Below are 56,233 nucleotides of genomic sequence, written 5' to 3' on the forward strand. Positions count from 1 at the left end.
CACTTTTGGGTACCTAATCTGTTTGAATTTAAAGGTGGGATTCAAGTCTACCTATGTGATATTTTATCGACGATTAGCTATCTTCAGTTCCAAAGAAATTTTTTATCAAATACCGATATAGTTATTATCGACAAACTCGACTCTGACAAGCCAGAAGTTGTATCTAAGGCAAACGAATTTACAGGCAACTTTTCGTTTACCTTTATGGGTAATGTTCCTAGAGTATTGCGGACTTTTGCTTTTAGTTTGAAAATTATAATTGCTTCTTTTCGGCAGCGTCCAGATTTGATTTTATGCGGGCATTTGAACTTCACCCCTGTAGCTTATCTACTTCACTTGTTATTAGGTACTCCGTACTGGATTTTAGTATATGGTGTTGATGCTTGGGATATTAAGCACCCTCTTAGGCGTCGGGCTTTGCAAGCGGCTAAAAAAGTAATCTCGATCAGTGATTATACCCGTAGCCGCTTGGTGAAAGAGGAGAATCTGCACCCTGACAAAATCTCGCTTCTTCCGGTCACCTTTAATATTGAACGTTTTCAAGTAAAGCCCAAGCCAACCTATTTGCTCAATAGGCACAAGCTTCAGGAGAACCAACCTGTGGTGCTGACGGTCGCTCGTTTAGCTGACGATGAACAGTATAAGGGCTATGACCAAGTCATTCAGGCAATGTGCCTTGTACGTCAAAAAATGCCTGATGTACATTACGTTTTAGTAGGGAAGGGTAGCGATCGCCCCCGAGTTGAGCAGCTAATCGAGTCCCTTGGCCTAGAAGATTGCGTAACGTTAGCTGGATTTGTCCCTGATGAAGAAATCTGTGATTACTACAATTTGTGTGATGTGTTCATAATGCCGAGTAAGGGTGAAGGCTTTGGCATTGTCTACCTCGAAGCTCTAGCCTGTGGCAAGCCCACTATCGGAGGCAATCAGGATGGTGCCATTGATGCTTTGTGCAGGGGCGAACTAGGTATTCTGGTCGATCCTGATAACGTGGACGAAATAGCTAGTACCTTAGCAGAAATTCTTCAGGGTAAATCAACTCATCCAATTATTTATCAGCCAAAGATATTGCGTCAGAGAGTTGACGAAATTTATGGTTTTAATAAATTTCAGTCTAATCTTTTAAGGCTACTTAAAGAAACCAGCTTCGCAACACCATAGTATGAAAGTTCTTCACGTGTTGCCATCTCTGAGCTACAAACTAGGTGGGCCAACTCAGGTAGCTCTTAACATTATTCGTACCCTACGAGAGGTAGGAATTGATGCCGAAATAGCAACTACCAATGACGATGAAGCTGAATTACTAGATGTACCCATCGGTCAGCGAGTTAACTATGAAGGCGTACCGGTCTGGTTTTTTTCGCGTCTGGCCCGGTTTAAAGCATTCATCCCATCTATTGGGTTGACCCAGTGGATGGCCAGCCATTTGCGCCAATATGACATTGTTCACAATCATTACCTGTTCTGCTATGCTCCCACGGTGGGAGCGAGGCTAGCACAGTATTATCAAATACCTTATGTCTCAAGTACGATTGGTCAATTAACTCCTTGGGCACTTCAGCAAAGCAGGCTTAAAAAACAAATCTACGGCCGCTACATAGAGCGTTCCACACTCAACCGAGCTGCTGCTATTCATTGCACTACTCCTGCTGAAGCCGAGGATGCGCAGCGGTTTGGGATCAGCGCGCCTGCCTTGGTTTTACCGTTAGGAGTTAATCCGACAGTCGCGATCGCTAGTGCAGCAGCAAAACTGCGCGATCGCTATGATTTACCTTCCGACTGCGCAATAGTTCTATTTTTGTCGCGCCTGCACGAAAAAAAGCGGCCTGACTTTCTATTGCGCGCGTTTGCTCGACTCGACCCTAAATTTCACGGTTATCACCTTATATTAGCCGGTTCTGGGGATGCAGATTATTGCCACTACCTCAAGACTTTGACCAGCACCCTAGATATTACCGACAGTGTTACATTCACTGGCTTTGTCTCTGGTTCAAACAAAGATTTACTGCTGCAGGGTTCCAATCTCTTCGCTTTGCCGTCTTATTCAGAAAACTTCGGCATTGCTGTAGCGGAGGCCCTAGCCGCTGGTCTCCCCGTTGTGATTACCCCTGATGTTCAAATCGCTCCCGACATCTCAGCCGCCCAAGCGGGGTTAGTAGTTTCTGATGATTTAGAAGCGTGGAGGAATGCTCTATCTCGGCTGCTTTGCTCTTCTAATTTAAGAAACCAGCTAGGTCATAACGGCCAACAGCTAGCCGCAACAAAGTACAGCTGGCCCAAAATCGCGCAAAACCTGAGCCAGTCCTATGATGAAATTCTTACTGGTCAACCCCTATCGTTTGCCTATAGGTCTTGACTCAATGAGTAACGCGATCGCAAATGAATTGTCGTAAAGCAGCTTCAAAATAGGGCGTAGCCAACTCTTGATCAGCGCCGGTAGGCCGTCGGCAATCGTAGCGTTTAACAGGTCGGCTTTTGCCGTCGATGCTGACAACTACCCGATACTCCCAGGTATATTTGGCACTGCGCTTAATTGTTTCAATGCAGACTTGCTGCCTCTCTACGTCGCGGCAGAGAACGCTGGCCGAGGACTCAGGGCTCCAAACACACAGAACTGCCCATAGCCCGAGCAGCACGGCAACCAAGGCACGCACCATACCCTTACTCTCTCGTCCGTTAGCGCAGGTCATAGCCAAACAAATTTGGATCTACATCACCTAGATTTAGGTCGCTCAAGCCATATTCAGTCCAGCGACTATCCACCAGCGCAGCTGTATCAGGGTCGGGGGTGAGCTCTTCACTCCAGGGGCGATCGGTTTCGGGGTAGACCTTGGTGGTAGCGTCAATGCCCATGCGGCTGCCAAGACCAGGCTTTTCGGTGGCAAAGTCAAGGCTATCAAAAGGGTTGTTGGGCAGGATAAATACGTCGCGTATTGGGTCAACCTTAGAGGTCACAGCCCACATTACCTGACGCGGGTCGCGAATGTTGATCGATTTATCGACAACGATCACAAACTTGGTATAGCTGAACTGGGGCAGGGCCGACCAAAAGGCGAGGGCAGCGCGCTTAGCCTGGCCTGGGTACGACTTTTCGATGGAGAGTACGGCGGCTTTGTAGCTCAGCCCTTCCATTGGCAAAAAGAAGTCCTGAATTTCGGGCACCTGCTGGCGCAGGATCGGGTTGTAGATGCGGTTGAGGGCGATCGCCATCATGGCATCCTCCTTAGGCGGGCGACCGCTAAAGGTGGTCATGTAGATCGGATTTTTGCGGTGGGTGAGGCAGTGGAAGCGCAGCAGAGGCGCCGCTTTGTTAACGCCGCCATAGTAGCCAATGTGATCACCCGCGGGGCCATCAACGGCAGTTTCACCGGGGGTGATGGTGCCCTCCAGCACGATCTCAGACTGGGCTGGAACTTCTAAGTCAACGGTTTTGCATTTGGCCAGGCTGAGCCCTTTGCCGGCGTAAAGCCCGGCAAACAGCCACTCCGAGAGGTCGATGGGCAGCGGCGTGGCGGCGGCAAGAATCACTAGAGGGTGAACGCCGATCGCGATCGCCACCTCTAGTTTTTTGCCCATCTCGGCGGCCTTGCGCAGGTGGCGGCTACAGCCTCGCACCGAGAGCCACTGCACCGTCGCAGTATTTTTTGACTGAAGCTGAAGGCGATAAACCCCCACGTTGGGAATGTGAGTTTCTGGGTCTTTGGTGATCATCAGCCCCAGGGTAACGACCTTGTCGGCGTCGCCAGGGTAGACCCGCAGCAGGGGGATTTTATTAAGATCCACAGCGTCGTCTTTGAGCACCACCTGCTGGCAGGGGGGGAGCAGATCGCGCATAGGCTTGGCTTTGACTACGTCAAACAGCGCTTTGCCAAGGTCGATCGCCTGGGAAAACTGCTTGGGAGGCCGAGGCTGATAGAGCAGCGCCAGCTTTTCGCCCAGGGTTTCGAGTTCGGCGGGGTGTTCCATGCCCATAGCCCAGCAGACGCGCTCGACGGTGCCCAGCACGTTGATAGCCAGGGGCATGGTGGCACCCTGCACATTCTCAAATAGCAGGGCCGGGCCACCACCCAGCAGCAGGCGATTGGCGATCTCGGCAATCTCTAATTCTGGGCTGACGGGGGCCGTGATGCGGCGCAGCTGACCTCGCTGTTCCAGAAGGGTGAGAAACTGCTGTAGATCGTTTGCCATAGGAAAGGGTTTGTGAACGAGTGTTAAGGCCACTTTCATTATGGTAGAGCGAGGGACCAGTCTGAAGACTCTGCCCAATTCTTTGCTTGGCTGAGGTAGTAGAGACAGCATGCGATCGCGTCGACTTCCTGGCACAATCGGGGTATTGTCATCGGCAATGACAGCTGCTCAAGGAATCCTCTGGCTCAATGCAAAGGCCTATGCTGAGATTGTCTAAGTACTTGATCTGGCCGTTGGCTCTAGGGCTGGCGGCCTGTGGCAACCGGCTCGACACCGCTGAGGTCGAGAGCGCCATTCAGGCTGATATTGAGCGCCAGGGCCGCCGACTCTCGCTCAAGGCTGTGCTCTGCCCTAAGGATGTCTCACGCCAGGCGGAGGCCTATTTTCGCTGTGTAGGCGAGGTGGATGGTGGCGGCACCTTTACGATCAACGTGATTCAGCAAGACAACCAGGGCAATGTCACCTGGGAAGTGCCCAATTCTAAAGCGCTGCTCAATCTGCCCAAGGTCGAAGACAGTATTCAGCAGGAACTCTCGCAGGCCTACAGCCAGCGAGCCCAAATTGACTGCGGCAGCGCTACCTACCGAGTAAATCAGCCAGGCGATCGCTTTGAGTGCCAGGTTGTGGGGGAAGTGACTACCGACACCAGCACCATCACCGCTGTTTTAGTCAACATCGACCCCGACGGCGACCTCAACTGGCAGGAGCAGACGGCTGCCCCTGGGGCCTCCCTCCAAGCGATCGCGGCCCCAGGCAGCTCATCACCCACTGGCACCGCCGCACCTCAGGCCAAGCCTTCAGCCGCCCCTACGACCATGCCTAAATCTACTGCGGTGACAGGCCCCACTGGGCGTACCGTCAATCGCCCCTACGTTCGCGGCGATGATGATTAGATGGGCCGCTTAATCATTTTTTAAGTAGCCAACGTCTATTCTTTAATTTCTGGGACAACCGCTTTCGGTAGGCTTATCGTGGTAGAAACACGAATGAGCAAACCCATTCAAGGTTAAAGCTGGGCTATGGCAACTGTTCTCGACGTTTTGGTCAAGGGTGGACCCGTAATGGTGCCCATTATGGGGTGCTCAGTACTCACCATTGCCACGGCCCTGGAGCGTGCCCTGTTTTGGACAAAGCTCCTGCGGCGAGAAGACCAGGTCGTATCTGAGGTGCTTGATGCTTCCCGGCAGGACCTGAGCAAGGCTGCTGAGATTGCAGCCCAGTCTCAAGATTTGCCCATCGGCCGGTTTTTGCTCGCTCCTCTGCGGCTCAAGCAGCCCTCTCCCGAAACCTTTCGTCTGGCGATGGAAACCGTGGGCGATCGCGAATTGGTCAAAATGCGCAAGGGCGACAAGCTTCTAGAAACCGTCGTGGCAATCGCACCGCTGCTGGGCCTGTTGGGAACGGTAACCGGCCTGATCGCCACCTTCAGCAACCTCAACATTGGCGGCGGCGGCTCAGGAGAGCAGGCGAGCGCCGCCGCCGCTGGTATTGGCGAAGCGTTGATTACCACGGCAGCGGGCATGGTCGTCGCCATCCTGGCGCTGCTAATCTTTCGCGTCTTGGTGACTCTACAAGCGCAGCAGGTCGACTACTTTTCCGATGCTGGCAATGAGCTAGAACTCATCTACCGCCAGTATTGGCACGAGCCCACCACTCTAGCCAACGACCCCGCCCACCGGGGAGAGTTTATCGGCAGCAGCGATCGCCTTTAGTCTCCTAGGCGCTGCACAACTAAGGCAACGCTGATTGCCTCACAGCTCTGCTAAGCAGCCTGGTCGATCCTCATGGCACCGAGCTACCGACGGAGCAATTATTGTCGCTAATCTCATCAGCGCAGAGATTGTGGTTCACCCATGCCCTTACTTTTGCGCCGGCTGTAGCGCCAGCACCACATCGCCCTCTAAAGGCCATCTCTGGGGTGCCACCAAGGCATAGAACAACGCTTCGTAGCGATCGATCGCCCGTTTGGCTGAATAATGCTCCAAAGCATACTGTCGCCCGCGACGAGCTAGCAGCGCTGCCGTTTCAGGCCGGTGGTACAGCTCAAGGATGCCCTTGGCTAGAGCCGTAGGGTTCTCGGGTTCGACCACCAGGCCGCCACCGCTGGCCAGCACCGCCTGGGCCGCTGTGCCGTGGGCCGGCACAGAAGCCAGAATCGGTCGTCCACTAGCTAGCAGCACCTGAGTTTTAGACGGCATGTTGAAGCCTACTACACCGTGCTTCTGCAAGATTAGCCCCACATCGGCAGCCGCCAGCATATCAGGCAATTCAGCGCGGGGCACAAAGGGCAACAGCGACACGTTCGTCAGCCCCAGCTGCTGGCAAAAGCGATCTAGCGCCTCTAGCTGCTTGCCTTCGCCGACAATCACCATTTGAATGTCTGGGTAAGCTCTCAGCGCCTGGGCCGCTCGAATCGCCGTTCGAATTCCTTGAGTCTCAGCGATGTTGCCGGTGTAGAGCACCACAAACTTGTTTTGCAGCCCGTGGCAGCGGCGAAACTCACTGCTGGCCTGGGGCCGAGGGGCAATAAAGTCGACATCCACCCAATTAGAAACCGGCACCATCTTGGCGTCGGGCACGCCCTTGGCCAGGAGATTGTCGCGAAAACCCTGGGCAATGACGGTGATGCGAGTGGCATTTTGGTAGGCAAACTTTTCTAGTACCTCAAACAGGCGAATTGCCCAGGCATTAGTTAGCAGCCCCGTCTGGACAGCGGCTTCCGGCAAAATGTCTTGCAAATTCAGCACGCTGGGGCACTGAAACAGCAGCTTGAGGGCGGCCACCGGCAGACAAGCCGGCAAAGAAGGGCTGGCGTTGAGAATGACATCGGGTCGCCAGCCTCGTAGGGCGGGCCAGAGGCTGAGGGTAATAAAGCTCGATTCCAGCAGCAACCGCCCCACCAGGCCCCGCCTGGCATTAGCTAGCACAAAGCAGCGCTGAATAAGGACGCCGTTGCGCTCTTCAGTGGCGTAGAGCCGCCCACGATATTGAGGATAAATACTGCGCTCGGGGTAGTTGGGCATAGCGGTTACTACCCGCACCTGGTGCCCTCTAGCAACTAGCCCCTCTGCTAACTCCGTCATCAAGGGCGCAATGCCGATGGGTTCAGGATAGTAATTATAGGAATAAATTAGAATTCGCATCGACAACGCCTGCTCCAGAAAACCACGGACACAACAGCTGTGTTGGGGCAAAAGATGACTAGGGTGAGTCTGAGTGAAAGCGGGTCTACGCCCTAACCTGGGGTGGCTTGCTTCTACTAGACTGAGGGCAAGCGCCGCTATCCGGAAGCATTGAGGCTTTGTTCATTAAATGTTGACACATCGCCCAATTTCGCCCCATGGAAACTTTAGCCTGTAAGTCTGGCCCCATATGGTCAACAATGGCCAAAATTGCTGACTGATCGCTAATTTGAGCGCCTAGTTATCAATAGATCCAGCATACCCAGAGGAGCTGGGCTAGTTAATGAGTAAATTCACAGAAAAGATGGCGCTTGGCGTAACCAGCCAGGCCAGACTGAGCGGTTTACGAATATTGTTCTGCTAGGTCTTCCGATGGTTTGGAACCCCCTCAGGTTGTTAAAAACCTTGATTCACTTTGAGGTCGCTGGGCCTTTGAGTAGAGGACTGCGCAACTTACCCGGCATGACGGACTCAGGTATCCCTATGACCCAGGCTTTAGACACCAACAATTTAGTTCCAGTAGCCGGAAAACAGATGCTGTGGCTGCCGGGAGCCGCTGTGAAAGTCGCTGAGGCTCTCACTAAATCGGTAGCCTCCCTCGACTACGGAGTCACCACTGAGTCAGAGCCCTCGCTGGTGAATACACCCCTGGTCATTTGGCCAGGGCCGGAGGCTGGTTTAGAACTTGGCCCCCTGCTCGAAGATCTGAAGCAACGGGCCGTCTACCAGGAAGCCACCCTGATCAATTTTCGTCAGCCCGACCCGGCGATCGCAGCTCTCTGGGGCAGTTTAGACGATGGCGTCATGGGTGGAGTCAGCGCTAGCCAGGTGCGATGGCGGGAGGGGCTGAGGTTTGTGGGGGAGGTGTCTACGGCCAACAGCGGTGGGTTTGCCTCGATTCGCACTCGCAACCTTGAGCCGCCGCTGAACCTGGGGCAGTGGCAAGGTACAGTGCTCTCTGCCCAAGGCGACGGCCAGCGCTATAAGTGGATTTTGCGCGACACCTCTGGCTGGGATAGCCTCGCCTACTGCCGATCTTTTGATATTGAGGCAGACCGACTGAGCACGGTAAGAACGCCGTTTTTGGAAATGGTTGCTACTCGCCGCGCTCGTACAGTGCCAGAGGCTAGCCCCCTCAACCCAGCCCAGTTGTATTCTATGCAGCTGATGCTGAGCAAGTTTGAGTACGACGGTGAATTAAACCCGGCGTTTCAACCCGGTGCATTTGAGCTAACGGTGCAGAGTCTTGGGGTCTATCGACAGGGTCCAAAGCCGTTAGTCATACTGCCCAGGGAAAATACGGCTGAATGTGCACAGCTGCTAACAGCGGCGAGGCTAACAGGGGTAATTCGCCAGGGAGAGAGCTTTGCAACGATTGGAGCCGCTGACAAGCTGCCGCCGGAGGTTGAGCCAGCCGTGATCAAGGCAGTTTTTGAGGTTTTCAGTTAAACAACTAAAAACCTGTGGCTTAACGGAAGTCTCTGTCAGGCCACAGGCTTTTGGACTGTAAGAAAGGAATTAGTAGGCCGATCGCATGTCGCCGCGTTCAGCTCGGGCGCTTTCTTTGGCTTTAGCGGCGCTCTTTTTGAGGGCTTCGAGACGCTTGATGTAGCGATCGCGCTGACGCTTCTTGGGAGTTTGCTCAATTAAGGTTTTGAGGGCGCTGCCCAGGCTCTTGTAGGCGTTGGGCAGGGTGTAGCCAAAGCGCGTGGCAATGGCGATCGCCCGCTCGTCAGCGGTGATGCTTTCTTGCAGCGTCTTCTGGTTGTTGTTGCGCTTGTAGAGCCGCCAGCTGGAAAATCCGCAAAGCCCCAAGGCCAGCATGAGCAGCAGCCCATCCTGCACCCACAGTTCCCCCACGGCGCCACCAAGACCAATAGCTAGAGCCGCCATCTCCCAACCGTCGCGGGGAATGGTGTCGTTCTGAATGCGGCCAACCTCATGCCAAAACAGCAGGTTGCGCTGGTCTAGAGCTAGCTGCTCCCACTTAATCAGATCGACTTGAATTTCGACCTGGTCTTTGCCCAGCTCCTCGCAGGTGATCAGCGGTGGGGTGACATCAATGGCTGACTCCACCGTCACCCAGCTCTGAAGCTCTGGGGGCAGCAGACTTCTCAGACGGCGAAGCTCACCCATATCGGCGCGGGCAGTGGCGGTGGCGTACGAGGTCATGGAGATTACGGGGGTGACAACAAATCAAATTTATTAATAGATCCTACCTTAAACCTTTTTAGTCAAGGGACGGTTATCCGCTCTCGGGATTGGTGGGGAGGAAAGCGTTGGGCTAGGCTAATAGCTGGCTGATATCAAAATCTGATCCACGGAAAGGTTGAGGCACGGGAAAGTGCTTGATTCGAGCGCTTGGTTGCTGACAAACCGCTGCATTTGGTATTCGCCCTCAATGAGCTGACAAAGGGTGATGGTGGGCTGTTTGGGCTGACCGATGTAGCGCACGGCTCCCAAAGCCCGATAGTCCACAATCCAGTATTCCTGAACACCCATGGCTTCGTACTCCACGAGTTTATGGCCGTAATCGTCGCGCCAGTTGGTGCTGACCACTTCAATCAGCAAGGGTACCGTTTTGCCAAACTGCACAGTGGAAGCACTTTCCCAGAGGGGTTCGTGCGCTAGCTCACGCTTATCGAGCACAATCACATCGGGGCAATAGCCCGACTCGGGCTGCTGAGGCTTGATTAACCCGCTTTTAGGAATGGTGTAGGGCAGGTTTTGCTGCCGAAAGTGCAGGGTTAACTCTTCAGCCAAAAAGGCACCGATAAGTTCGTGGGCTCCGGTGGGCTGCATTTCAATAACGTACCCGCTGTAGAGTTCGTACTGACCACCGCTTTCAGGAATCCATTGGATAAATTCCTCGAAACTCATGGCGCGGGTGTTGGTGGCTTGAACCATGATGATTCCACTAAAAGTCACATTAAAGGGGCCAATGTCTCGGGGTCTACGAGGGCAGTCGCCTCTCGCTGCTCTATTGTGCTGTCGAGCTGAGCGATCGCCCTATCTAACAGATCATAGCCAGCTTCCACCGCATCAATCTGGCAAAGCTGCTGGCGGAGGGGAGCGGCTCCCTCAAAACCTTTGACATACCAGGCCATGTGCTTGCGGGCCTGGTGAATGCCCTTCTGACCTTTGTACTGCCACAGCAGCCCCAGGTGCTCGCGGGCACAGCGCAGCAGCTCCACTGAGGTAGGCGCCGCAGGGACGATGCCGGTTTTTAAGAATCCGTCGATTTCACCCACCAAAAAGGGGTAGCCCAGAGTCCCCCGTGAGCACATCACCCCATCGGCCCCAGTTTCTTTTAGGCAGCGCACCGCTGACTCCACTGAGACAATATCGCCGTTAGCAATCACCGGAATTGAGAGGGACGCCTTGACTCGGGCAATCCAATCCCAGCGGGCAGGGCCGTGGTAGCCCTGACTACGGGTGCGACCGTGGAGGGTGAGCATTTGAGCCCCAGCCGCCTCCATGCGGCGGGCAAATTCGATCGCGTTGATGTGGTCATCATCCCAGCCCAGGCGAGTTTTGACGGTGACAGGTACGGGCACCGCCTCAGCCACAGTGCGCACGATCGCTTCAGCTATCTCGGGCTGGCGCAGCAGCGACGACCCGCCGCCTTTTTTGGTGATTTTGTTCACCGGGCAGCCCATGTTGATATCGATGGTTTTAGCTCCCTCGGCGACAGCTTTGCTAGCGGCAGCAGCCATAAAGTCGGGGCGACAGTCAAACAGCTGAATAGATATGGGCTGCTCGCGATCGCCAATATCCATAATCTTCTCCAGCTGCTGGGCATGGCAAACCCCAGTGGCCTGCACCATCTCGGTGTAGAGCATCGAGACTGGCGCGTAGCGACGCACTAGCTGACGAAAGGCGCGATCGGTCACGCCCGAGAGGGGGGCCTGGAGCACCCGGCTCTGGATAGTTACCGAGCCGATCACCAGGGGCGATCGCAGCCGCTGCAAGAGCGTGGAGGAGAGAGAAACCATGACCATCCAAATACTTGACTAGAGCTTGCCCACCAGCCAGTAGGTGAGCATTTGGCCGCGGCCCTTAACTGCCACGTAGCCGCGCTGCTCAAACTGAAACTGGTCTTTCAGCCTTTCGTACAGGTCGGGGGTGACCTGAATGCGCTGGGCTTCTCCAGTGGCTTCCATGCGGCTGGCAATGTTGACGGTGTCACCCCACAGGTCGTAGGCAAATTTACGTCGCCCGATTACCCCAGCCACTACCGGACCGGTGTTAATGCCTACTCGAATCTGAAAGGTCTTGCCGTCGGGGCGGGGAAACTGCTTGATAGCATCGCAGATGTCGAGGGCAAACTGGGCGATCGCAGCGGCATGGTCGTCGTTGGGAGAGGGCAGGCCCCCAGCCACCATGTAGGCATCGCCAATGGTTTTAATTTTTTCTAGCCGATGAAACTCAGCCAGCTGATCAAACATCGAAAACACTTCGTTAAGCAGCTTGACCAGCTCGCGCGGCGTCATCTCGCTAGAGGCGGCGGTAAAGTCAACTAGATCGGCGAATAGTACGCTGATCTGGTCGAGGCTTTCGGCAATGGTGCGTGCCCCGCCTTTGAGGCGCTGAGCAATGCGATAGGGCAGAATGTTGACCAGCAGGCGATCGGCCTGCTGCCGCTGCTGGCGCAGCTCAGTCTCCATTTGGCGGCGTTCGCTGATGTCGTGGACAATGCCTTCATAGTGCAGGAAGGTGCCCGCTTTATCCCACACCTTCCAAATGTCTTCGCTCACCCAAAAGGTCGTGCCGTCTTTGCGAAACACCTCCGACTCGGCGTCGGTAATTTTGTCAAAGCGATCGAGATATACCGTCAGTTCATCACGGCGCTTGGGCTGGAGGTAGATTTGGCGACTGATGTCTTCGACGGTGGTCACCATTTCTGGGGCCGACCCATAGCCATAGAGGCGAGCCATGGAGGGGTTGACGCTGAGCAGCTGCCCCGTAGCCGAGGCCTTAAAAATACCCACCGTCGCATTTTCAAAAATGCTGCGGTAGTTCATCTCGGCCGAAATCAGCGCCTGCTCCATCTGGGTGCGTTCCTGCACCTCTTGGATGAGGAGCGCATTTTGCTGGCTGAGCTGCTGCCGCTGCTGGGCCAACCGCAGCTGGTTTTGCACCCGCACCAGCACTTCCTGCACCGCAAAGGGTTTGGTGATGTAGTCAGTAGCCCCAACTTGAAACGCTTTGACCTTGTCTACCGAATCTATTAGAGAACTCAGAACAATCACCGGTATCTCGGCGGTGAGTGGGTTGTGCTTGAGCTGCTGACACAGGGAGTAGCCATCCATGTCGGGCAGCAAAATATCGAGCAGCACCAGCCCTGGGCGTCCTGCTGAGATCAGCGCGATCGCCTGCTGTCCACTTTCAGCCACCTGAATTCGGTACCCCTGCTGGCTCAAGAGCCGCTGCAGCAGGCACGATGTCTCGGCATCGTCATCGACGATGACTAAATCAATGGCAATGGGGGCATCATCCACAGCACGGGGGCAGGGCAGACTAGGGGATTGGTCTAAGCATACGGGTATTGAGCCGAAACGATGCACCGGATCTACACCCTGGGCACTAGGGTAACGCCATCGTGCCAGAGGGTGTGCTCAAAGGAGAATGATTGATGGCTAGCTACCGCACCTTAAGCGCGCCACCACGGTTGCGGTAGCCCGTCACCAAGCCCTGGCGAAAGGTAACTTCGCCGTCTGAAAAGTGAAACACTTCTTCGCAGCTGTTGTCGTTGCGGCTAATGGCCACCGGGGTTTGCCCCTCGGCCCGCAGCACTTCAGTGCGACTGGAGCCCATGGTCCAAAACTCGGCAGCAGTTTGACCGGGGAGCAGGGCCGGGGGTTGCGCCGACACCTTAAGGTTTTGGTCAGAGTTGAGGTAGCCAATCACCTGGCCATTTTCGAACAGCACCGAGCTTTTGCCGTAGTACAAGGTGGTAAAACCGTTCGAGGTGTATTGCTCTTGGCGAGTGGGTGTGCCCTGGAGCCGCAACACGTCGGTTTCGGTAGATCCTAAGGTCCAGTTGTCCTGGGGCGCACTGACTGAAACCACCACGTCGCCGTCGGCTAGGACCTGGAGGTTGCCGTCGGGGTTGTCGTACTGCTTCACGTAGCCGTTGTGCAGCTCAACGATGCTGTTGCCGTAGCGCAGGGTTTGCTGACAAGCCCCCTGGTACTGCATGGTTTGGGAAGGTGCTCCCTGAATTGCTGTTACCAAATCGCGATCGGAGCCTAAGGTCCAGTAGTTTTTTTGGTCAGGGGCGCGGCTGGCCCGGTTACCCACATTGCTTTGGGCATACTGCAAGTTGCGCTCGTACTCGACGACTTTTTGCTTGGCTAGATCCGCATTAGTGTGGCCATTGGGTACCGCTCGCATGTAGGCGATCGCCCGCTGCCAGAGAATGACCACCTCAGCCCACTCTTCGCTAAACTCTGCGCTTTGGGTGAGCTGTGCCGCTTTCATGGCCTGCTCAGAGCCCTGACGAAACGCATCATTGTTAACGGACACAGCAGCGCGAGCGGGCAGCCACGACCAGGTGCGCTCTTGGGGATTAAGAAATATAAAACCAGCGGCGATGCCGAGGCCTACCGATAGCCCAACCGCACTCCAAGTCAGCCGTTCTCGCAGGGTTTGCCCCGGTCGCTTGAGTACAAAACTGTACAGGGTTTGAGGATTTTGCCCGTCTAGCTCAGGATGGCTACGTTTAGTCATAGGGATTAAGGAGGAGTGAACAACCCCAGTACCAGTCTGTGGGCTAAGGGCCACAGCAGAACTCGTCTGGAGCTTCCGTTAAGGATCAAAACCTAAGGAGATATGCAGAGAATAGGAGAGGATAAAGCCCCAGGATAACGCCGGAGAGCGCAGAATTAGTATGGGTATATTTAGCCAAACGGCGGAACCTTTAGTCCTCGCCCAAGCTATCTCACAAAACTGGACTATGATTTTAGGCTTTCTTTAGTTTACGGAAGCTTATTTAAATTGCCCGTCTGAGTCAAACTCCCACCACCTCCACCTCACTATTTCCTGATCTCCCATGGATGCCCTACCGCTGCGCTGGAACCTGCCCAAGGCGGATGCCGCCCCTGAAAGCTGGGTAGCGACAGTAGCTCGGGCAGTTCCAGGAACAACGCCGCCCCGCTGGCTGGCCCAGGTGCTGTGGCAGCGACAGCTAGGTTCTACAGAACCGCTGGAGGGCTGGCTGAACCCGGCTCTCTACCAGCCCACCCCCGCTAGCACCCTGGGGCCAGCAATGGCGATCGCCGTCAGCCGCCTCAAGCAGGCGATCGCCACTGAGGAAAAAGTAGCAATCTGGGGAGACTTTGACGCCGATGGGGTAACCTCTACCGCCGTACTGTGGGATGGGCTGGGGCAGCTGATCCCTAAGGGCGATCGCCTCACCTATTTCATCCCCAACCGCCTCAGTGAATCCCACGGGCTGTCGCAGCGGGGCCTTGACCATTTGGCTGAGTGGGGTGCAACCCTGCTGGTGACCTGCGACACCGGCAGCACCAGCGGCACTGAGATTGCCTACGCCAAGACTCTGGGCCTGGAGGTGATCGTCACCGACCACCACACTCTGCCAGAAGACGACATTGGCGCGATCGCGCTAATCAACCCCCGCAGCCTGCCCCCCGAACATCCCTTAGCCACGCTGTCGGGGGTGGCGGTAGCCTACAAGCTGCTAGAGGGGCTATACGCAGCGCTGGATACTCCCCCCCCGCTACCGCTCGATCACGTACTTGATCTAGTAGCCATTGGCCTGATTGCCGACCTGGTAGAGCTGCGGGGCGACTGCCGATACTTGGCTCAGATCGGGCTGCAGCGCCTGCAAACCCAAACCCAGCCCAATTCGCCCTACCCACGACCAGGGCTGGCTGAGCTACTGGCGTTGTGCAAGCGCACAGGCGATCGCCCCACCGATATTTCCTTTGGGCTGGGGCCGCGCATCAATGCTGTCAGCCGCATCCACGGGGACGCTAGCTTTTGTGTGGAGCTACTGACTAGTCGCGATCGCGATCGCACCAAAACCCTGGCCTACGAGGCCGAACTGGCCAACACCCGCCGCAAAGCCCTCCAGCGCGACCTTTACAGCCAGGTGATGGCGCGTCTAGCCCAGGTCGATTTGGCCACCACTCGCTGCCTGGTGCTGGCCGACGAGTCTTGGCCCACCGGCATCTTGGGATTGGTAGCGGGGCAAGTAACCCAAGCTCTCGGACGCCCAACCATTCTGCTGCGCATCGATCCGCCCTCGGAGGACGGTAGCCCTCGGCTGGCACGGGGGTCAGCCCGCTCGGTGACAGGGCTCGATCTCTACCAACTATTTCAGGCACAATCGGCGTTACTAACCGGCTTTGGCGGCCATCCTTTAGCGGCGGGGCTGACGCTGCCCGTGGAACATATTGAGGTGCTAGCGGCGGCACTCAACCGTATGGTGCGCGAGCAGTTGGGGGGCGACGGTGCGCCCCAGCCCCTGCTTCAGGTTGATCTCACGGTGACGGTGGCGGATCTGGGTCAACCCCTGTTTCGCGAACTCAAGTGGCTGGAGCCCTGCGGCATGGGCAACCCTGTGCCGAAGCTGCTGCTTGGCAATGTCTGGTTTCGGAATGTCTTTCACAAGAAATTGCGCGATCGCCAAAATAAAGCCGTGAGCTTCATCAAAACTGAGTTTGAGCTGTGGGATGACGCAGCCGAGGCAGGCTTTCCCGGCGAGTGGTGGGGCCACTACCGCGACGAACTTCCTCCAGGCCGCTGCGATGTGGTGGTCGAACTCGACTTCAACAGCAACACCGGCTACCACGTCAAGCTCATAGACGTGCGTCCTATTGCCGTAGGCAAGCCGGAGTCAGAACTAAGACCGTCTAACTCCGTTCTCGACTGGCGGCAGCATACCCCTGAGGATCAGGAGCACGTCCTGATAGTCAACCAGATACCGATGCAGTGGAGCGACTGGCAGGTGTGGCAGCGGCAGGCCGCCCAGGCAAAGCTGCCCCTAGCCCTAGCCTTTTCTCCGGCGATCGATGACCTGTCGCCAGGGGAGGTTTGGCAAGAGCTGGTGGGCTTAGCCAAGTACCTAGCCCGCACTCAAACTCCGGTAACCCGGTCGCAGCTGGGCGATCGCCTGCGCCTCTCACCCACCAGCCTTTCCCTCGGCTTAGCCGCCCTGGCAACCGCCGGGTTTAAGATCGCCGCCCCAGACAGCACCGCCCCTGAGGCAGACACAATCATCGTTCAGGTTGACCCTACCCCGGTTTCGCCTGACCCAGCAGCCGTACAACATTTTCTCGAAGTGGTGCAAGAGGAGCAATTTCGCCGCCGCTATTTTGCCCAGGTGCCGGTGGCTGCCCTTTCCTGGTAGGGTGGGCACTGCGCACCATCTTCCGCCGTCATGACTGCCGACTGGTTCTATCCTTTTCCGCCCTTGATTGAGGGCACAGTACTCAAGCGCTACAAGCGATTTTTTGTTGATATTGAGCTAGAAACCGGTCAGGTAATCGTTGCCCACTGCCCTAATACCGGACCTATGACTGGGGTATACCACGTCGGTGGACGCGCACTGGTTTCCTACAACTCCAACCCCAAACGGAAGCTGGCTTACACCTGGGAACTGGCAGAGGTGTGCGACACTGTGCCCACCTGGGCCGGAGTCAACACAGCGCGGCCCAATCGCGTGGTGAAGTCGCTGCTGGAGGCACGACAAATTCCAGAGCTAGGCGACTACACTTCCATTCGCCCAGAGGTGCGCTACGGCGGTGACGGCAAAAGCCGAATCGACTTTGTCATTTCTGGGGAGGATACAGCCTTAACAACCTACGTTGAGGTCAAAAATACCACCTGGGCCAAGGGCACCCTGGCCCTGTTTCCCGATACAGTGACCACCCGCGGCCAAAAGCATTTAAGAGAACTGGCGGCGCTGGTTCCTGAAACCCAGGCGGCGATGCTGTACTTCATCAGCCGAGGCGACTGTACCGACTTTGCCCCTGGAGACGAGACCGACCCCACGTATGGCCTGCTGCTGCGTGAAGCCATAGCGAAGGGCGTTAAGGTGCTGCCCTGCCGGTTTGAAGTGACTCCGGCTGGGCTGCGATATTTGGGTTTGGCAAATCTGAGGCTGAATTGAGGAAGGTGTAAGGTGCAGGGTACAAGGTTCAAGGGTGTGCCTTATACCCTGCACCCTACACCCTGACTTTCTAGCGGGCCGAGTAGGTGAGCGATCGCCACGCAAAATGAGGCAACGCCAACATCCGCCGCCAGCGCCAGGGCTCTTTGTAAAGGCGGTAGAGCCATTCCAGGTGATTGTTGCACATCCACTCGGGGGCGCGAGACTTGACCCCGGCCCAGATATCAAAGCTGCCGCCGACGCCAATCCACACGCTGTTGGGGCAGAGGTAGCGGTGGTCACGAATCCACAGTTCTTGTCTGGGCACACCCATACCAACCAAAATCACGCTGGGCTGGAGCTGCTCTAAATGGCGCAAAAACTCGGGTTGATCGGTTGGCCCTAGGTAGCCATGTTGGGTGCCCACTACCTTAAGCCCGGCTATCTGGCGCTGCCAATACATAGCGGCGCGATCGGCCACGCCGGGTACACCGCCATACATAAAGACTGTCTCTTGGGGAGAGATGCGCTTGAGTACTGTGGCAGCCAGCTCAATACCCGGCGCGCGCGCTATCCGCTGCCCCTTGGTACGAAAGTAGAGCACGACCCCCGCCCCGTCGGGAATCACAAGTTCGGCATTGACGATGACCTGTCGCAGGTCGGGGTTTTGGTCGGCCTGCATGGCCATTTCGGCATTCAGAGTGACCACATGAGCCCCATACCCTCGACGATACTGATCGACGAGCCAGTTTGCATAGTCGGTCCGCCAGTGAACAGGCAGCCCCATCACCTGCAAGACTTCTGGTGCATTTGACTGTGCCACCGCCATGAACACCTTCCCCAACTCAATTGTGGGCGCTAAACCGCTGAGTGTCTGTCTTCAACGCTCGGGCTTGGGCCCCTGTGCGCATTAACCATAGAAGACCATACCTCGAAACTGAATCAATGTGTTGCATTTCTCAACGTCAAGGCAGAGGCTTTAATTCATAGCGTCGACCAATTCTCCCAAGGCCTCTAGGGCCTTACAGGCCCGGGCCTGCACAGCAGGAGTTTCGTCATGGTGAAAGGCCTGCTGAAGACAGACGAGAATCGGCGGCTTTTGAGTTTCAGGCTCCGCTAGAGCTTTTGCTAGGCCTTCGAGAGCAGCCATTGCTGCGTAGCGCACTACCCATTCTGGGTCCTGGGCCGCTCCAATCAATACGTCAAGCACCTCTTGTTGAGATGAGGGCGCTTGGTCGGTAGGCAGCTTAGCCCAATCGATGGTGCCCAACCCTCGGGCTGCGGCGCGGCGTACGCTTAGGGCAAAATCTCCTTTGGCCGTTTCTAGCAGCACGGGCAGGGCACGGGGGTCGCCAATCAGGGCCACGGCCCGAATAGCCCAGGCTCTAGCGCCATAGTTGTAGCCATCAATTTGTTCTAACAGCGCCGGCACTGCGTCTTGGCCTAGGGCCACCAGCCCATCCACTGCGGCCACCGCAGCACCAGGATTGTTATAGCCCAGCACGGTAATTAGGGTAGGGATAGCGGCGACATCTTGAGCAGCTGCTAGATGATGGACCGCAACAACCATTGCGCCCTTAGAATCAGCGGCTTCGACCGCTCGAACTAGCTCTGCTACTGTCGCGCCCACAACTAACCGTTCTCCAGCCCTATTGATACCCAATTTATTCGTTTGTGCTGCAAGCCCTCAGCACTTACAGCAGCTCATCCATTAGTAACAATACCTGGCGGGCTTCATCTGTCAAACCGCGTTGGGGAAACCCAATCTGCCGCAGGTGAGTTTCTAAAACGCCTTGGAGGGCGATCAGCTTGAGGCTGTTTTCGGCTAGGGTGGCGGCAATGGGCTGGGCGGCAGGCAAGTAGCCGATCGCCCCTAAATCCATCATGGCCGATCGCCGCAGCTGTAAGTTGGGCTCTTGCAGGCGTTGTACCAGGCGATCGCAGTAGGTCGCCTGCCCTGTCAGCTGATAGAGGGCACGGGTGGCTGCATTTTGCACTTGGGCCACCTCATGCTCTAAAAACGGGGTGATTTCGTCGACTGCATCGGTGGCGCCTAGGGTGCCCAGGGCCTCCAACACAGCGTTGTAGGGCTGCACTAGATGAGGCTTATCGGGCACCGCAACCGCAGCGGCAACCCCTCCAGCCAGCAGCGAGCGCAGTGCTGGAATCGCCTGAGGATCGCCCAGGGACTCTAGCGCTTGGGCAGCGGACTCGCGCACGTAGTAGTCGTCGCACTCTAGACATTGAATCAGCGCCGGAACAACGGTGCGATCGCCCAGTTTACCCAGTGCTCGAGCGGCATTGCGACGCAGCGGGTACCCCCCATCGGGGGCGCGATCGCCCTCATCCTCCAAAGCCGACACCAGACCGGCGATCGCCTCGGGTTGGGCCACGCGAAAGCGCCCCAGCCACCAGGCAGCGTAGTAGCGCAGGCCGGTATCAGCGGTTTGGCGCAGGTTTTCGATGGCCTGCTCCACCGTCAGGGATTCTCCCTCGGCGTTGACCAACTGCTGCGGATTTTGTCCCATACCTTAGTATGTCTCCAGCATTTGCAGATCCGCCTTAGCTTAGTCAGCCGACAAAGGCTGAATGCTGACGATTTTGCCGCCCATACGGGTAATGCGCTGCATTTCTTCGTTCATGCGGCTGTAGGGCACCTTGATAAAGGTGCTGCCGCTGTGACGAATGGGGTAGTTATTTTGGTCGGTGGCGTCGTTTTGGCGCAGCCCCTCAACCTCGTAGAGAAAAATGCGGTTAGTAGTCTGACTGCCAAAGGCGTTTTGAGCGAGCATAGGAAACTCTCCTGGTCGTTGCGAGATCTCGACGAATACGGCGTTTCATACATCACTGGCGCCTTCATAGAGAATGCGCCAGTGATGCTATTTAACTAGAGGCTAGCAGCGGTAACGCTGGTTACCCTACCACCCTGCTTATGAATCTGCTGAAGCTTGGCAGACAGCTGTTCGTAGGGCACCAGGTAGGCGGTATTGATGCGCCGTACCTTAGGATAGCGAGGCAGGTTAGCCCCAGACACCTCAATCCGGTAGACTTTGCCAGCACCGACACCGTAGGGGGTGGACCCACCTAGGGCCTGGCTGGGAGTAGTCAGCTTGTTAGCCTGGGATGACCAGCCAGCAGCAGCACTGGTGGGGCTGATGATCGAAGACGAGGTGTTGCGGCCCAGTTCCCCAGCTAGGCGAGACTTTTTGCCGCCCGCCTGGGAAGTATCACTGGTGGCGTAGCCCCGATACATTTGGAACATCCGGGTAAAGCCTACCGAACGCTGCCCCGCTTGATAAACAAAGCTGCGGTAGTAGGGCACTACGTTGTCGCCAAAGTTAGCCTGGTACTCTTCGCTGTCGATGAACGAGTCAACATCGGCATCGTAGCCCTGGGTCTCGTAGCGATCGAGGTGATCAACCACCTCAGACTCGTCGTAGACGGCGCGACCGAGCAGGTGCTTGGTGTGCAGCTCAATCACGCGGGTTTGGAAATTGCCGTAGAAGAATTTTTCTTTGTAGAGCTCAGACTTGGCCACAGCCCGTACAAAATCGCGCACGCTGATGTAGCCATTCTTGAGCAGCGACTCGGCACCGACTAGGCGCTCAGATTTCATCAGGTAGTCGTTACCCAACAGCTGGCGATACACGGCTCGGATGACCACTTCGGCATCATCGGCAGTCCAGTTGGCGCGCAGCTCTACGGGCAGGGTTTCATCAAACGCAGCGGTTCCCAACCGGGATGCTGCTGTCGTAATAGGCACAGGATTATCCTCCTTATCAACACAGTGAGCGTGAGCTCAATCTACACAGGCAGAATAAAAAAAGGCGCAGTACTCAAGTTAGGTCTCCTTGAAGTGAGCAAGCTAAGGCCTAAACCCTAGATGACTCAATCCCAGGTGATCACCAACACGGTCTGCAAAAGCAAGACCAAGCACTCCGCCATATGAGGTATTAAAGCCGCAGCCTAGGCCAGGTCGACTTTAGTTACCCGACCGCCGGAGCGGTTAACTTGTTGAAGTTTGCGAGACAGCTGCTCGTAGGGCACCAAAAACTCGGTGCAGGTGCGACGCACCTGAGGACGACCCGGCATAGTAGCCTGAGTAACCCGCACCCGATAGAGCTTCTCGCGATCGCCTCCAGACCCGCCGACAATAGCGGCTCCAGTAGCTCCGCGGCCTACAGGCGACGAAGAGTTTTTAGCAATTTCAGACACGAGCTGTGAACGAACACCCCCCTGGGCGCGATCGCTGGTGCCGTAGCCCCGATAGAGCTGAAAGAAGCGGGTAAACCCGACCGTCTTTTGGCTCCGCTGGGTTAGGTGGCCGCGATAGTAGGGCACCACATTGTCCCCAAAGTTATCGCGGTACTCTTGGGAATCAATATAGGAATTGATTTCCGCTGCGTAGCCATCGGTGTTATAAAGGTCGGTGTGAAAGGCGATTTCGTCTTGGCCGTAGGGTGCCCGACCCAGCAGGTGCTTGTAGTTCAGCTCGATAAAGCGATTCTGTGGCCCGCTCAGGAAAAACTTATCCCGATAGAGGTCAGACAGGGCCAAAGCCCGCACAAAATCTCGAACTGAAATAGCTCCCTGCCGTAGCAAAGACTCGGCGTTGGTATTACGCTCGCTAGCCATGATGTACTGGTTGCCAAAGACCTGACGGTAAGCAGCACGAATTACTGCCTCCACATCGCCTTCGATCCAGTTAGGCCGCAGCTCTACCCGCATCGACTCGTCGTAGGGCGAAACGCCAAGGCGTCCCGCCGCAGTGGTTACTGCCATGGTTGCCTCCTTGAGCGTGTATAGATACAACAATGCCCGGAGCAGCAAACAATCGCTAACAATGCGCTAACAACTGTCTGCCCCTCCGGGCAAATGACCAACCTAGCTTAGAGCGTTGATGGCGTAGTCGATGTAGGAGTTGGCTTCGGTGGCTGCGTCGCCAGACAGACCGTGGTTAGCTTTGATGTACTTCAGAGCTTCCACGTACCAGCTGGGGGACAGTTCGAAGGTGCTGTTGATTTCGTCGAGGCCAGCAACCAGGTACTCATCCATAGGGCCAGTACCGCCAGCTACGCAGCAGTAGGTGACCATGCGGAGGTAGTAGCCGATGTCGCGGGCGCACTTGCCTTTGCCACGCTCATCAGAAGCGTAGTTAGCTCCCTGCATTTGGGTGGTGTAGGGAAACTTGTTGTACACAGCTTGAGCAGCGCCGCTGACTAGAGAATCAGCTTTGTTGGTCAGAGCTTTAGCAGCTTCCAGACCAGCGGTGGCTTGACGCAGACGGCCAAAAGCAACTTGCAGTTCAGAAGCGCTCAGAAAGCGACCTTGAGAATCGGCTGCTGCAACAGCTTCGGTTAATGGGGTTTTCATGATCTTAAGATTCTCCTTAAATTGTCTTCACAGCAAACGAACAGGCAGTGAGAATTAAGCCAAATTGGCTCAACTCAAGTGAGGTTCAATTTAGGCTGAACCTAGGCAACAGCTGCAGCAGCCAGGTCGAAGTAGCTACCGATCTCAGAGTAGAGGGAGCTGCAATCGCCTTGGGTGATGCCTTGGGTGTCAGAGACGATACCAATAGCAGCAGCCTTCATTTTCTCAACGCCAGCAGCTACGGAAGCACCGGGAGTGCCCAGAGCAACGTAGGTTTCGCGTAGGCCGTTCAGGCAGCGATCGTTGAGGACGCTAGCATCGCCAGTGAAGGTAGCGTAGGTCACATAGCGCAGGATGATTTCCATGTCGCGCAGGCAAGCAGCCATACGGCGGTTGGTGTAAGCGTTGCCGCCGGGAGCGATGAGCTGGGGCTGTTCGGCAAACAGAGCGCGAGCGGCATCAGACACGATCTTGGAAGCGCTACCGGTCATGCGGTTAACAGCATCGATCCGCTTGAGACCGTCGCCGGTAACACGGGATAGAGCATCTAGCTGATCGCTAGACAGAAAATCTCCTCGTGCATCAGCCTGAGAAACAACCTTAGTATATGCGTCAAACATCGACTCAAATCTCCTAATTTTTGTCGCTGAGTTGCTTGAAAAAGGTCCGAGGACCAAGTTAATCATTAGTTCAGCCGGAGCTGTCTAACCAATCTATAGGAAGGATCTTAAAGATCAGCGTGCTCGGTTTTCTCATCTAGTTTACATTTCTTCAAGGTTGTTCAAGCTTCTACACATTCGGCTCAACAGTCTCAAAGGGAAGGCAGATGAGATGAGGAAAGGCGTCTCTGTAAGAGATCCGCAACATTCCTCGAAACCGTTGCCTGAATTGGCTTTCGCTAATTCAATTAACCCTCCAAAGATGTTTATACACCGCTGGTGTGTCTTTGTCTTTTACAAGTTATTAAGAGAAAGTGACCCTTGCGGTGGGGGCAAAGCGAAAGAATTCTGCTATTTCAAGCACTCTAGGGGCTTTGAATTGGGTTCGAGTCTTCTCAGACAACGTAACATTCCGCAACATTGTGACTAGGAATGAAGCTAAATTCGCAGGGGTTAAAGACTTTCATCGGGAGCGCGATCGCCATTCCTTACCTAGATTTTGATGCTCAGCAGACACCCCTGCTAGCGGCAACTAGCCCAAGCCACCTCTGACCTAGCCGCTGCAATGGCCCGCAGACAGCGGTAAGATCCAGATAGGTCGACCCGGTGTCGGCTGTATTAGATTTTTAATTTAGATTTTTAATTCTGAGCACGCCAGTAAGCAACAGTTAAGACATCAGAGACCTACCCCATGGACGTAATGGATTTTTTCCGCATGAGTGCGGGCCAGTGGAACTCCCAACGCACTACCCATCACCTGCCCTTTCGCCGGGCTGAACTGGGCGGGTCTACTATTGCCGTGGAGGCATTGGATGCCGGACATCCCAGCGTGATAGAAATTTGTAACCTGCATGAGGTCGACCCTACCCTCGCCGTCGGCGGTGCGCTTGTCACCTGGCAAGGGGCGATGGCCTGGGATAAAGAGGACGAGAACCACGAAGGCAGCACTGTGTTTGCCCTGGTGCCCGATGCTGACGACCCCAGCCGCGGCCAGCTGCTGCGCGAGCGAGGCTATGCCGAGATTGTGCCTGTGATTGGCCGTTACGAAATCGACGGCGATGAAGGGTTGCTGCTGATTACTGAGTACGAAACCATGAGCTCGGTGGAGCGTTTTTGGTTTGCCAACCCCAACCTGCGCCTGCGCACCAGCGTGGTGAAGCGGTTTGGCGGCTTTAGTACCGCCTCGTTCTGCGCTGAATCGCGGCTAGCTGCACCAGCTGCCGAAGCCGATGGCGCAAAAGAACAAGCGTTGGCGCCCGTGTCGGCCTTTGGTTGGTAAGAGGCTGAGTCAGTCACCCAGCTCGGTAGCACCTATAACTTGAACGACAAACCCCTCTTCAAAGCTGTGAAGAGGGGTTTTGTGTAGGCATGTGGATTTAATAAGGGGCCAAATTCCTGCTTTCATCGCTGTCAAGCCTGATGCTGCATCGATAAGCTGACCTCACTTCGGTGGATTGAGGCTGAGGGTTCGATCAGAAGCTGCTCTATCACTTCGATACCGCATTCAATTCTTTATTGAAAAGAAAATAACTGAGCCTTTCTTATTTGAAGAAACATAACTGTTTGTTACCCTCCCTATCGAAATAAGAATACTTAATCTCCCTATCCCGTAGGCTAAGCCTTAACCATTGCTGGCCATTTTCTAACTTAAAATTCAAAGCTTTTTAAGCAGCGAGAACGACAGTAAGGTCGTCTATTTGCTGCAGCCTCAAACTGAGATAGAGACTCTGTTTTATTTTGCAAGTGGAGGAAAAATAGTTGTGACTTTGCCACTATTAGCCTATGCCCCCAGTAGCCAAAACCAGCGCGTTGAGGGCTATGAGGTGCCAGGAGACGAGCATTCTAGGATTTTTACTCTAGATAAAACTTCTTCCCCCACGGATGTGGATGTGCTCGATATGGATGCCCTGATTTCAGCAGCCTATCGGCAGATATTCCATGAGCAACAAATGCTAAAAAGCAATCGCCAAACCCTGCTGGAATCACAGCTGCGCGGCGGTTTGATTTCGGTAAAAGATTTTGTGCGCGGGCTAGCGACATCTGATGCCTTTCGCACCTGGAACTACGAGGTCAACAACAACTATCGCTTTGTAGAATTGTGTGTGCAGCGGTTGCTGGGTCGCCAGGTCTACGACGACAAAGAAACCCTGGCTTGGTCAATTGTGCTAGCCACTAAGGGGGTTGAAGGGCTGGTAGATGCCCTGATGGGCAGCGAAGAGTACACCACCAATTTTGGGGAAGGTACAGTCCCTTACCAGCGGCGACGGGTATTGCCCCAGCACGGCCAGGGCGACCTACCCTTTGAGCGGGTGCCCCGCTACACCCACGACCACCTGACTCAGCTGGAGTCGTTGGGCTACGATTTCTCGGCCGATCGCCGCCTAGCCCAGAGCGACTGGATGAAGATCCCTAACGGGGTGCGTAAAGCCGCTGGGGCAATTACCGCTGGGCTAGCCATCTTCCTGAGTTTGGTGGCGATCGCAACCATCTTTTCGTGGTTCGGCTGGATTTCTCTCTAAACCACCGGCTCTAGTTGGCCAAAAGTTTGTCCGCGCCTGTAGCTGAAGCCCTCCGTAACTATCGGGGGGCTTTTTTTGCGTCGGGCGATGACCACAACCAAAACAAATTGCTGATTACAAAGCAATATCTAAGAACATCATGATCACAAAGCCACCCATGAGGCCGAGGGTGCCCCGCTGGCCAAAGGCTTTTTGGTCAATATCGGGGATGATTTCATCGACAATCACAAACAGCATGGCCCCGGCGGCGAAGCCCATAGCCCAGGGCAGGGCAGCTTGGGCAAAGGTAATAACAGCGGCACCAAACAGGCCACCAATCGGCTCGATGAGGCCCGTCAACGACGAAACCGCAAAGGCCTGACGAGGGGCATAGCCAACGTCGCGCAGGGCGATCGCCACTACCAGCCCCTCCGGAATATTTTGCAGCGCAATGCCTAGAGCCAGCGCGATCGCCCCGGCCTGCTCACCACCGCCAAAGCCCACGCCTACCGCCAGACCTTCAGGGAAGTTGTGCAGAGCGATCGCGATCACAAACAGCCAGATGCGCTTGATGTTTTGAGCCTCTGGCCCCTCTGGCCCCTTAAAAAAATGCTCGTGGGGAAAAACGTTGTGGGCGCCCCACAGAAACGCACCGCCAAGCAGAACCCCAGTGACCATGACTAGGGCGGCGATCGGGCCGGGATAGCCTAGGGCGATCGCCGCATCGGTGCCGGGCAAAATCAGCGAAAAGGACGTGGCCGCCAGCATCATACCGCCGCCAATGCCTAGCAAAATCCCCTGGGTGCGCTCGGACGGCTCGAAGGGCAGCAGCACCGGCAGGGCGCCAATGCTTGTACTCATGCCGGCAAAGAGACTCGCGAGGAATCCAGAGGCTAGGGGGTTCATGGGGTGGATGGGTGGATGAGTAGAGGGTGGATAGGTAGAGGGAGTAGAGAGTAGGCCACTCAGGGTTAGACGGCAGTGGGCTGCTAGGCCCAGCGAGGTTACTATACTAGTCTCACTATCTTTAGTAGAGCAGTAGAACGAACTACACCAGGGCACCCATCCACCCCTCACCCATCCACCCCTCACCCCTCACTCCCTATGACCCCTGAACTCACCCGCTTTGGCGAGGAAATGTCTCACCTCACCGGCGTGCGCGCCATTATGAAAGACATCGTCGAAACGCTGCGGGCGGGTCAGGGGCAGCATTTCATCAACCTCAGCGCGGGCAACCCGGTGATTTTGCCAGAAATCGAGCAGCTCTGGCGCGACTGCACCCAGGAGCTGTTGGCCAGCCCTGAGTACGGCAATGTGGTATGTCGCTACGGCACCAGCCAGGGCTACGAGCCGCTGATTGAGGCCATCAAGAATGACTTCAACCAGCGCTACGGGCTGGAGTTGAGCGATCGCCACATTCTGATCACCCCCGGTAGTCAAGCGCTGTATTTTCTAGCTGCTAATGCCTTTGGCGGCCACAACGCCACCGGGCGCATGAAAGATATCGTGCTGCCCCTCAGCCCCGACTACACCGGCTACGGCGGCATCTCGCTGGTGCCTGAGGCGGTGCGAGCCTACCGACCCACGATTGATGTGGATGAAGCGGCCCATCGGTTCCGCTACCGGCCTGACTTTAGCCAGCTCAGCATTACCGACGACACGGGGTTTGTGCTGTTTTCGCGCCCCTGCAATCCCACGGGCAACGTGTTGAGTGGTGAGGATGTGCAGCAGATCGCCAGCCTGGCCGCAGCCCATAACGTGCCGGTATTGGTCGATTCGGCCTACGCACCGCCTTACCCGGCGCTCAACTTTACTGATATGGAGCCGGTGTTTGGCGAGAACATTCTCCACTGCATGAGTCTGTCGAAGGCAGGGCTGCCAGGTGAGCGGCTGGGGGTGGCGATCGGCGATCCGGCAATTATCAATGTGCTGGAGTGTTTTCAAACGAATTTTTGCATTCACTCGTCGCGCTACGGACAGGCGATCGCAGCTCGAGCCATTGCCTCGGGCGAGCTGGCCCGTTTGGCTGAGCAGGTCATCCGGCCCTACTACCAAGACAAATTTGCGGTGCTCGCAGCGGCCCTAGACCAGGCCATGCCCAACGACTTGCCCTGGTACCTGCACAACGGTGAAGGGGCCATTTTTGCCTGGCTGTGGTTTGATCAACTCCCCATTACCGACCAGAACCTATACGAGCAGCTCAAGCAGCGGGGGGTGATTGTGGTGCCGGGCAATCCCTTTTTCCCGGGTCTGCGCGAAGACTGGCCCCACACTCGCCAGTGCGTGCGCCTTAGCCTAACCGCCAGCCGCGAAGATTTGGCCGAGGCCGCGACCCGTTTAGGTGCCCTCGTGAGCGAGGTCTATCAAGCCCAGCCTAGCCCTGTAGCGGTGCCCGCCTAATGGCTTCCCCTGGGTCTAATGCCATGATTCCCGAAGACTGGGTTGAAATTGGCCGCATTGTTGCCCCTCAGGGCGTAAAGGGCGAAGTGCGCGTCTACCCCAGCAGCGATTTTCCGGAGCGGTTTTTAGAACCAGGAGAGCGCTGGCTCAAGCGCCCCCGTAGCCTCACGCCAGAGACCGTAGAGCTGGTGCGCGGGCGGCATGTCGACGGCAAGGGACTATATGTAGTGCAGATTGCGGGCGTTAACAGCCGCGATGATGCCGAAGCGCTGCGGGATGCGGTGCTGCTAGTGCCAGCGGGCGATCGCCCCCAGCTCGATGACGACGAATTTTATGTGGCTGACCTTGTGGGGTTAAGGGTGATCGTGCAGGCTACGGGCGACGAAATCGGCACCGTGACCGATATATTTGCCGCCGGCAACGATCTTTTAGAAGTTACTTACTATCCCGCTGCCGAGAAGAACTCGCAGCCAGCTAAACCTCGCAAGGTGCTGGTGCCCTTCGTTACCGCCATCGTACCGGTAGTGAATCTAGCCGAGAAATACCTTGAAATTAGCCCTCCGGCAGGGCTTTTAGACCCTTAGCCTTATAACTTTCTTATCTTTGGGTTCTATTGTGACTATCAACGACCATAAATGGAACGACCAACTCGCCCCAGTCCTCCCTAGAGGGCTGGGGTTTGCTTATGCAACTGAGTCATCGACAGGGTTCAGCCAGCAGTGGCTGAAACACCAGTTTATTTACAGCGCCCGCGATCGCACCTCTTTCTCGAGATAGACCTACAGGTCTCAGGTACAGACTTTGCCAAAAGATTTCTATCCACTGCCGACAGCGGATCACACCCACAACATTGGCAGCGAAACAGACGTTGTAATTCGGTACCCTAAGGCATAGCTACCAGTGCCTAGCAAAACGAGGTGAACGATGAAGTGGCAATCGAGTCGGCGCAGCATCAATATTGACGATCGTCGGGGCATGCCCGGTGGCGGTGCGGCCATAGGGGGGATAGGGTCAATTCTGCTGGCACTGGTAGTGGCCCTGCTGGGCGGCGATCCATCGGTGGTGCTTGAGCGTGGGGTAGAGGTTGGCCCCAACGACGGTGCGCCTCAGGCATCCTCAGAGGAGAGCGATCGCTCGGCTGAATTTGTGGCTGCCGTGCTGGGCGAAACCGAAGACACCTGGCACAGCATCTTTCAATCTGAGTTTGGTGCCCCCTACCAGGAACCCAGCCTGGTGCTTTACTCTGGGGCCACTCAGTCAGCTTGCGGTAGGGGGCAAGCGGCTATGGGACCGTTTTATTGCCCGGCCGACCAAAAGGTATATCTCGACACTAGCTTCTTTCGCGACTTGCAGGTGCGTCTTGGGGCCCCAGGCGATTTTGCCCAGGCCTATGTGATTGCCCACGAAGTAGGGCATCACGTCCAGAACCTGCTGGGGGTGTCTAGTCAGGTGCAGCGCGCCCAGCAGCAAGCGAGCGAGACTCAGGCCAACGAGCTATCGGTGCGGCTGGAGTTGCAAGCCGACTGTTTTGCCGGAGTGTGGGCTAACCGGGCGCAGAGGTCGCGGGAAATTTTAGAGGAAGGTGACATCGAAGAAGCCCTCAATGCCGCCAGCCAAATTGGCGACGATCGCCTGCAAATGGAGGCCCAAGGCTACGTTACCCCCGACTCGTTTACCCACGGGTCGTCGGAGCAGCGGGCCGAATGGTTTTATCGCGGTATTGAAACAGGCGACATCAACCAGTGCAACACCTTTGATGTAGACCGCATATAGCCAACGTTTATGAATTTCTTATGGTTGTGCTCTAAGCTCTGGTGCCAAGAATGAATGGGTTTAGCGGGCAAATTCATGGGCTGTTTTAGCTCACTTGTCTTTTAATTAACCTTAAAGTTGTGACAGGCAAAGGAACAAGTCAGTCACAGAGTCTTGTCCCGCCTCTAGTTTTTAGAAGCTCTTTGAAGCGGCTTAACTCGGGTTTAAGTTCAGCTCAAACTGTTGGGCTGTAACGTCTTTAGCAACCTAAGTTCACGTTCTACACGTTTTAGAAATTTTCTCTGTTTGCATTCGGAGTATTTTGGTACCTGCTTATGTTCAAACGCCACAGTGCCAATGCCCAAAGCGCTATTACATTTCGAGGACGATCGCGGCTCTGGATGGCCGCAGCACCTTTACTGATAGCCGCTACCGTTGTGCTAGAGCGAGACGGGGTCTGGGCTCAGGATCCTAATCCTCTTGAGGGCATTGAAATTCCCACCTCGTTGGCACCGGGCAGCGAACTCACGATTGAGAGCTCAGAGGCCATGCGCCTGGTGAATGAGGCGCTGCGATCGCGCTTCTCCAGCCAGTACGGCGATGCCGAGGTGGTCGTTGACTACGACAGCGCCAGCAACGCCCTGCAAGCTCTGGCCGACGGTGACGCTGACCTCGCCGCCATTGGCCGTAGCCTCACCGAGGAAGAGATCAGTGCCGGACTGCGGGAAGTGCCGGTTTCGCGCCCAAAAATCGCCATTTTGGTCAGCCCCAACAACCCCTTTACCGGCAGCCTCACCATTGAGCAGTTTGCCCAAATCTTTCGCGGCGAAATTAGCAACTGGTCTGAGGTCGGCGGCCAAGATGCCCCTATCGTGCTGGTCGACCAACCCGCCAACAGCGATACCCGCCAAGCCTTTCGCAACTATCCGGTATTTGAGAGCGGGGTGTTTGAGTCAGACCCAGGGGCCACCGTGCTATTAGAGGCCAGCGCGGTAACCATCGCCGAAAATCTCGACGAAAACAGCATTAGCTATGTCGTTGCCGAACAGGCGCTCAACAACCCGGCGGTGAAAATTGTGCCCATGCACGATACCCTGCCCAACGACGAGCGCTATCCTTTTTCTCAGCCCCTCTCCTACGTTTACAATCCCGAGACGGCCAGCCCAGCAGCCCTCGCTTTCCTTGGATTTGCCGTCAGCCCCACCAGTGAGGCGCTAATCGAGGGGGCCCAAGACGCAGCGATCGCCGATGGTGGCACCACCGAGGCAGAAACCGACCCCACTGCCGAAGCTACCCCAGAAACAACCCTCGAAGAAACCGACCCCGTCCCTCCCGCTTCAGCCCCGGCGCGAGGTCTACCCTGGTGGCCTTGGCTGCTGGCGCTGCCCGTCCTAGGTGGTCTACTCTGGTGGCTGCTTAAGGATAGTGCGCCGGTAGCAGCACCGATCGCCGCTCCCATAGCCGCTCCCCTAGCGGCCGCCGCCGATCGCCGCATTATTCTCACGCCGCGCAACTGCCGCGACGCCTACGCCTACTGGGAACTGCCCGAAGGCGAAGTCGAGGCGCTGCGCCAGCAAAATTGCTCCTTAGCACTCAAGCTTCACGATGTCACCGACATTGCCGATGTCGACCGACAGTCGCCCCACAACACCTACCCATTTGACTGCGACACCGTAGCCGTGGGCGATCGCCACTTCCCCGTGGCCGTCGACGATCGCGACTATCTGGTCGAACTGGGTTACCTGAGCACCGACAATACCTGGCATGCCCTAGCCCGCTCAGCCCCCGTGCGCATGCCTGCCTGCTCCAGCAGCGTCATCCCCAGCACTGTAGGGGTAGGCACGGCAGCTACAGCTGCCGCTGGTTTGGGTGCCCTGGGTGTGGGTGCAGCCGCGATCGCCCGCCCGCCCGAAACCGCTGCCCCGGCAAGAGTCACTCTCACTCCGCGCAATTGCAGAACGGCCGACGCCTATTGGGAACTGCCCGCGTCAACTGTGGAAGACCTCAAGGCTGGCTCTCGCAGCCTCAAGGCTCGGCTGTACGATGTTACCGAACTGCCCGGCCACGGCAGCCGCCTCAACAGCCTGCAAGAGTTTAACGCCGAGATGGTGGCCCAGGGCGAGCTGCAACTGCCCATTGCCATTGACGATCGCGACTACCTGGTAGAGGTGGGCTATGTCGACAGCAACTACCAGTGGCAAGCCCTGGCTAAGTCTCAGCCGGTGCGCGTACCCGTCTGCCCGTCGAATGGTGCCGCTACCTTCCCTGGTACCACCCTCGGCTCTCCCCTCGACGGAACTGTTGGTTTGAACGACGACCTACAGACTGAGCTAACCGAAGTGGACGCGATCGCAGAGACGGCCCTCCCCGGACTAGCTGGTGGAGTCACCGCCGCTGGCCTAGGCTTGGAGAGCCACACTGCTGACGCTGCCTCAGGGCAGGAGACCGCCGCTGGCGTCGGTCGACGCACCGACTTAGGCGTTGAGAGCAAAATTGTTCTGGTGCCCCGCAGTTCTACTACCGCCTACGCCTACTGGGAAGTTGCCCCGGCCCACCAAGAGGCCCTACGGCAGGAAGGGGGTCGAGTTATGGCCCTGCGCATTCACGATGTCACCAACTTAGACCCTGACAGCCAGCCCCCCCACGCCACCCAGGAATACATTTTGACGGACGGCGACCAAGACCACCCCGTGTCGATCTGGACAGCCGATCGCGACTACGTGGCCGAATTGGGCTACCTCACCGACGCCGGTCAGTGGCTCCAGCTGGTGCGATCGCTTCCCGTGCGCGTGCCCGCGTAGGCCGCTCCGGCGTTATCTCCCATGCTTTGACCGCATTTGCTCTACGACTGCACTTCAGTTGAAAGGAACGATCATGTCTCTGTTTTTTGATGTTCTGAGCTCTATCAACAACCCCAACCAGCGGGGCAGCGTCGATCAGCTCAGCTCGGTGATGACCTCTGTACAGCAGCTCGCCGGCAGCCAGGGCATGAGCACCGACCAAATGGGGGATGTTCTCAACGCTCTGGGGGCCGCTCTACAGCCCACCCTCAAACAGCAGGCCGCTACCATGGGTACCGGTCAGCTCGAAGGCATGCTCGGCAAGCTGTCTGGGGCTGGGGGCGCAGCAGCACTCGCCGCTGCCATTCCGCCTCAGATGCAGCAGCTGATTGAGGCTGTGGCCCAAAAGAGTGGTCTAAATACGGGCATGATTCAAGCCATGCTGCCCAAGCTATTGCCCGTGGTGATTGGGCTGCTGGGCATGGGAGCCGCTAAGCCCGGTGCAGTCAGCGGCGGCAACCCACTGCTCAAAACGTTCCTCGATTCTGGCGCTTCCAACTCCACCGACCTGGGCACCGTAGTGAAGTTTGCCGAACGCTTTCTGAATCCACCCCAGTAGGTTGAGTTGGCGTTGGTGACAACTGCTGCTGAGCATTTTTTGGGAAGAGATGAGGAAGGTGAGAAGGGTGGCAGGCTTGGCACCGCCTCCAATCCCCTATCCCTCCATCCCCCTCATCTCCCTCACCTTCCTTATCCCCTTCACCGCCGCTGTAGCGTCCAAAACGTTGGCGCCTGGTCGGCAAAGGGCCCGGTTTTAACAATTTCAAAGCCGTGGCGCTGGTAAAAGCGCACCGCGCCCTCGGTGGAGGTTTCGACGTAGCAGGGGTGATGGGTACGGTTACTTTCATCTAGGCCTGGCAGCATGAGCTGGTGACCAACGCCTTGGCGCTGGCAGCTGGGGCTAACCGCCAGCAACATCAGATACCAGTGGGGCTGGGGCATGGCCTGGTGGCGATAATGGTCGAGGGCCAAGGCGGCCTGCCAGCGGGGCAAATACTGTAGGGGCAGACGAAAGGGCAGCTCATATAACCCTGCCCGCAGCAGGTCCATGAGATCGACTGACTGCTCTGGCGGCATCCAAATCACCACGCCCTTGAGGGTCTGGCCATCACTCAGGCAATAGCTGTGTCCGCCCCCAGCCCCACAGATTAGCAGCATGCGAAATAGGTAGGCCATCACCGCCTGGCGATCGCACACATCGGCAGGTACCAGGTAGCGCAGCAGCGGGTCGTCGGCGAAGGCTGCTATCAGAAGCTCGGTAGCTTCATCGAATTGGGCGGGTTGCAGGGTGGTTAAGGCCAGGGTTTCCATGGGGTTCACCAGATTAGATCGTTGAGAAGCGCGGTCAATTTAACGCCGTCAATTTTTACCAGAGTGGACATCCAGCGAATGGCGGCGCGATCGCGATCGACCCCGCACAGCAGCAGCCACTGCCACCCTGCCCGCGCCAGCACTAGCCAGGGATAGATCTGGCGGCGACCATAGCGCAGCCACACCCAAAGCGAACGCAGAATCATCGCTTTCCTCCAGGGAATTTCTCCAAGTAGGCGGTGAGTAAGTCGGCCAAAAGCTCAGCCTGCTGGCGGTAGGACACCATTGCTGGGTCCACCATGCGCTCCGAAATCAGGCCATCGCAGAGGCAGAGCACATGGGTAGCTACGACTGGATCGTTAATTTGAAGGGCAATCATGATTTCGTCGCGCGATCGCACACTGACCCGCTGCACCGCCTCGTTTACCCGCGACTGCCCTATCCCTGCCTGCTGATAAAAATCCATCATCAGCAAGGTCTGCTTGATGAAATAGTCTTCGTTGGCTTCCAAAAAATCGCCCAGGGCCAAAATGCGCTCCCTCAGGGTGCTCAACCCTTGAATCTGAGCGGTGGCCCGCAGCAAATCTTGAGTAGTAAGCTCTTCGATCAACTGCATAAACAGATCTTCCTTACTGGGGAAGTAGTAATACAGCGTGCCGGTGGAAACCCCTAGCGCTTTGGCAATTTGCCGGGTAGTCAGGCTGGCGTAACCGTGGTCGGCAAATAGGTCAAAGCACTGGCTTAAAAGCTCTTTGCGATACTCATCGTGGTCGACAACCTTCGGCATTCTTTTTTTAACTGAGCGCTCGTTATTTTTAAGAGTAGCACAGGTTTTTTGCCTGTCAATTCTGCTGGGCAGGTGGGCTGTTTAGCCAACGGGAATGGTCGTTGGAGCCGTATCGTCCAGCTCTACGTCCTTGAGAATTTGCCAAACCGTCTGTGATTCCTTGGATTGGGAACCCAGCGCGAAAACTGACGGCAATTTGTACGATCCGCAGGCTATAAATGCAGAAACTTCTCTAGGGCGGCGACCATAGCGGGGGGCCAGCGGCGCACGGTGCCAACCCAGTCTAAGTCTCTGTAGCGGTGATCGAGGCCCATGACGGCGACCCAGTTGCTTTCGGCTTCGCCACTTTGGCCCTGGCCCCAGAGCGCGGCGGTGAGGGCAGCGCGAGCATCGGCAAAGTTGGGGTAGCGGCGGGTAAGACTGCGGAACTGGCGAATAGCTTCTTCGGCGTTGCCCAATTGGTATTCGGCCAAGGCAGCGTTAACCCGGGCAAAGGCAAATTTGGGGTCGAGATCAACGGCTTTTTGGTAGTCAGCTAGGGCCGTTTCCCAATTGCCCAGACCGGCTTGGGCGTTGCCCCGGTTGTTATAGGCAGCGGCATCGTCAGGGTTAAGAGCGAGAACCTGGCTGTAGTCGGCGATCGCATCCTCCCAGCGCCCCAAACCTTCTAAAGCCGCTCCTCGATTGAGGTAAGGGTCGGGCTGCTCTGGGGCCAGCGTCACCGCCTGGTTGTAGTCTTCTAGCGCTTCAGCCAACTTATTTTGGCTCACCCGCACGTTACCCCGGTTGCTCCACAGGGCAGCTTCGTTGGGCAGATAGTCGATCAGTTGGCTCCAGTAGGTTTCGGCCTCGACAAACTGGCCCTTTTGGGAAGCGGTAAAGGCCTTTTGGCGCAGGTCAGAAATCTCCTGCACTACCTGGGGGGAAAGGTCTGCCGGGGTGGATTGTGCTCGAGCGGGAAGGACCCAACCCGTCCAGAGGAGCAGGCAGACGATAGCAGCTATCAATCGCCCTTTCCATGGAAATGGAATAGGTGTGCGAGGTTGGGGAGTGATGTCCTGGGTGGGTTGGGGCCAAAACGTCATAGATGTCCTACACGGTTGAGGGATAGATCACTGCCTTCACTACACCATAGCGATACAGTTCAAATAAACCCCAGATCATTGCTGCGCCCGGCGTGGGCTAGGGCAAGCTGGTAATATTTCTGGGCGTGCTCTAGCAGTTCTAGGGCCTGCTGGTCGGAGACGTGGCGCACCACTTGGCCGGGGACGCCCAGAACGAGCGATCGCTTCGGCACATCCTTAGTCACCACCGCCCCGGCCCCGATGATGCTGCCGGTGCCCACCCGCACACCGTCCAGCACGATCGCCCCAATGCCGATTAAGCAGCCTCGCTCAATGTGAGCGCTGTGGATGACGGCGCGGTGACCGACGGTGACATAGTCTTCGAGCACTGTGGGCTGGCCGGGGTCACCGTGGAGAATTGCTCCATCCTGCACATTGCTGTAGGCCCCAACTTCGATGCGTTCGACATCGCCGCGCAGCACGGCACTGTACCAAATGTTGCAGCCTTCATGGAGCGTGATTTGGCCCATCACCGTGGCGTTGGGGGCTACAAACGCCGCCTGAGACAGGTCGGGTCGAGGCCAGAGGGAGCTAGGGAAAGCCATAGCCAGAGGAGTCTCCAGGGAAATTCTCAAAAAAATCGGCGGTTTTAGACAATGGGATGTCCCGGCTACGGAGACAGCCGAGTTCCCACAGGTATAATACGGCTATAGCCCATGCCCCTATCTGTTTCTCGCCCTCAAGAGGACACGTCTGGTCTCAGCCCAATGGTTAACTCCGCCTTGCAGTATCCCATCTATGGGCCAGAAATCCAGTGCCCTCACTGTCGCCAAACGATTCCGGCCTTGACGCTGACCGACACCTATCTGTGCACCCGCCACGGTGCCTTTGAGGCCAACCCCGACTCCAAGGAGCTAGTGCACCTCCAGTCGGGTCGGCACTGGCGTCAGTGGGAGGGTGAATGGTATCGCCAGCACACCCACCCCGACGGCATTCGCTTTGAGATTCACGAGGCGCTCGATCGCCTCTACACCCAGGGCTACAGGGCCACGCGGGTGATCATCGCCGAGCGCTACCAAGAGCTGGTCAATTCCTACCTAGAGCGCAACAACCCTTGGCGTGGGCAGGTTGAAACCTCCACAGCACCTAAGCTCTACGGCTTGCCGGTGGAGTTTAGCCCCCCCGCCGACGTCGACTCTCGCTGGGCGGTGATCAACTTCAGCCTTGAAAAAGAGCCCGGCGTGCCGGTGCGCTATCCCTATTTCCGTCTCTTTGAGTAGCTCTTTGAGCCGCCCGCCCGATGCTCCACCATGCGTCCATTCGCACCCAGGATATTCACCGCGCGATCGCCTTCTACGAAGCCTTAGGGTTTACTGTCCACGAACGCTTTACCGCTGGCATCACCCTGGCCTGCTGGATGGAGGGTCTGGGGGGCCGCATTGAGCTAATTCAGGTGCCGGAGCCCCGCCCCGCCGCCGATGCCTTTGGCGATGAGCACTACAGTGGCTATTATCATCTATCCTTTGATCTCACCGAGGCGACCTCTAGCCTGCCCTTGTGGCTAGAGGAGCTGCGCCAGCGGTTTGAGCAAGCGGCGGCGATGCCCAAGGTGCTGCTGGAACCCCAGCAGCAAATCATTGGCGATCGCGTCTATGAGGTGGCCTTTCTCGCCGATGCCGACGGACTGCCTTTGGAATTTATTCGAGTGCTGGGCTATGTCCAACCCTGAGGGGCCTAATTTTGAGAGAATGACCCCATTTACCGACAACTGGGCCTATCTAAAAACCGAGCTGGCCTGGCTCGATCGCCTGCTGATGGTGGCCGTATCGCGGCAAAAGCGCGAGCTGCAAGAGCTGGACGACTTTGCCTTGTCTGGCGAAGACCGAGTCACCCGCCACTGGTGGAAGGGCATTATTAGCCTCAATGGCCAGCCCAACTACGACAATGCTCGCCCGCCTAAGACCCAGCGCCCCAGCGGCAGCTATGCCCAACAGCTAGAGGCCCGCATTCTGGCCAGCCAGCGGCAGGGGGTGGTGCTGGCCCTGCCTCAGTTGCGCGATCGACTCCAGCTCACCATGTTTGAAAAAAACGTGCTGCTGCTGGCCCTGGCTCCTGAGGTCAACCAACGGTTTGGGCGGCTCTACAGCTATCTGCACTACCAGCACGACGAGTCTGACTGGGATTTGCCCACGGTCGACCTGTGCCTGCGGCTGCTGTGCAGAAATGACCAGGAATGGAGGCGATCGCGCCCCCTGATCGCCCCCAACAGTCGCCTGTCAAACCTGGGTCTGGTGGAGTGGCTCAACGCCGAAGACACTACCCTGCTCAGCCGCCACCTGCGCCTGACCGAAGATCTCACCACCTATCTACTCTCCGAAGAACCCGACCCCGCCACCCTTAATGCCTGGGCCATGGCCCCCGCCCTAGAGGCGGAGGAAGCCTCAGAAGTTCCGGCTGAAAGCTGGAATAGCCTAGTGCTGCCCGACCCTCAGCTGGCCCAGCTAAAAACCGTGGCCGCCGCCGCCCGCGCCACCGACGGCACTATGGTGCTACTGGCTGGCCCCAACGGCACCGGCAAAACCCTCGCCGCTAAGGTGCTAGCCGCCGAGCTAGAACTGCTGCTGGTGATGGTTGATCTGGCGGCGATCGCCCCCGACGAAGAGGGCAACATTCCCGAACTCGAAGACCTGGTTAACCTGCCGCCCTGCGTGTTGCTGCTCAAAAATGCGCCCCACTGGTTTGGTCGCAACCCCACCATCGAAGCCGCTTTGGTGCAGTCGTGGGGCATTCAGCGTCGCCGCCAGCCGGGGTTGACGCTCCTAGCCAGCCCCTACCTGCAAAGCATCAAACCCTCTTGGCGACAGGCCATGACCGGGGTAATCGAGTTTCCTCGACCCGATGCTGCCGCCCGCGAACTGTTGTGGAAGCGAGCTATCCCTAGGGGTGTCAAAAAAGAACGTACCCTGCGATGGCCGCAGATTGCTCAGCAGCTGCCGCTAACCGGCGGTGAAATTGTTACCCTAGCTCAGACTGCCGTTGCTCTAGCCCAACAAGCTGACCCCCCAGTGCTGACGGTAGAGGGGCTGCACCAGAGCCTAGCCTTGCACCACCCAAGCATGAACCTGCCCAAAACAAAGGCGGCGCGATCGCCCAAGACCGACCCTAAAAAGCCAGCGCAACAGACCAAGTCCAAAAAAGCGTAGCGTCGGACTAAAGCCGCACTGTGAAACCGCTACAGTTCGCTAGGGGAATCGGGCGCAACGACCTCGCCAGGTTCTGGTATCAGCACCGTCGGCTTGTTATCCACTAAATCTGAGAGGCCATCGATCGCTATATTCATGTCGCCACAGGCCGCTTTCAGCGCCGCTTGAAACTGAGCGGTGTCATTGCCGTAGCCACAGCGCTCGGTGGCGATCGCCAGCCCTTCATTGGCATTCGCCTTGGCGCAGTCTACTAAAATTACTCCCGTCAGCGGAGATGAGCTAGCCATAGCAAGATTATGTCTAAACGGCGATCGATCGTTCGATTTCTAAACTAGGCCCGTTACTAGCCTCCAACATCTAACCTGCGAAGGACTTACTACTCCAAAACATCCTCAAGTCAGGGACTTTTGAGCCGCAATGTCCCACATTAGGCAGATGAGACTATTGGGCTACTGCGGTTAGATGTAGGGGAACGGACTCCGAAGAGACATAACTATGAGCATTAACATTGGCCTTTCTGAACAAGAACGCCAGGGTGTAACCGAAATTCTCAATAAGGTTTTGGCCGACGCCTACCTGTTACTGATTAAAACTAAAAAGTACCACTGGGATGTAGTTGGTCCTCAATTCCGCACCCTCCACGAACTGTGGAAAGAGCATTACGAAGCCCTCACCATTAGCATTGACTCCGTAGCTGAGCGGGTGCGCCAGCTCAATGGCTACCCCCTGGGCACTGCCGAAGGATTCCTCAAGAATGCTTCTCTAAAAGAGCATCCTGGCGATCTGCCCTCTGCCCAAGAAATGGTTAAGCGCCTGGTCAACGATCACGAGCAGATCATTCGCAACCTGCGCGGTTTTGTTGACCAAACCTCCGAAGAGTTCCATGACGAGGGCACCTCAGACTTTCTGACCGGCCTGATGGAAGCGCACGAAGAAATGGCTTGGATGCTGCGCTCCTTCTTGGATGGTGAAACCTTCGAACCGAGCGGCACTCGCGATCAAGAGCTAGCGACGAGCAACCTAGCGTAAGTTGCTTCAATCCAGCACTGGCCACTTTAGGTTAGTACAGTCGTAAATTCTTGAAGTTGGTCTGGTAACGCCAGTCACCAGCCCAATCGAGCTTCATTAAGCACCCCGCCTGTAGGCTACTTTGAGAAGCCTACAGGCGGGGTGCTTTTTGCGCCCATCTGCACCTAACTCCCCATAACCTATGGGAGGATCAACTCACCCATCTCCCCAACCCGCCATCTCCCTCACCCTCACCCATGCCCACCGTCACCTTTCCCCTCACCTACCTGCAACGGCTCACCTCCACCGCCCCAGAGCAGCTAGCCCAGCAGGCCTTTGACTATGGCCTAGACGCCACCCTAGGCGAGCACACCCTAGAGGTCGAAGTCACTGCCGAGCGGCCCGACCTGCTAGCGGCAGAAGGGTTTACCCGCGCCATCAACATCTATAACGGCCTACCCCGAACTGTCCCCAACCAGCTGCTCGCTTCGGGTCGTCGAGTCACCGTACGACCTGAGGTGTTGCCCCTACGGCCCCACATTGCTGCCTTAGTTGTGCGAGGGGCTGACCTGCAAGGTGGCGGGCTAGAGGTGCTGGTGCAGTTTCAGGAGAAGGTGACTCAAACCTTTGGCCGCCAGCGAAAGAAAATTGCGATCGGCGTCTACGACCTCGACAAAATCAGCGGCGACTTAACCTACGCAGCAGAATCGCTGGATCAGCTGACCTTTGTGCCCCTGCACAGCACCCAACCCATGACGGCCCGGCAAATTCTGCACGAGCACCCTGCGGGTAAGACCTATGGCCATACCCTGTCGGGAAATGACTATGCTCTCGTGCTGCGCGATGCCAGCGGCACCGTACTCTCCATGCCGCCCATCATCAACGCAGCGGGGGTAGGAGAAGTGGATGCCAACACCCGCAATCTATTCATCGACGTCACCGGCATTTTGGCTCAGACGGTGCTGGAGACCGCCAATATTCTGACCCACAACTTTTTAGATACCGGGGCTGAGGTGCAGACGGTGGAGATTGTCACTCCCCAGGGCACTCTCACCACCCCAAGCCTGGCCCACCGCTCCGTTCAGTTTTCGGCCAAGTATCTCAACGAAATTATGGGCACCGCTATTCCTAAGAGCGGCCTGGGTCAAGTGCTCTCTCGCATGGACCTAGAGGTGAGCGGTACCGATGTGGTGCATGTGCCCACCTATCGCACCGACATCTTTAGCCAAGTCGATTTGGCGGGGGATTTACTAGTGGCGATCGGCATCGGTACGCTTCAGGCCGAGCCCCTAGCGGTCAAATTTCATCTGGGGGAAGCCGACGCTTTACGCCAGGCGATGTTTAAGGTGGGCGACTTGGCCCAGCGCATGGGGCTGATGGAGGTGAAGAGTTTTGTGCTTACCGATCCCGAAATTCTCGATTTGTTTGGGGCTTCTTATGTACAGACGGGCAACGCCAAAAGCCGCACGTTTAGCGCCACCCGCACCACCCTGCAAGCGGGGCTGCTAGATATTCTGGCCCGCAACATCAACGCGCCCAAACCTATCAATATTTATGAAACTGGGGAAGTGCTGCGGTTCAAGACGGCAAATGCCCCTGACGAAAGCCAGCACTGGAGCTTTGCCAGCCTAGATGCCCGCGCCTCGTTTACTACCGCCAAAGCCTACATGCAGACCATGCTCAAAGCCCTAGGGTTGAGCTATGAATTGACTACCTGCCACGCCCCCTACTACCTCCCCGGGCGGGCAGCGACGGTACTGATTAATGGCCAACCCGTCGGGGAGTTTGGCGAAATTCATCCCCAGGTGCTTGAGCACTTTTCGTTCCCTGAGCCGGTCTGCGCTGGGGAGCTAGACTGTACCGCTGGCCTGCTCGCGGCTTCTGAGCGGCGGCGTTGATCTAGTATTTGACCAGGCTAGTTGCAGAAGGCTCTAACAGCTTGGGGTTTTGGGTTCAAGGCAGAGGGTGAACCTTGAACTCCGATTAACCTGTCACCTTCAGGCTGATCGAGGGCTGATGCTCCGGGTTTTAGTTTGTCGTGGTATTCCAGCTCCAGCGACAGCTTGCCGCATGATGAAATGCCGCGTTGGGCTTAGGCATTCGGAAGGCTTAGCCTGGGGAAACGCCATAACTAAATATTACGGTTGCCACCAAAATTGTGATGCAACCCTTATGCACCCTTACCTGTTGGCTAATCTGGTCGTCATCCTTCAGCGGGAATGCCATGAGCGACTCTTCTATTGACGGCCCCAGCCGAGTCTACGCCAAACCGACCGAAGGCCACGTTTCTCTGGGGCGAGGGGTGCGCCAAGTGCTGTTTTTGGTGCCCGTGGCGGTCTTGTTTGCCCTGCTCTTCTTTGGGCTACCTCAGCGGCAGCGCACGGTGGGGCTGACTGCTGGGGCCATTGTCGCCGTGCTGTGGAATGTGGTGGTGAGCGGGGTGCGGGTGGCCGCCCAGTGGGAGCGGGGGGTGATCTTGCAGCTGGGCAAAATTCAGGACGTGCGGGGGCCGGGGCTGCTATACGTCGTGCCAATACTGGAGTCGGTGCAGTTTATCGATACTCGCACCCTGGTGATCAATATTCCGCGCCAGAAGGTGATTACCCGCGACAACGTACCCGCCGAAATCGACAGCGCCCTGTTTTTTCAGGTGAACGATGCCCAAAAGGCGGTAATTTCGATTCAGGACTTTCGCTTTGCGGTGTCGCAGTACGCCCAGGCGGCGCTGCGGGATGTAGTGGGTGGCCTTTCGCTCGATGATCTGCTGTCGGAGCGAGAGCAAATTCAGACCCAGATTGGGGCGATCGTGGAGGCCCAGGTGCGGGAGTGGGGCATGCACATCGACTCCATTCGCCTGCAAGATATTGAGCTGCCAGAGGATCTAAAGCGGATGATGTCGCGCCAGGCTTCAGCGGAGCGAGAAAAGCGGGCGACGATTACGAAGGCGGATGGCGATCGCCTAGCCGCCCAAAGCCTCGCCGCCGCCGCCAAAATTATGGAGGCCAACCCCATCGCTCTGGAGCTACGCACCCTGCAAAGCATTGACGGTTTGGGGGCTAGTCCGTCGAATACGGTGATTTTGTTTCCGCTGGAGCTATCCAAAGTTTTGGGCAACCTGCAGGCTAAACCTACAGCTGAGGAGTAGCCACCACGCCGATGGGTGACGTGGTCATAATGGTAAAGATCAATTACGACAGCGAACTTACCATGCGACTACTACACACCATGCTGCGGGTCGGCGACTTGGATCGTTCTCTCAAGTTTTACTGCGATGTGCTGGGTATGCAGCTGCTGCGCAAAAAAGATTACCCCGGCGGCGAATTTACCTTAGCTTTTGTGGGCTACGGCGACGAGGCCGATCACTCCGTGCTGGAGCTGACCTACAACTGGGGCGTAGAGTCCTACGAGCTGGGCACCGCCTATGGTCACATTGCTTTAGGCGTAGACGACATCTATGGGACGTGCGATCGCATCAAAGCCCAAGGCGGCGAGGTGGTGCGCGAGCCTGGCCCCATGAAGCACGGTTCGACAGTAATCGCCTTTGTGCAAGACCCCGACGGCTACAAAGTCGAGCTGATTCAGCTGGGCAGCTCTGAGGGGCACCGCAGAGCCGCAGAGCCAGAGATGGCGGTTAGTTAGGAAAAATAGACAGGTATAGGGTTTTAGGTGTAGAGTGCAAGGCTCGGCCCTGCACCTGAAACCCTATACCTTATACCCCTAGCGATCCTTAAAAGGCATAGTTAACCGTGGCCGTGATCTCAGTGTCAGTATCGCCAGGCTTAAACAGGACGCTGCCGTTGATATCGATGACTACGCTGCGGGTGATGCCCCAGTCGAGCCCAGCGGTAATCATTGGGTCAATGGCGGAGCGACCGTCGGCATTGTAGGCAACTCCAGCGCCGGCGTAGGGGTAAAGAGCCTGGTCGAGGGCGTAGTCGACGGAGATAGGTAGCCGCAGTTCGGTGCTGTTGTCAAAGACGAGGGAGGGCCGCACCGAGAGCGTGGTGCGATCGCCCAATTCAGTAATTCTGGCCTTAGAGTCAATCACAAATGAGGCGCTGTCGTTAAACCCAGCGCGCACACCAGCACCCACATAGTAGTTGGGGACTTGCTGGGCCTGGGCTTGGGATGCCACAGCACCCACCACCGCCACAGACAATAGGGCTACATTCAGTTTCATCACTCCTCCTCACTAACAGGTTGAGTCAAGCTTGCTTGCTTGACCAGTTCGATTTTCAGCCGCTGACTTGCTGGGCCTGGGCTTGGGATGCCACAGCACCCACCACCGCCACAGACAATAGGGCTACATTCAGTTTCATCACTCCTCCTCACTAACAGGTTGAGTCAAGCTTGCTTGCTTGACCAGTTCGATTTTCAGCCGCTTTGGGGCAAAATCCTGCCAAAATTTGGGGTAAAGCGGGGAGCTTGGGTAAAGGTTTTGTGAGGTTTTGCTAACCATTAGGGGCTGAGGCCAGCGGTGAGCAAAGACGGCCTGCACAGCGATCGCCGTCAGTCGGCAACCGATGACAATAGATGCGATCGACTGAACAAAGGGCAGCAACACTGATAGGCCAGCGGTGAATCGTCACCAAAAGTAGCGGGCTAGGGCGATCGCCCCCAGCAAAAATTGAGTTCACCAGTGCAGGCCTGGCCCCATAACGATGAGTCCTAGGACACGTAAAAGCACTTTCATGATCCCCTAGACCGCAGCTTAAACATTGGCCAATCTAGCTTTAATGTATTGAGAATAGCCACAAAAATTGGCCCATTTCTTGCATAGAAAGCCGCTAAGTTTAAGCCGGCATGACAATCCGTTTTGCCAATCTCTTGGCACACTAGAATAGTGACTCCCTTACTATCGTGCCAACCGCGTGCTAGACCTCGCCAAATTATTTCCCTTTCCCCTCGACGATTTTCAATACCAGGCGGCGGCGGCGCTCGATGCCGATAAGTCTGTGGTGGTGTGCGCCCCCACTGGCTCTGGCAAAACCCTGATTGGTGAATATGCCATTTACCGTGCTTTAGACCACGGCAAGCGAGTGTTTTACACCACTCCCCTTAAAGCACTCTCTAACCAAAAGCTGCGCGATTTTCGCGATCAGTTTGGCTACGAAAAGGTTGGTTTGCTAACGGGCGATCTTTCCATCAATCGCGACGCCCCGATCGTGGTGATGACCACTGAAATCTTTCGCAACATGCTCTACGGCACCCGCATTGGCGAAACGGGTACCACGCTGCAACAGGTAGAAGCCGTAGTGCTCGACGAATGCCACTACATGAACGATCGCCAGCGCGGCACCGTCTGGGAAGAGTCAATCATCTACTGCCCACCCGAAATTCAACTCTTGGCCCTCTCCGCCACGGTCGAAAACAGCGGCCAGCTCACCGATTGGCTACAAAAAGTCCACGGCCCCACCGAGCTGATTTATTCTGACTTTCGTCCAGTGCCGCTACAGTTTCACTACTGCACCGGCAAGCGACTCGTACCGTTGCTGGATGCGTCCCAAAAGGCCATGAACCCTCAGCTCAAAAAGCAGCGGGCTCCCCAGCGCCAGCCGGGCAAGCGAGGCAGCGGCCGAGTGAGCCTGCCCTTTGTGGTGGGCCAGCTGCAAGAGCGGGACATGCTGCCCGCCATCTACTTTATTTTTAGCCGCCGAGGCTGCGACAAAGCGGTGGATGAAGTCAGCTATATGTCGCTGGTAACGGATGAGGAAGCGCAGGAACTCAAGCTCCGCATTGATACCTTTCTCGCCCACAACCCCGACGCTGGGCGGGCTGGTCAGGTGGGGCCGCTGTACCGGGGCATTGCGGCCCACCACGCGGGCATTTTGCCTCTATGGAAAGGGTTGGTCGAAGAACTGTTTCAAGCGGGGCTGATCAAGGTGGTATTTGCCACCGAAACCTTGGCCGCAGGCATCAACATGCCCGCCCGCACTACGGTAATCGCCAGCCTCTCCAAGCGCACCGACAGCGGCCACCGCCTGCTCACCTCCTCAGAATTTTTGCAGATGGCAGGACGTGCAGGGCGGCGCGGCATGGATCTCCAGGGCCATGTGGTTACCGTCGAAAGCCCCTTTGAAGGATCTCGGGAGGCGGTACACTTGGCCACCTCTGGGGCCGACCCGCTGGTCAGCCAGTTTACCCCTGGCTACGGCATGGTGCTCAACCTGCTGCAAACCCACTCACTGGATGAGGCGAAGGACCTGATCGAGCGCAGCTTTGGCCAGTACCTTGCCACCCTGCATCTGGTGCCCCAGCAGCAGGAGATCGATCGGCTGGAGGGGGCGATCGCCCATCAGCAGGCCCAGCTCGCTGCCTTCGACGAGGGGTTGCTAGCTGAGTACGCCAAACTCAAAGAGCGTCTTAAAGAAGAACGGCGACTGCTGAAAACATTGCAGCAGCAGGCGGCCCAGGTGCTAGCCGACGACGTGGCCAAAATGGTGCCCTTTGCGATCGCCGGTACGCTGCTCTCCCTTAAGGGCAAGCACATTCCCGTCAGTGAACCGGTGCCCGCCGTGCTGGTCACCAAGGTGCAGGGCTCAGGCCAGTTCCCTTATCTGGTGTGCCTGACCAAAACCAATCAGTGGTGCATGGTCACCGCCGCCGATGTGGTCGGCCTGCACGCCGATATTCCCCGCTTGCAATCGGTTGATACCCTGGCCCCACCGACAGATCTTGCCCCCAGTCCGGGCCAGCGCCGCCGGGGCGATGACTACACCGCTGCGATCGCCGCCACCATGGCCACGCCCCCTACCCTCGAAATGCTGGCCCCCGAGGTGCAAGACCAGCTCGATCGCATGCGCGAGGTCGAGCACACCTTGGCCATGCACCCCGCTAGCCAGTGGGAAAACGCCAAGGGGCTGCTCAAGCGCCAAAAGCGGCTGCGCGATCTGGAGGAGGAATGGCGCGATCGCCAGCAAAAACTCTCCCAGTACACCGGCCGCTACTGGCAAGAATTTCTCCACATCATGGAGGTGCTGAAGCACTTTAGCGGCCTTGAGGACAACCGCCCGACCAAGCTGGGCGAAATGGCCGCCGCCATTCGCGGCGACAACGAGCTGTGGCTGGCCCTGGCCCTAGAGTCGGGCGAGTTTGACCACCTCGATGCCGCCCAGCTAGCCGCCGCCTTCGCAGCTTTAGTTACCGAAAATTCGCGCCCCGACAGCTGGTGTCGATACAAACTCTCCGGCACCGTGGAAGAAGCGCTGGGTGGCTTGCACAGCCTACGCCGCCAGCTCTACCAGCAGCAGCACCGCCGCCACATCACCGCCCCCCTCTGGCTAGAGTATGACCTGGTGGGCTTAGTCGAGCAGTGGGCCCTTCAAGTCGATTGGGTCACCCTGTGCAGCAATACCAGCCTCGATGAGGGCGACATCGTTCGCATTCTGCGTCGCACCCTCGACGTGCTGTCCCAGATCCCCCACGTGCCCTACATCAGCGACAGCTTGCGCACCGCCGCCCGCGACGCCAAGGACCTCATGAACCGCTTCCCAGTTAACGAGGAAATCGGCTGAGCCACGGCGATCGCATCGGTCAATCTTAAGGTCAGCGGCGCAGATGGGCAAGCTATAGGAGTGCGTTTCCGTTCTAGGTATAGCCATCGCCACTTGGTGATGACCAGTGAAGACAACACGCAGTAAGTAGCGTGGCGAGCCAAATAACGTTCCAGTTTTTGGCTTTGTTAGCTTCTCTAGTCCTCAGCTACCTGGCCAGCGCTATAGATACTTCCTGGCCGCTGGCCCCGTTTGGCTCCGTAGACCCATGCTCGACCACCGTCTCAAGCCCGTCGCTGAGCCGCCCATTGCTGTGGGGGCACGACCCAAAATTTCGATTTTAGTCAGTGATTTGTCGAGTCGGGGCGCTGGACGCTGGGGCAGTGCCGTGCGACCCTTTTTGCTGGGGCAAGCCCTGCAAGGCATGGGCTATGCAGCAGAAATTGTGGGGTTTTCGACAGAAGGCGATCGCCAAACCTCACCTTCAGAACCTTCCGCCACCGCCATCCCCCTGCACACCCTTGCCATCCCCTCGCCCTACCCAGGCCCTAAGGCGGTAGGCGAATTATTTCGACAGCTCAGCGGCGATATTATCTACGCCTACAAGCTCAAACCCAGCAGCTTTGGCTTAGCTTTGGCCCATCGTCTGCGCCACCACCGCCCCGTTATTCTCGACATTGACGATTGGGAGCTGAGTTGGCATGGGGGAGACAGCTACCGCTACCGGCCCTCTGCCCGGCAGCTAGGGCGGGACCTGTTGAAGTCGGGTGGCGCTCTGCGAAATCCTGACCATCCCCTCTATTTACAGTGGATGGAACGCTGGGTTGCTCAGGCCGATTTGGTGACTACCCACAATGGGTTCTTGCAGCGGCGCTTTGGTGGAACCATCATCCCCAACGGCAAAGATACCGAGCTATTTGACCCCGATCGCTACTCCCCCGCCGACAGCCGCGCTGCCTACAATCTGGCCGACTACCGAGTGCTCATGTTTCCCGGCGCGCCCCGCCCCTACAAAGGCGTGGAGGATCTGCTGACGGCCATGGATCGGCTGAATGAGCCCGACCTAAAACTGGTCATTGTGGGCGGCAGCCCCTACGACGACTACGATCGCACCCTCTGCGATCGCTGGCCCCAGCACATCATTCACCTAGGCAAACAGCCTTACGAGGAAATGCCCAGGGTGATCGCCGCGGCCCACGTCATCGTCGTGCCCCAGCGCCAGACTCCCGCCGCCCAGGCCCAGTTTCCGCTAAAGCTGACCGATGGTATGGCGATGGCAAAACCAATTTTGGCCACGCGGGTAGGCGACATTCCCGAAATTCTCGGCGGCTGTGGGTATATAGCCGATGCCGATGCCCCAGCGCAGCTAGCAGCGCAGATCACCGCCATCTTTGCAAACTACGACCATGCCCTTGAGCTGGGGAGGCGAGCGCGCGATCGCTGCCTCGCCCACTACAGCATGGCCGCCATGGGCGCAGGCCTCCACCAAGCCATTCAGCAGAGCATTCTCGCAAAGGTGCATCGGCAGGGCAATATTCTGGGACATGCTAACCCACCCTGACCACCGAAATTCTCAGAATTGGTGCATTGGCGGAGCAATGTCCTGGGAGCATCCCCACTTTCCCTGACCGCCGAATGCACCCTACCCATCCACCCCTTACCCATCTACTCCCTAACGCTCCATGACCGCCCAAAAGCTGCTCTTTAACCACGCAAAACGCTACCCCTGGCGCATTCTGGCTGCCATCGGGCTGGGTTTTTCGGGGGCGGTGTTTAACGGGGTGGGCACCACGCTGATTGTGCCCGCGGTGTTTGAGCTGTTGGGCACCGGGGCCGGCAGTGCTGGGGCGATCGCCCTTCCTCCCCTGCTAGAAAAGCTGCTGGAACCCGTTTTGGGTATCCCTGGGCCGGGGCGAGCGGTGCTGATGCTGAGCTTTATTGTGTTGACCATTCTGCTCAAAAACCTAGCCAACTACCTCAGCAGCGTCACCAGCGAAGGGCTCAGCCGCCGCCTCACCTGCGATCTGCGTCGAGACGGGCTCGACCTGCTGCTCAAGGTCGATATCGACTACCACAACACCATGCGCACTGGGGATATTATCCAGCGGCTGAACGATCAAATTGGCCGGGCGGTAGCCTCCATCAACGCGGTGATCAACCTGCTGCGGGCATCGCTGAATATTTTGTTTTTTACGGTGGTGCTGCTGTCGATCTCGGGGTCGCTAACCTTGGCCGCGGTGGTGCTGATGGTCGGGGTGCTGCTGCTTAACCGCTACGTGATCGCCCGCGCCCGTGAGCACGGCAAGGCTCTGGCGGAGGCTTCTAAAGACTATTCGGTGCGCACCCTAGAAATGCTCAACGGCATGCGCCTGGTGAAAGCCACCGCCAACGAAGCAGCAGAATTCGCTCAGGTAGAAGCGCTGATCGAGCAGCGCGAGCAGGCCGCCCTGCGATCGCAGATGAACACCGCCATCATCGGTCCGCTGAACGAAATTCTCAGCATTTTGGCCCTGGTAGCAATTATTTTGATCAGCCAGTTTTGGCTGGGCAGCGGCTCGGCGGCCTCGGCTACCCTGCTGCTGACCTTTTTGTTTGTGCTGTCGCGAGTGATTCAGTTTGTGGGGCAGCTCAACTCGGCCCGCAGCCAGCTAGCCAACAGTTCCGCCAGCGTTGACCTGGTCTACGACTTTTTGCGCCGCGACAACAAAGCGTTTATGCCCCAGGGCGATCGCCGCCTCACCACCCTCAGCCAGGGCATCACCTTCGAGGGCATCGCATTCAAATATCCCACCGCCAAGGATTGGTCGCTCCACGACATCACCCTCTCGCTGCCCAAGGGTACCACCCTGGCCCTGGTGGGAGCCTCCGGCGCGGGCAAGTCTACCCTGGCCGATCTGCTGCCCCGCTTCTACGATCCGGTAGCGGGCCGCATCGCCATCGATGGGATAGATCTGCGCGAGTTTGACCTGGGCAGTCTACGCCGGGCCATGGGCATTGTTAGCCAAGACACGTTCTTGTTTAACGCCACCGTACGCGACAACATCGCCTACGCCCAGCCAGCAGCCACCGACGCTGAGGTAGTGCAGGCCGCTCAGCGGGCCAACGCCTATGAATTTATCAGCCAGCTGCCCCAGGGATTTGACACCGTAGTGGGCGATCGCGGCGTCATGCTCTCGGGCGGCCAGCGTCAGCGCATCGCCATTGCCCGCGCCCTGCTGCAAAACCCGCCGATTTTGATCCTCGATGAAGCCACCAGCGCTTTAGATACGGTATCAGAGCAATTGGTGCAGGAAGCCTTGGAGGATTTGAGCCGCGATCGCACCACCCTAGTCATTGCCCACCGCCTTTCCACCATTCGCAAAGCCCACCAGATTGCCGTGCTCGACCAAGGCCGCGTCGTCGAGCTGGGCACCCATGAAGAACTGCTGCAAAAACATGGCCGCTACACCTATCTCTACACCGTGCAGTTCGCCCAAGAAACCGGCTCCTGCCCTATCTCTCCAGCCATTACCAACGCCGCCTCCTACGACCTGCGCACCGGGCTGAATATTGTGCTCGGCTCCCTTCAGCTTTTGGCCGACGGCCTGGTCGAAGACGGCCCTGAAACTGAAGAACTTGTCCAAGAGGCCTACCACGCCGCCCTCAACCTTCTCCCCACCCTCGAAGCTATCGAAAAACAGACTGCCTCCCCCAACAACCCACTTCCTCCCTCTGCCCCACCAACAGAACCTTACCCCCACCACCCGTCCCCAATCTCCCTCCCATCTCCCCTTCCAATTCAAAACTAAAAATTCAAAATTTAAAACTTGCCTACTCCCTACCCATGCCCCGCCCCTACCTTTTCTTCATCCGCGACACTCTACCCCAGCCAGCGGCCCACCTGATTCAAACAGTGCAGTGCGCCAACGCTGCTGCCAACCTGGGCTACCCCACCCAGCTCGCCTTTGTCGATCGCGGCTCGACGGCTTGGCAACCTTGGCGCTGGGTCAATCCGCAGCCCCAACCAGTGGATGACGCCTTCGCCCGATTTTTCAATATTCAAAACCGGCTAGAACTGCTCCCCCTGGCCATGCCCTGGCCCATCGACCGGGTCAAGCACAAGCTCACCAACGCCAGCACCGTAGCCTGCAAATACTACTGGCCGCGGCACCTGGCCACCCGCACCGCCCTCGTCCACACCCGCGACTGGAATTTTGCTAAAGCCGCCCTGAAGCAGGGAGTACCCGTGGTGTTTGAGTGCCACCACCACACCGAAAAACCCTTTGAGCCCGAAATGGCGACCCATCCTTTGTTGCAGGTGGTGGTCACCGTCATCGACACGGTGAGAGAGAGCATTGTGCGCAACGGGGTGCCCGAGAAAAAGGTGATTACGGTGCCCAATGGGTTTAACACGCAGTTTTTGACACGGCATCCAGCAGCGGCGCAGGAGTGGCGCGATCGCCTCCTCACTCCACCCTTCACCCAACTCGTCGTCTACGCCGGGGCTTTACACGAATTCAAGGGCGTCAATTTATTGCTAGAAATCGCACCCCAATTTCCTCAGGTGAAATTTGCCCTGGCCGGTGGACCCGTTGACCAGCAGCAGCACTACTGCGATCGCCTCGCGAACCTAGGCTTAGAAAATGTGGATGTGCTTGGATTTTTAGCACAGCAGGACTTAGCCCACCTGCTGCAAGCCGCCGATGCCCTTGCCCATCCCCACCTGTTGGGCAAGGCTGCCACTTTTACCTCTCCCCTCAAATTATTTGACTACCTCGCCTCAGGCACCCCAGTTGTGGCCACCCGCATTCCATCGCTCGAAAACTGGCCCCTGGCCGCACAGATTGCCGACTGGTGCGATCCCAATCAACCCCCGGCTTTTGCCAATAGCCTGAGGCAGGTGCTCACCCAGCATCCTCGCCCGGCTGAGGGTTTTGCTCCCAACGTAGACGCCCTTCGACCCTACTCTTGGGAAGTCCGCACTGAGAAAATTTTGTCTCACGTAGAAGCCCGATACCACCCTCAACTGCCGGGAGGAAACCCATGACCCGTCCTATTGTTGGCATGCTGTCGAGCTACGGCGGCCTAACTCAGTGCGACTGGCTGTGGAAGCAAACGCCCGAACCCTTTGGGGTGTGGGGCAACATGCAGCTGCAATCGCAGAATCCAAGGCCCGACTACCTGCTGCTGTATCAGTTCAACTTTCACGAGCGGTTGGCCCCTAAGCCCCAGTCAAAATCGCAGCGGTTGCTCAGCGCGTTGCCCTTTGCCAAATCTGCCGCTCCGGTGGAAGCTCTCAGCCAGCTGCCTCCCCAGTTCAGTCAAGTACCCAAAGAACGTACTGCCTTTTTGCTGCGCGAGCCGCCGTTGCCGGAGGTGCGATCGCAAAACCTACTCAACTACGCCTACGCCCGCGACTACTGCGGCTATATCTCTGGTCCCGACGACTCGGCCCCTACTCCGGCCTACATGCCCGCGATTTGGTACGTGAATGTCTCGTTCCGCGAGCTGAACGAAGCGCCACCCCCCGAAAAGCACAGCCCCTGTAGCTGGATTACCTCCGGCATCAACCGCACCGAGAGTCATCGCCAGCGTCTCGCCTTCTTACAGACCCTTCAGGAGAGCGGCGTGCCCGTAGAAGTCTACGGTCGTGGCCTGCCCCCCGGTATCCGCACGGCAGGGGAACTCAGCAACAAATGGTCGGGAATGGCCCCCTACACCTACAACCTGGCGATCGAAAACTTTGCCGACAACGACTGGTACGCTAGCGAAAAGCTTTGGGATGCCTTGCTCTCCTGGTGTCTACCCATCTACTACGGCGGCGGCGCGGCGGATAAACTGCTGCCATCCGGCAGCTTTTTGCGCCTGCCCAGCCTAGACGCGAAGGGGATTGAGTACATCCGCGAGGTGACGGCTAACCCCGATGCGTGGATGGAAGCAAAGGATGCGATGGCCGAAGCCCGCCAAGTGATCCTCCACAAGCTAAATCTGATGAACTGGCTGTCAGACTGGGTGGGAAATCAGGCGTGAGTATAAGCGCAGCAAAGGAGGATAAAGGGGATGGGTGACCTGCGGGCGATCGAAAAATCAGAGTTTCTAAAGCAGAAAATTGAAAAGCAGATTAGCTCCTTCAAATGGCGGAAAGAGCACAACCAAACTAAAGCCGTTAGAACGAAACTGATATCAATACTCCTGGCTGCATCGACTACCGTTCTACTGGGTCTGAAAGGGCTAAATGAGTCTGGACAGCTCATCGTGCAGAATCTTGCTTTTGTTTTGAGTGCAGCCGTCACCTTTGTGACCGGGTTAGACGCTTACTTCAACCATCAAGGGCTTTGGGTTCGCTATCAAGGAACACTTAATGATTTGTACGAGCTGAAGACAGATTTAGAGTATCTGCTGGTTCATGCTGCCGGAGAGGTGCCAGAAAACGAAATAGATCAGCTCTATCGGCGATATCAAGTAATTTTGAGAGATACAAATTCGACCTGGTCGAGCTTAAGAAAAGAGCAGACTTCTTGAGATACCTACAGCAAAGGCAGCTTATGGACGGCATTTGTACCCTCGGCAATGATCGCGTTTACGACCAAATCATCGCCCTGATTAACAGCATTGAACTCTTCGCCCCAGGGATGCCAGTTTGCATTTATCCCTACGACGACCAGGTGGAGCGTTTAAGGGAACTGGTGCGATCGCGCCCCCAACTCACCCTTTACGACGACACCGCCTCCATCCAGCGGTGGGATGCCTGGGTCGAGCAAATCTGGGCCACCCATCCTACTGCTCGGCAACAGTGGGATGCGATCGGTAGTGCGGGCATTCACCGTATGGGTACCCACCGCCGCTTCTGCGCCTTCGACGGCCCCTTCGATCGCTTCATTTATATGGATGCCGACACGCTACTGCTGAGCGACCCAGCCCTGGTGTTCAACGCGTTGAATGAGTACGACTGGGTCACTTACGACTTTCAGCACAAAGACCTTAGCCACGTGTATGACGTGAGTTCTGGCTGGATGGAGCAACTGTTTTCGGCGGAGCAGGTGCAGCGGCAAGCGTTTTGCTCGGGCTTCTACGCCAGTCGCCGGGGGCTGTTTGATCCCGATCGGGGCCAAGACATTTTGAACCGGCTGCAAGCTGGGGAAGCGGCCGTGCTGTACCCCATGGCCCCCGACCAAACCATTCTCAACTATCTAGTGATGCGCTGCGAGGTCAACTCCTGCAACCTGGCGCTCACGCTGCCAACCGATCAGCGCACCGGCAACTCGATCACCTCCAGCCACTTCACTATTGAGAGTCACCGGGTCTACGACAAGGGTGTGCCGCTGCTATATCTGCACTACATCGGCTTATCGTCCAAACTTTTCGCCCGCCTCTGCAATGGCGAGAACATGGACTTGCCCTACCGCGATGTGTTTTTGCACTACCGCTATCTACACAATCCTGAGACCCGTCCGGCTCTGCTGGGCAAACTAGTGACAGCCAAGCCCCAAGGCTGGCGACGGTACCTAAAACCCCTGGCCCAGTTGCTCCCCTGAGGATTGCTATGACTTCGCGCGGCATTTACATTACAGCCAACGACAAGGTGATCGACCATACGATCGCCTGCCTCAACAGCATTCGTGCCCACGACCCCAGCATTCCGGTGATGCTGATTCCCTACAACGACGACTACCACCAGGTAGCCGAGGTGCTGGGCCGCGACTACGGCGTGGAGGTCTACCCCGACTTGGAGTTCATTCAGCGGTTGTCAGAAAATTTGCACGGCATCTTTGGCGAAGGGTTCTTTGCCCGGCCCAACCAGTTTCGCAAGCAGGCCTGCTGGTTTGGCCCCTTCGATCGCTTTCTCTACATCGATACCGATGTGGTGGTGTTTAGCGCGATCGCTAAAGTGCTCGACGCCCTCGATGACCACGATTTCATCAGCTACGACTACCAGCACCGGGGCGGCATTCGCAACGTGTTTGCCCCCGCGATCGTCGAGCAAGGTGTTTTCACCGCCGCCGAGTTAGAGGATATGTTTAACTGCGGCTTTTGGGGGTCAAAAAAAGGGCTAGTCAGCGAGCAAGACCTTTACGATACGTTCGCTGAATGCGCCGCTCACCCCGACTATTTCGATTTTTCAGAAAAAACCTCCGATCAGCCGATCATCAACTACCTGATTCTCAAGCGCATGGCGCGGCGGTTTAACTTGGTGCGCCAACCCGGCGGTGGCCCCGGCAACTGGGCAGGCAGCCCCCACTTTGTCCAAGAGGGCATGGCCTTAAGCGATCCGAATGTGAACAAGCCCCTCGACTATCTGCACTGGGCAGGCTACCGCATTCAGCCAGGCTGCCCCTACTGGGATATCTGGGCCCACTACCGCTACCTGCGCGACCCCGA

The 56,233-nt window shown here is 57.0% G+C and carries 54 protein-coding genes (2 of these 54 cut by a window edge); 29 read left to right on the forward strand and 25 right to left on the reverse strand.

What is annotated here, in order from left to right; translation table 11 throughout:
• Together H6F59_RS21665 and H6F59_RS21670 are read left to right on the forward strand one after the other, a co-directional pair.
• Positions 1-1,161, forward strand: partial view of a glycosyltransferase gene (locus H6F59_RS21665; RefSeq protein WP_190705486.1) — the 3' portion only. The gene continues 33 nt to the left of window position 1, outside the view; the window shows 1,161 of its 1,194 coding nt (coding positions 34-1,194); its start codon lies off the left edge, out of view; the stop codon is at positions 1,159-1,161.
• A 1-nt stretch (position 1,162) separates the two neighbouring features.
• Positions 1,163-2,356, forward strand: coding sequence for a glycosyltransferase (locus H6F59_RS21670; RefSeq protein ID WP_190705490.1), 1,194 nt, complete (start codon positions 1,163-1,165; stop codon positions 2,354-2,356).
• Position 2,357: 1 nt separating this feature from the next.
• Here the strand turns inward: H6F59_RS21670 and H6F59_RS21675 are convergent, their stop codons facing one another.
• Both H6F59_RS21675 and H6F59_RS21680 read right to left on the reverse strand, forming a co-directional pair.
• Entirely contained in the window at positions 2,358-2,690 is a 333-nt protein-coding gene (locus tag H6F59_RS21675; protein WP_190705494.1) for a hypothetical protein, read from the reverse strand.
• Positions 2,677-4,188 carry a UbiD family decarboxylase gene (locus H6F59_RS21680; RefSeq protein WP_190705499.1) on the reverse strand — a complete coding sequence of 504 codons (1,512 nt, stop codon included), beginning with the start codon at positions 4,186-4,188 and terminating at the stop codon, positions 2,677-2,679. Before H6F59_RS21680 ends, H6F59_RS21675 begins: the two co-directional genes overlap by 14 nt.
• Before the next feature lie 200 nt (positions 4,189-4,388).
• On the opposite strand from H6F59_RS21680, the gene H6F59_RS21685 reads away from it, so the two are divergent.
• The gene (locus H6F59_RS21685) at positions 4,389-5,081 is read left to right on the forward strand and encodes a DUF4333 domain-containing protein (protein WP_190705502.1); all 693 of its coding nucleotides are present in this window, start codon (positions 4,389-4,391) and stop codon (positions 5,079-5,081) included.
• 126 nt (positions 5,082-5,207) lie between these two features.
• A complete protein-coding gene (locus H6F59_RS21690) occupies positions 5,208-5,900 on the forward strand; it encodes a MotA/TolQ/ExbB proton channel family protein (protein ID WP_190705504.1) in 693 nt (230 codons plus the stop codon).
• 147 nt (positions 5,901-6,047) lie between these two features.
• Here H6F59_RS21690 and H6F59_RS21695 read toward each other — a convergent pair whose 3' ends face one another.
• On the reverse strand, positions 6,048-7,331 hold the full coding sequence (locus H6F59_RS21695) for a glycosyltransferase family 4 protein (RefSeq protein WP_190705507.1): 1,284 nt from the start codon (positions 7,329-7,331) through the stop codon (positions 6,048-6,050).
• A 522-nt stretch (positions 7,332-7,853) separates the two neighbouring features.
• On the opposite strand from H6F59_RS21695, the gene H6F59_RS21700 reads away from it, so the two are divergent.
• Positions 7,854-8,819 carry a CIA30 family protein gene (locus tag H6F59_RS21700; RefSeq protein WP_190705512.1) on the forward strand — a complete coding sequence of 322 codons (966 nt, stop codon included), beginning with the start codon at positions 7,854-7,856 and terminating at the stop codon, positions 8,817-8,819.
• A 69-nt stretch (positions 8,820-8,888) separates the two neighbouring features.
• Here H6F59_RS21700 and H6F59_RS21705 read toward each other — a convergent pair whose 3' ends face one another.
• The 5 genes from H6F59_RS21705 to H6F59_RS21725 form a co-directional block, all read right to left on the reverse strand.
• Complete coding sequence (locus H6F59_RS21705) at positions 8,889-9,542, reverse strand: DUF3318 domain-containing protein (protein WP_190705516.1); 654 nt, start codon at positions 9,540-9,542, stop codon at positions 8,889-8,891.
• 117 nt (positions 9,543-9,659) lie between these two features.
• Positions 9,660-10,277: a Uma2 family endonuclease gene (locus tag H6F59_RS21710; protein WP_190705518.1), complete on the reverse strand. Its 618-nt coding sequence runs from the start codon at positions 10,275-10,277 to the stop codon at positions 9,660-9,662.
• Positions 10,278-10,294: 17 nt separating this feature from the next.
• Positions 10,295-11,365 carry a tRNA dihydrouridine synthase DusB gene (gene dusB, locus H6F59_RS21715; RefSeq protein WP_190705521.1) on the reverse strand — a complete coding sequence of 357 codons (1,071 nt, stop codon included), beginning with the start codon at positions 11,363-11,365 and terminating at the stop codon, positions 10,295-10,297.
• An 18-nt stretch (positions 11,366-11,383) separates the two neighbouring features.
• Entirely contained in the window at positions 11,384-12,871 is a 1,488-nt protein-coding gene (locus H6F59_RS21720) for an adenylate/guanylate cyclase domain-containing protein (protein WP_190705524.1), read from the reverse strand.
• Positions 12,872-13,013: 142 nt separating this feature from the next.
• Complete coding sequence (locus H6F59_RS21725; protein ID WP_190705528.1) at positions 13,014-14,102, reverse strand: hypothetical protein; 1,089 nt, start codon at positions 14,100-14,102, stop codon at positions 13,014-13,016.
• Between the two features lie 322 nt (positions 14,103-14,424).
• Between H6F59_RS21725 and recJ the strand changes: the two genes are divergently transcribed.
• Together recJ and sfsA are read left to right on the forward strand one after the other, a co-directional pair.
• Positions 14,425-16,746: a single-stranded-DNA-specific exonuclease RecJ gene (recJ, locus tag H6F59_RS21730; protein WP_190705533.1), complete on the forward strand. Its 2,322-nt coding sequence runs from the start codon at positions 14,425-14,427 to the stop codon at positions 16,744-16,746.
• Positions 16,747-16,776: 30 nt separating this feature from the next.
• Positions 16,777-17,508, forward strand: coding sequence for a DNA/RNA nuclease SfsA (gene sfsA, locus H6F59_RS21735; RefSeq protein WP_190705538.1), 732 nt, complete (start codon positions 16,777-16,779; stop codon positions 17,506-17,508).
• Between the two features lie 70 nt (positions 17,509-17,578).
• On the opposite strand, the gene H6F59_RS21740 is transcribed toward sfsA, so the two are convergent.
• The 8 genes from H6F59_RS21740 to H6F59_RS21775 all read right to left on the reverse strand — a co-directional run bounded on the left by H6F59_RS21740 (position 17,579) and on the right by H6F59_RS21775 (position 23,480).
• The gene (locus H6F59_RS21740; protein ID WP_348251309.1) at positions 17,579-18,316 is read right to left on the reverse strand and encodes a WecB/TagA/CpsF family glycosyltransferase; all 738 of its coding nucleotides are present in this window, start codon (positions 18,314-18,316) and stop codon (positions 17,579-17,581) included.
• 150 nt (positions 18,317-18,466) lie between these two features.
• The gene (locus H6F59_RS21745) at positions 18,467-19,057 is read right to left on the reverse strand and encodes a HEAT repeat domain-containing protein (RefSeq protein WP_190705941.1); all 591 of its coding nucleotides are present in this window, start codon (positions 19,055-19,057) and stop codon (positions 18,467-18,469) included.
• Positions 19,058-19,181: 124 nt separating this feature from the next.
• The gene (locus H6F59_RS21750) at positions 19,182-20,015 is read right to left on the reverse strand and encodes a HEAT repeat domain-containing protein (RefSeq protein ID WP_190705540.1); all 834 of its coding nucleotides are present in this window, start codon (positions 20,013-20,015) and stop codon (positions 19,182-19,184) included.
• A gap of 39 nt (positions 20,016-20,054) precedes the next feature.
• Positions 20,055-20,279 (reverse strand): phycobilisome linker polypeptide, encoded by a 225-nt coding sequence (locus H6F59_RS21755; RefSeq protein ID WP_190519393.1) that lies wholly within the window; start codon positions 20,277-20,279, stop codon positions 20,055-20,057.
• A 95-nt stretch (positions 20,280-20,374) separates the two neighbouring features.
• Positions 20,375-21,250, reverse strand: coding sequence for a phycobilisome rod-core linker polypeptide (locus H6F59_RS21760; protein ID WP_190705544.1), 876 nt, complete (start codon positions 21,248-21,250; stop codon positions 20,375-20,377).
• Between the two features lie 203 nt (positions 21,251-21,453).
• Positions 21,454-22,269 carry a phycobilisome linker polypeptide gene (locus tag H6F59_RS21765; RefSeq protein WP_190705547.1) on the reverse strand — a complete coding sequence of 272 codons (816 nt, stop codon included), beginning with the start codon at positions 22,267-22,269 and terminating at the stop codon, positions 21,454-21,456.
• Positions 22,270-22,371: 102 nt separating this feature from the next.
• Positions 22,372-22,860 carry a phycocyanin subunit alpha gene (gene cpcA / locus H6F59_RS21770; RefSeq protein ID WP_190519399.1) on the reverse strand — a complete coding sequence of 163 codons (489 nt, stop codon included), beginning with the start codon at positions 22,858-22,860 and terminating at the stop codon, positions 22,372-22,374.
• Positions 22,861-22,961: 101 nt separating this feature from the next.
• Positions 22,962-23,480 (reverse strand): phycocyanin subunit beta, encoded by a 519-nt coding sequence (locus tag H6F59_RS21775; protein ID WP_190705549.1) that lies wholly within the window; start codon positions 23,478-23,480, stop codon positions 22,962-22,964.
• Between the two features lie 730 nt (positions 23,481-24,210).
• On the opposite strand from H6F59_RS21775, the gene H6F59_RS21780 reads away from it, so the two are divergent.
• Together H6F59_RS21780 and H6F59_RS21785 are read left to right on the forward strand one after the other, a co-directional pair.
• Positions 24,211-24,798 (forward strand): phycobiliprotein lyase, encoded by a 588-nt coding sequence (locus H6F59_RS21780; protein WP_190705554.1) that lies wholly within the window; start codon positions 24,211-24,213, stop codon positions 24,796-24,798.
• A gap of 481 nt (positions 24,799-25,279) precedes the next feature.
• The gene (locus H6F59_RS21785; protein ID WP_190705557.1) at positions 25,280-26,038 is read left to right on the forward strand and encodes a phycobilisome rod-core linker polypeptide; all 759 of its coding nucleotides are present in this window, start codon (positions 25,280-25,282) and stop codon (positions 26,036-26,038) included.
• A gap of 114 nt (positions 26,039-26,152) precedes the next feature.
• Here H6F59_RS21785 and H6F59_RS21790 read toward each other — a convergent pair whose 3' ends face one another.
• Positions 26,153-26,923 (reverse strand): ZIP family metal transporter, encoded by a 771-nt coding sequence (locus tag H6F59_RS21790; RefSeq protein WP_190705560.1) that lies wholly within the window; start codon positions 26,921-26,923, stop codon positions 26,153-26,155.
• Positions 26,924-27,121: 198 nt separating this feature from the next.
• Between H6F59_RS21790 and H6F59_RS21795 the strand changes: the two genes are divergently transcribed.
• The 5 genes from H6F59_RS21795 to H6F59_RS21815 all read left to right on the forward strand — a co-directional run bounded on the left by H6F59_RS21795 (position 27,122) and on the right by H6F59_RS21815 (position 33,568).
• A complete protein-coding gene (locus H6F59_RS21795; RefSeq protein WP_190519408.1) occupies positions 27,122-28,417 on the forward strand; it encodes a valine--pyruvate transaminase in 1,296 nt (431 codons plus the stop codon).
• Positions 28,417-29,001, forward strand: a complete 585-nt coding sequence (gene rimM / locus H6F59_RS21800; RefSeq protein ID WP_242021621.1) for a ribosome maturation factor RimM — start codon at positions 28,417-28,419, stop codon at positions 28,999-29,001. The genes H6F59_RS21795 and rimM overlap by 1 nt, the downstream gene beginning before the upstream one ends.
• 340 nt (positions 29,002-29,341) lie before the next feature.
• The gene (locus H6F59_RS21805) at positions 29,342-30,190 is read left to right on the forward strand and encodes a neutral zinc metallopeptidase (protein ID WP_190705563.1); all 849 of its coding nucleotides are present in this window, start codon (positions 29,342-29,344) and stop codon (positions 30,188-30,190) included.
• A gap of 314 nt (positions 30,191-30,504) precedes the next feature.
• Positions 30,505-32,970, forward strand: coding sequence for a DUF4912 domain-containing protein (locus H6F59_RS21810; RefSeq protein ID WP_190705566.1), 2,466 nt, complete (start codon positions 30,505-30,507; stop codon positions 32,968-32,970).
• 73 nt (positions 32,971-33,043) lie between these two features.
• A complete protein-coding gene (locus tag H6F59_RS21815; RefSeq protein WP_190705569.1) occupies positions 33,044-33,568 on the forward strand; it encodes a DUF937 domain-containing protein in 525 nt (174 codons plus the stop codon).
• Between the two features lie 140 nt (positions 33,569-33,708).
• Here H6F59_RS21815 and H6F59_RS21820 read toward each other — a convergent pair whose 3' ends face one another.
• The 5 genes from H6F59_RS21820 to H6F59_RS21840 form a co-directional block, all read right to left on the reverse strand.
• Positions 33,709-34,320 (reverse strand): N-acetyltransferase, encoded by a 612-nt coding sequence (locus H6F59_RS21820; protein ID WP_190705572.1) that lies wholly within the window; start codon positions 34,318-34,320, stop codon positions 33,709-33,711.
• Between the two features lie 5 nt (positions 34,321-34,325).
• Positions 34,326-34,526 carry a hypothetical protein gene (locus H6F59_RS21825; protein WP_190705575.1) on the reverse strand — a complete coding sequence of 67 codons (201 nt, stop codon included), beginning with the start codon at positions 34,524-34,526 and terminating at the stop codon, positions 34,326-34,328.
• Positions 34,523-35,107, reverse strand: a complete 585-nt coding sequence (locus H6F59_RS21830) for a TetR/AcrR family transcriptional regulator (protein WP_190705579.1) — start codon at positions 35,105-35,107, stop codon at positions 34,523-34,525. The genes H6F59_RS21825 and H6F59_RS21830 overlap by 4 nt, the downstream gene beginning before the upstream one ends.
• 212 nt (positions 35,108-35,319) lie before the next feature.
• A complete protein-coding gene (locus H6F59_RS21835; protein WP_348251310.1) occupies positions 35,320-36,021 on the reverse strand; it encodes a tetratricopeptide repeat protein in 702 nt (233 codons plus the stop codon).
• A gap of 230 nt (positions 36,022-36,251) precedes the next feature.
• On the reverse strand, positions 36,252-36,776 hold the full coding sequence (locus tag H6F59_RS21840) for a gamma carbonic anhydrase family protein (protein ID WP_190705585.1): 525 nt from the start codon (positions 36,774-36,776) through the stop codon (positions 36,252-36,254).
• Between the two features lie 162 nt (positions 36,777-36,938).
• On the opposite strand from H6F59_RS21840, the gene H6F59_RS21845 reads away from it, so the two are divergent.
• Genes H6F59_RS21845 through H6F59_RS21855 form a run of 3 tightly spaced genes read left to right on the forward strand, consistent with a single transcriptional unit; the run spans position 36,939 to position 39,374 of the window.
• The gene (locus H6F59_RS21845; RefSeq protein WP_190705589.1) at positions 36,939-37,451 is read left to right on the forward strand and encodes a TIGR02652 family protein; all 513 of its coding nucleotides are present in this window, start codon (positions 36,939-36,941) and stop codon (positions 37,449-37,451) included.
• A 20-nt stretch (positions 37,452-37,471) separates the two neighbouring features.
• Positions 37,472-37,900, forward strand: coding sequence for a VOC family protein (locus tag H6F59_RS21850; RefSeq protein ID WP_190705593.1), 429 nt, complete (start codon positions 37,472-37,474; stop codon positions 37,898-37,900).
• Entirely contained in the window at positions 37,887-39,374 is a 1,488-nt protein-coding gene (locus tag H6F59_RS21855; protein WP_397194384.1) for an AAA family ATPase, read from the forward strand. Before H6F59_RS21850 ends, H6F59_RS21855 begins: the two co-directional genes overlap by 14 nt.
• A gap of 29 nt (positions 39,375-39,403) precedes the next feature.
• On the opposite strand, the gene H6F59_RS21860 is transcribed toward H6F59_RS21855, so the two are convergent.
• On the reverse strand, positions 39,404-39,661 hold the full coding sequence (locus H6F59_RS21860; protein WP_190519434.1) for a hypothetical protein: 258 nt from the start codon (positions 39,659-39,661) through the stop codon (positions 39,404-39,406).
• A gap of 208 nt (positions 39,662-39,869) precedes the next feature.
• Here H6F59_RS21860 and H6F59_RS21865 point away from each other — a divergent pair, with 208 nt between their 5' ends.
• The 4 genes from H6F59_RS21865 to gloA all read left to right on the forward strand — a co-directional run bounded on the left by H6F59_RS21865 (position 39,870) and on the right by gloA (position 44,021).
• On the forward strand, positions 39,870-40,403 hold the full coding sequence (locus H6F59_RS21865) for a Dps family protein (RefSeq protein ID WP_190705601.1): 534 nt from the start codon (positions 39,870-39,872) through the stop codon (positions 40,401-40,403).
• 236 nt (positions 40,404-40,639) lie between these two features.
• Positions 40,640-42,280: a phenylalanine--tRNA ligase subunit beta gene (gene pheT / locus H6F59_RS21870; protein ID WP_190705604.1), complete on the forward strand. Its 1,641-nt coding sequence runs from the start codon at positions 40,640-40,642 to the stop codon at positions 42,278-42,280.
• Positions 42,281-42,606: 326 nt separating this feature from the next.
• Positions 42,607-43,527 carry an SPFH domain-containing protein gene (locus H6F59_RS21875; protein WP_190705607.1) on the forward strand — a complete coding sequence of 307 codons (921 nt, stop codon included), beginning with the start codon at positions 42,607-42,609 and terminating at the stop codon, positions 43,525-43,527.
• A 62-nt stretch (positions 43,528-43,589) separates the two neighbouring features.
• Complete coding sequence (gloA, locus tag H6F59_RS21880; RefSeq protein ID WP_190519661.1) at positions 43,590-44,021, forward strand: lactoylglutathione lyase; 432 nt, start codon at positions 43,590-43,592, stop codon at positions 44,019-44,021.
• Between the two features lie 88 nt (positions 44,022-44,109).
• On the opposite strand, the gene H6F59_RS21885 is transcribed toward gloA, so the two are convergent.
• Both H6F59_RS21885 and H6F59_RS21890 read right to left on the reverse strand, forming a co-directional pair.
• A complete protein-coding gene (locus tag H6F59_RS21885) occupies positions 44,110-44,562 on the reverse strand; it encodes a hypothetical protein (RefSeq protein ID WP_190705610.1) in 453 nt (150 codons plus the stop codon).
• A 271-nt stretch (positions 44,563-44,833) separates the two neighbouring features.
• Positions 44,834-45,019: a hypothetical protein gene (locus tag H6F59_RS21890; protein WP_190705613.1), complete on the reverse strand. Its 186-nt coding sequence runs from the start codon at positions 45,017-45,019 to the stop codon at positions 44,834-44,836.
• A gap of 234 nt (positions 45,020-45,253) precedes the next feature.
• On the opposite strand from H6F59_RS21890, the gene H6F59_RS21895 reads away from it, so the two are divergent.
• The 8 genes from H6F59_RS21895 to H6F59_RS21930 form a co-directional block, all read left to right on the forward strand.
• Positions 45,254-47,896, forward strand: coding sequence for an RNA helicase (locus H6F59_RS21895; RefSeq protein WP_190705625.1), 2,643 nt, complete (start codon positions 45,254-45,256; stop codon positions 47,894-47,896).
• A 247-nt stretch (positions 47,897-48,143) separates the two neighbouring features.
• Entirely contained in the window at positions 48,144-49,436 is a 1,293-nt protein-coding gene (locus H6F59_RS21900; protein ID WP_190705642.1) for a glycosyltransferase family 4 protein, read from the forward strand.
• Positions 49,437-49,557: 121 nt separating this feature from the next.
• Positions 49,558-51,663 (forward strand): ABC transporter ATP-binding protein, encoded by a 2,106-nt coding sequence (locus H6F59_RS21905; RefSeq protein WP_190705645.1) that lies wholly within the window; start codon positions 49,558-49,560, stop codon positions 51,661-51,663.
• Between the two features lie 35 nt (positions 51,664-51,698).
• Positions 51,699-52,901, forward strand: coding sequence for a glycosyltransferase family 4 protein (locus tag H6F59_RS21910; protein WP_190705648.1), 1,203 nt, complete (start codon positions 51,699-51,701; stop codon positions 52,899-52,901).
• Complete coding sequence (locus H6F59_RS21915; RefSeq protein WP_190705651.1) at positions 52,898-53,884, forward strand: glycosyltransferase family 10 domain-containing protein; 987 nt, start codon at positions 52,898-52,900, stop codon at positions 53,882-53,884. The genes H6F59_RS21910 and H6F59_RS21915 overlap by 4 nt, the downstream gene beginning before the upstream one ends.
• Positions 53,885-53,914: 30 nt before the next feature.
• Entirely contained in the window at positions 53,915-54,376 is a 462-nt protein-coding gene (locus tag H6F59_RS21920; protein WP_190705655.1) for a DUF4231 domain-containing protein, read from the forward strand.
• 23 nt (positions 54,377-54,399) lie between these two features.
• Positions 54,400-55,389 (forward strand): Npun_R2821/Npun_R2822 family protein, encoded by a 990-nt coding sequence (locus H6F59_RS21925; RefSeq protein WP_190705659.1) that lies wholly within the window; start codon positions 54,400-54,402, stop codon positions 55,387-55,389.
• An 8-nt stretch (positions 55,390-55,397) separates the two neighbouring features.
• A protein-coding gene (locus H6F59_RS21930; protein WP_190705663.1) for an Npun_R2821/Npun_R2822 family protein crosses the window boundary here: on the forward strand, positions 55,398-56,233 show its 5' portion. It continues 94 nt past the right edge of the window; 836 of the gene's 930 nt are visible here — the first part of the coding sequence; it begins with the start codon at positions 55,398-55,400; its stop codon lies beyond the right edge, outside the window.

This window comes from Nodosilinea sp. FACHB-141 (assembly GCF_014696135.1).
In the GTDB taxonomy this organism is placed as follows: Bacteria; Cyanobacteriota; Cyanobacteriia; order Phormidesmidales; family Phormidesmidaceae; genus Nodosilinea.

Bases quoted from the DNA above. Each gene is read 5' to 3' on its own strand.
- H6F59_RS21685 (WP_190705502.1), top strand. From the start codon at position 4,389: ATGCTGAGATTGTCTAAGTACTTGATCTGGCCGTTGGCTCTAGGGCTG.
- sfsA (WP_190705538.1), top strand. From the start codon at position 16,777: ATGACTGCCGACTGGTTCTATCCTTTTCCGCCCTTGATTGAGGGCACA.
- pheT (WP_190705604.1), top strand. From the start codon at position 40,640: ATGCCCACCGTCACCTTTCCCCTCACCTACCTGCAACGGCTCACCTCC.
- H6F59_RS21900 (WP_190705642.1), top strand. From the start codon at position 48,144: ATGCTCGACCACCGTCTCAAGCCCGTCGCTGAGCCGCCCATTGCTGTG.
- H6F59_RS21845 (WP_190705589.1), top strand. From the start codon at position 36,939: ATGGTTAACTCCGCCTTGCAGTATCCCATCTATGGGCCAGAAATCCAG.
- H6F59_RS21700 (WP_190705512.1), top strand. From the start codon at position 7,854: ATGACCCAGGCTTTAGACACCAACAATTTAGTTCCAGTAGCCGGAAAA.
- H6F59_RS21840 (WP_190705585.1), bottom strand. From the start codon at position 36,776: ATGGCTTTCCCTAGCTCCCTCTGGCCTCGACCCGACCTGTCTCAGGCG.
- H6F59_RS21750 (WP_190705540.1), bottom strand. From the start codon at position 20,015: ATGGGACAAAATCCGCAGCAGTTGGTCAACGCCGAGGGAGAATCCCTG.
- H6F59_RS21775 (WP_190705549.1), bottom strand. From the start codon at position 23,480: ATGTTTGACGCATATACTAAGGTTGTTTCTCAGGCTGATGCACGAGGA.
- H6F59_RS21850 (WP_190705593.1), top strand. From the start codon at position 37,472: ATGCTCCACCATGCGTCCATTCGCACCCAGGATATTCACCGCGCGATC.
- H6F59_RS21860 (WP_190519434.1), bottom strand. From the start codon at position 39,661: ATGGCTAGCTCATCTCCGCTGACGGGAGTAATTTTAGTAGACTGCGCC.
- H6F59_RS21910 (WP_190705648.1), top strand. From the start codon at position 51,699: ATGCCCCGCCCCTACCTTTTCTTCATCCGCGACACTCTACCCCAGCCA.
- H6F59_RS21905 (WP_190705645.1), top strand. From the start codon at position 49,558: ATGACCGCCCAAAAGCTGCTCTTTAACCACGCAAAACGCTACCCCTGG.
- H6F59_RS21790 (WP_190705560.1), bottom strand. From the start codon at position 26,923: ATGAACCCCCTAGCCTCTGGATTCCTCGCGAGTCTCTTTGCCGGCATG.
- H6F59_RS21815 (WP_190705569.1), top strand. From the start codon at position 33,044: ATGTCTCTGTTTTTTGATGTTCTGAGCTCTATCAACAACCCCAACCAG.
- H6F59_RS21670 (WP_190705490.1), top strand. From the start codon at position 1,163: ATGAAAGTTCTTCACGTGTTGCCATCTCTGAGCTACAAACTAGGTGGG.
- H6F59_RS21865 (WP_190705601.1), top strand. From the start codon at position 39,870: ATGAGCATTAACATTGGCCTTTCTGAACAAGAACGCCAGGGTGTAACC.
- H6F59_RS21885 (WP_190705610.1), bottom strand. From the start codon at position 44,562: ATGAAACTGAATGTAGCCCTATTGTCTGTGGCGGTGGTGGGTGCTGTG.
- dusB (WP_190705521.1), bottom strand. From the start codon at position 11,365: ATGGTTTCTCTCTCCTCCACGCTCTTGCAGCGGCTGCGATCGCCCCTG.
- H6F59_RS21675 (WP_190705494.1), bottom strand. From the start codon at position 2,690: ATGACCTGCGCTAACGGACGAGAGAGTAAGGGTATGGTGCGTGCCTTG.
- H6F59_RS21805 (WP_190705563.1), top strand. From the start codon at position 29,342: ATGAAGTGGCAATCGAGTCGGCGCAGCATCAATATTGACGATCGTCGG.
- H6F59_RS21830 (WP_190705579.1), bottom strand. From the start codon at position 35,107: ATGCCGAAGGTTGTCGACCACGATGAGTATCGCAAAGAGCTTTTAAGC.
- recJ (WP_190705533.1), top strand. From the start codon at position 14,425: ATGGATGCCCTACCGCTGCGCTGGAACCTGCCCAAGGCGGATGCCGCC.
- H6F59_RS21875 (WP_190705607.1), top strand. From the start codon at position 42,607: ATGAGCGACTCTTCTATTGACGGCCCCAGCCGAGTCTACGCCAAACCG.
- H6F59_RS21725 (WP_190705528.1), bottom strand. From the start codon at position 14,102: ATGACTAAACGTAGCCATCCTGAGCTAGACGGGCAAAATCCTCAAACC.
- H6F59_RS21795 (WP_190519408.1), top strand. From the start codon at position 27,122: ATGACCCCTGAACTCACCCGCTTTGGCGAGGAAATGTCTCACCTCACC.
- H6F59_RS21690 (WP_190705504.1), top strand. From the start codon at position 5,208: ATGGCAACTGTTCTCGACGTTTTGGTCAAGGGTGGACCCGTAATGGTG.
- H6F59_RS21705 (WP_190705516.1), bottom strand. From the start codon at position 9,542: ATGACCTCGTACGCCACCGCCACTGCCCGCGCCGATATGGGTGAGCTT.
- H6F59_RS21855 (WP_397194384.1), top strand. From the start codon at position 37,887: ATGTCCAACCCTGAGGGGCCTAATTTTGAGAGAATGACCCCATTTACC.
- H6F59_RS21755 (WP_190519393.1), bottom strand. From the start codon at position 20,279: ATGCTCGCTCAAAACGCCTTTGGCAGTCAGACTACTAACCGCATTTTT.
- H6F59_RS21780 (WP_190705554.1), top strand. From the start codon at position 24,211: ATGGACGTAATGGATTTTTTCCGCATGAGTGCGGGCCAGTGGAACTCC.
- H6F59_RS21765 (WP_190705547.1), bottom strand. From the start codon at position 22,269: ATGGCAGTAACCACTGCGGCGGGACGCCTTGGCGTTTCGCCCTACGAC.
- rimM (WP_242021621.1), top strand. From the start codon at position 28,417: ATGGCTTCCCCTGGGTCTAATGCCATGATTCCCGAAGACTGGGTTGAA.
- H6F59_RS21825 (WP_190705575.1), bottom strand. From the start codon at position 34,526: ATGATTCTGCGTTCGCTTTGGGTGTGGCTGCGCTATGGTCGCCGCCAG.
- H6F59_RS21740 (WP_348251309.1), bottom strand. From the start codon at position 18,316: ATGGCGGTGGCACAGTCAAATGCACCAGAAGTCTTGCAGGTGATGGGG.
- H6F59_RS21915 (WP_190705651.1), top strand. From the start codon at position 52,898: ATGACCCGTCCTATTGTTGGCATGCTGTCGAGCTACGGCGGCCTAACT.
- H6F59_RS21710 (WP_190705518.1), bottom strand. From the start codon at position 10,277: ATGGTTCAAGCCACCAACACCCGCGCCATGAGTTTCGAGGAATTTATC.
- H6F59_RS21820 (WP_190705572.1), bottom strand. From the start codon at position 34,320: ATGGAAACCCTGGCCTTAACCACCCTGCAACCCGCCCAATTCGATGAA.
- H6F59_RS21925 (WP_190705659.1), top strand. From the start codon at position 54,400: ATGGACGGCATTTGTACCCTCGGCAATGATCGCGTTTACGACCAAATC.
- H6F59_RS21695 (WP_190705507.1), bottom strand. From the start codon at position 7,331: ATGCGAATTCTAATTTATTCCTATAATTACTATCCTGAACCCATCGGC.
- H6F59_RS21920 (WP_190705655.1), top strand. From the start codon at position 53,915: ATGGGTGACCTGCGGGCGATCGAAAAATCAGAGTTTCTAAAGCAGAAA.
- H6F59_RS21745 (WP_190705941.1), bottom strand. From the start codon at position 19,057: ATGGTTGTTGCGGTCCATCATCTAGCAGCTGCTCAAGATGTCGCCGCT.
- H6F59_RS21810 (WP_190705566.1), top strand. From the start codon at position 30,505: ATGTTCAAACGCCACAGTGCCAATGCCCAAAGCGCTATTACATTTCGA.
- cpcA (WP_190519399.1), bottom strand. From the start codon at position 22,860: ATGAAAACCCCATTAACCGAAGCTGTTGCAGCAGCCGATTCTCAAGGT.
- gloA (WP_190519661.1), top strand. From the start codon at position 43,590: ATGCGACTACTACACACCATGCTGCGGGTCGGCGACTTGGATCGTTCT.
- H6F59_RS21680 (WP_190705499.1), bottom strand. From the start codon at position 4,188: ATGGCAAACGATCTACAGCAGTTTCTCACCCTTCTGGAACAGCGAGGT.